Source organism: Roseovarius dicentrarchi (assembly GCF_003316635.1).
GTDB classification, from domain to species: domain Bacteria; phylum Pseudomonadota; class Alphaproteobacteria; order Rhodobacterales; family Rhodobacteraceae; genus Roseovarius; species Roseovarius dicentrarchi.
On record NZ_QNQP01000011.1, the window covers coordinates 57,405 to 112,969 of the forward strand.

57 protein-coding genes (2 of these 57 cut by a window edge) are annotated in these 55,565 nt (G+C 65.1%); 19 read left to right on the plus strand and 38 right to left on the minus strand.

What is annotated here, in order from left to right; all coding sequences use genetic code 11:
* The 3 genes from DQ230_RS09655 to DQ230_RS09665 all read left to right on the plus strand — a co-directional run.
* Positions 1–40: the 3' portion of a DUF1285 domain-containing protein gene (locus DQ230_RS09655; RefSeq protein WP_113912388.1), read on the plus strand. The gene continues 557 nt to the left of window position 1, outside the view; 40 of the gene's 597 nt are visible here — the last part of the coding sequence; its start codon lies off the left edge, out of view; its stop codon occupies positions 38–40.
* Between the two features lie 143 nt (positions 41–183).
* A complete protein-coding gene (locus DQ230_RS09660; protein ID WP_113912389.1) occupies positions 184–1,569 on the plus strand; it encodes an aminotransferase family protein in 1,386 nt (461 codons plus the stop codon).
* Positions 1,570–1,774: 205 nt separating this feature from the next.
* On the plus strand, positions 1,775–2,293 hold the full coding sequence (locus DQ230_RS09665) for a DUF305 domain-containing protein (RefSeq protein ID WP_238987483.1): 519 nt from the start codon (positions 1,775–1,777) through the stop codon (positions 2,291–2,293).
* A gap of 41 nt (positions 2,294–2,334) precedes the next feature.
* Here the strand turns inward: DQ230_RS09665 and DQ230_RS09670 are convergent, their stop codons facing one another.
* From DQ230_RS09670 to DQ230_RS09685, 4 genes are all read right to left on the minus strand, one after another.
* The gene (locus DQ230_RS09670; protein WP_113912390.1) at positions 2,335–2,940 is read right to left on the minus strand and encodes a hypothetical protein; all 606 of its coding nucleotides are present in this window, start codon (positions 2,938–2,940) and stop codon (positions 2,335–2,337) included.
* A gap of 25 nt (positions 2,941–2,965) precedes the next feature.
* Entirely contained in the window at positions 2,966–3,103 is a 138-nt protein-coding gene (locus DQ230_RS09675; protein ID WP_113912391.1) for an aa3-type cytochrome c oxidase subunit IV, read from the minus strand.
* A gap of 198 nt (positions 3,104–3,301) precedes the next feature.
* Complete coding sequence (locus DQ230_RS09680; protein ID WP_113912392.1) at positions 3,302–3,760, minus strand: hypothetical protein; 459 nt, start codon at positions 3,758–3,760, stop codon at positions 3,302–3,304.
* A 1-nt stretch (position 3,761) separates the two neighbouring features.
* Positions 3,762–4,823: an MBL fold metallo-hydrolase gene (locus tag DQ230_RS09685; protein WP_113912393.1), complete on the minus strand. Its 1,062-nt coding sequence runs from the start codon at positions 4,821–4,823 to the stop codon at positions 3,762–3,764.
* Between the two features lie 102 nt (positions 4,824–4,925).
* On the opposite strand from DQ230_RS09685, the gene DQ230_RS09690 reads away from it, so the two are divergent.
* Positions 4,926–5,852 carry an L-threonylcarbamoyladenylate synthase gene (locus DQ230_RS09690; protein ID WP_113912444.1) on the plus strand — a complete coding sequence of 309 codons (927 nt, stop codon included), beginning with the start codon at positions 4,926–4,928 and terminating at the stop codon, positions 5,850–5,852.
* A gap of 54 nt (positions 5,853–5,906) precedes the next feature.
* On the opposite strand, the gene DQ230_RS09695 is transcribed toward DQ230_RS09690, so the two are convergent.
* Entirely contained in the window at positions 5,907–6,494 is a 588-nt protein-coding gene (locus DQ230_RS09695; protein WP_238987484.1) for a YqgE/AlgH family protein, read from the minus strand.
* Positions 6,495–6,603: 109 nt separating this feature from the next.
* Between DQ230_RS09695 and DQ230_RS09700 the strand changes: the two genes are divergently transcribed.
* Complete coding sequence (locus DQ230_RS09700) at positions 6,604–7,410, plus strand: protein-disulfide reductase DsbD domain-containing protein (RefSeq protein WP_113912394.1); 807 nt, start codon at positions 6,604–6,606, stop codon at positions 7,408–7,410.
* A gap of 4 nt (positions 7,411–7,414) precedes the next feature.
* On the opposite strand, the gene DQ230_RS09705 is transcribed toward DQ230_RS09700, so the two are convergent.
* The 5 genes from DQ230_RS09705 to DQ230_RS09725 all read right to left on the minus strand — a co-directional run bounded on the left by DQ230_RS09705 (position 7,415) and on the right by DQ230_RS09725 (position 14,297).
* On the minus strand, positions 7,415–10,810 hold the full coding sequence (locus DQ230_RS09705) for an efflux RND transporter permease subunit (RefSeq protein ID WP_113912395.1): 3,396 nt from the start codon (positions 10,808–10,810) through the stop codon (positions 7,415–7,417).
* Between the two features lie 3 nt (positions 10,811–10,813).
* Positions 10,814–12,283, minus strand: a complete 1,470-nt coding sequence (locus DQ230_RS09710; RefSeq protein ID WP_113912396.1) for an efflux RND transporter periplasmic adaptor subunit — start codon at positions 12,281–12,283, stop codon at positions 10,814–10,816.
* A 77-nt stretch (positions 12,284–12,360) separates the two neighbouring features.
* A complete protein-coding gene (moaB, locus tag DQ230_RS09715) occupies positions 12,361–12,903 on the minus strand; it encodes a molybdenum cofactor biosynthesis protein B (protein ID WP_113912397.1) in 543 nt (180 codons plus the stop codon).
* A gap of 3 nt (positions 12,904–12,906) precedes the next feature.
* Positions 12,907–13,524, minus strand: a complete 618-nt coding sequence (locus DQ230_RS09720) for a LysE family translocator (RefSeq protein WP_113912398.1) — start codon at positions 13,522–13,524, stop codon at positions 12,907–12,909.
* Complete coding sequence (locus tag DQ230_RS09725) at positions 13,521–14,297, minus strand: uracil-DNA glycosylase (protein ID WP_113912399.1); 777 nt, start codon at positions 14,295–14,297, stop codon at positions 13,521–13,523. The genes DQ230_RS09720 and DQ230_RS09725 overlap by 4 nt, the downstream gene beginning before the upstream one ends.
* 170 nt (positions 14,298–14,467) lie before the next feature.
* Here DQ230_RS09725 and DQ230_RS09730 point away from each other — a divergent pair, with 170 nt between their 5' ends.
* Genes DQ230_RS09730 through plsY form a run of 5 tightly spaced genes read left to right on the plus strand, consistent with a single transcriptional unit; the run spans position 14,468 to position 18,324 of the window.
* Positions 14,468–15,424 carry an aspartate carbamoyltransferase catalytic subunit gene (locus DQ230_RS09730; RefSeq protein WP_203228041.1) on the plus strand — a complete coding sequence of 319 codons (957 nt, stop codon included), beginning with the start codon at positions 14,468–14,470 and terminating at the stop codon, positions 15,422–15,424.
* Positions 15,421–15,975 (plus strand): hypothetical protein, encoded by a 555-nt coding sequence (locus DQ230_RS09735; RefSeq protein ID WP_113912401.1) that lies wholly within the window; start codon positions 15,421–15,423, stop codon positions 15,973–15,975. Before DQ230_RS09730 ends, DQ230_RS09735 begins: the two co-directional genes overlap by 4 nt.
* A complete protein-coding gene (locus tag DQ230_RS09740; RefSeq protein WP_113912402.1) occupies positions 15,972–16,427 on the plus strand; it encodes a hypothetical protein in 456 nt (151 codons plus the stop codon). Before DQ230_RS09735 ends, DQ230_RS09740 begins: the two co-directional genes overlap by 4 nt.
* A gap of 1 nt (position 16,428) precedes the next feature.
* The gene (pyrC, locus tag DQ230_RS09745) at positions 16,429–17,718 is read left to right on the plus strand and encodes a dihydroorotase (RefSeq protein ID WP_113912403.1); all 1,290 of its coding nucleotides are present in this window, start codon (positions 16,429–16,431) and stop codon (positions 17,716–17,718) included.
* Complete coding sequence (gene plsY / locus DQ230_RS09750) at positions 17,719–18,324, plus strand: glycerol-3-phosphate 1-O-acyltransferase PlsY (protein ID WP_113912404.1); 606 nt, start codon at positions 17,719–17,721, stop codon at positions 18,322–18,324.
* Between the two features lie 5 nt (positions 18,325–18,329).
* On the opposite strand, the gene DQ230_RS09755 is transcribed toward plsY, so the two are convergent.
* The 3 genes from DQ230_RS09755 to DQ230_RS09765 form a co-directional block, all read right to left on the minus strand.
* Positions 18,330–19,103, minus strand: a complete 774-nt coding sequence (locus DQ230_RS09755; protein ID WP_113912405.1) for an inositol monophosphatase family protein — start codon at positions 19,101–19,103, stop codon at positions 18,330–18,332.
* The gene (locus DQ230_RS09760; protein WP_113912406.1) at positions 19,090–20,439 is read right to left on the minus strand and encodes a TldD/PmbA family protein; all 1,350 of its coding nucleotides are present in this window, start codon (positions 20,437–20,439) and stop codon (positions 19,090–19,092) included. Before DQ230_RS09760 ends, DQ230_RS09755 begins: the two co-directional genes overlap by 14 nt.
* A gap of 163 nt (positions 20,440–20,602) precedes the next feature.
* The gene (locus DQ230_RS09765; protein WP_113912407.1) at positions 20,603–22,123 is read right to left on the minus strand and encodes a DUF2125 domain-containing protein; all 1,521 of its coding nucleotides are present in this window, start codon (positions 22,121–22,123) and stop codon (positions 20,603–20,605) included.
* Between the two features lie 126 nt (positions 22,124–22,249).
* On the opposite strand from DQ230_RS09765, the gene DQ230_RS09770 reads away from it, so the two are divergent.
* Together DQ230_RS09770 and DQ230_RS09775 are read left to right on the plus strand one after the other, a co-directional pair.
* Positions 22,250–23,005, plus strand: coding sequence for an SDR family oxidoreductase (locus DQ230_RS09770; protein WP_113912408.1), 756 nt, complete (start codon positions 22,250–22,252; stop codon positions 23,003–23,005).
* Positions 22,998–23,618: an enoyl-CoA hydratase/isomerase family protein gene (locus tag DQ230_RS09775; protein ID WP_113912409.1), complete on the plus strand. Its 621-nt coding sequence runs from the start codon at positions 22,998–23,000 to the stop codon at positions 23,616–23,618. Before DQ230_RS09770 ends, DQ230_RS09775 begins: the two co-directional genes overlap by 8 nt.
* On the opposite strand, the gene eda is transcribed toward DQ230_RS09775, so the two are convergent.
* The 10 genes from eda to glpD all read right to left on the minus strand — a co-directional run bounded on the left by eda (position 23,615) and on the right by glpD (position 35,272).
* The gene (gene eda, locus DQ230_RS09780; RefSeq protein ID WP_162497412.1) at positions 23,615–24,262 is read right to left on the minus strand and encodes a bifunctional 4-hydroxy-2-oxoglutarate aldolase/2-dehydro-3-deoxy-phosphogluconate aldolase; all 648 of its coding nucleotides are present in this window, start codon (positions 24,260–24,262) and stop codon (positions 23,615–23,617) included. The genes DQ230_RS09775 and eda overlap by 4 nt on opposite strands.
* Positions 24,263–24,265: 3 nt before the next feature.
* The gene (gene edd, locus DQ230_RS09785) at positions 24,266–26,077 is read right to left on the minus strand and encodes a phosphogluconate dehydratase (protein WP_113912410.1); all 1,812 of its coding nucleotides are present in this window, start codon (positions 26,075–26,077) and stop codon (positions 24,266–24,268) included.
* Positions 26,078–26,161: 84 nt separating this feature from the next.
* Entirely contained in the window at positions 26,162–27,661 is a 1,500-nt protein-coding gene (glpK, locus tag DQ230_RS09790; protein WP_113912411.1) for a glycerol kinase GlpK, read from the minus strand.
* Between the two features lie 59 nt (positions 27,662–27,720).
* Complete coding sequence (locus DQ230_RS09795) at positions 27,721–29,430, minus strand: ABC transporter substrate-binding protein (protein WP_203228042.1); 1,710 nt, start codon at positions 29,428–29,430, stop codon at positions 27,721–27,723.
* A gap of 39 nt (positions 29,431–29,469) precedes the next feature.
* A complete protein-coding gene (locus DQ230_RS09800) occupies positions 29,470–29,745 on the minus strand; it encodes a DUF2160 domain-containing protein (RefSeq protein WP_113912412.1) in 276 nt (91 codons plus the stop codon).
* Positions 29,745–30,584, minus strand: a complete 840-nt coding sequence (locus DQ230_RS09805) for a carbohydrate ABC transporter permease (protein ID WP_113912448.1) — start codon at positions 30,582–30,584, stop codon at positions 29,745–29,747. The genes DQ230_RS09800 and DQ230_RS09805 overlap by 1 nt, the downstream gene beginning before the upstream one ends.
* Positions 30,585–30,625: 41 nt before the next feature.
* Positions 30,626–31,498, minus strand: a complete 873-nt coding sequence (locus tag DQ230_RS09810; RefSeq protein WP_113912413.1) for a carbohydrate ABC transporter permease — start codon at positions 31,496–31,498, stop codon at positions 30,626–30,628.
* Complete coding sequence (locus DQ230_RS09815; protein WP_113912414.1) at positions 31,495–32,580, minus strand: ABC transporter ATP-binding protein; 1,086 nt, start codon at positions 32,578–32,580, stop codon at positions 31,495–31,497. The genes DQ230_RS09810 and DQ230_RS09815 overlap by 4 nt, the downstream gene beginning before the upstream one ends.
* Positions 32,580–33,662, minus strand: a complete 1,083-nt coding sequence (locus DQ230_RS09820; protein WP_113912415.1) for an ABC transporter ATP-binding protein — start codon at positions 33,660–33,662, stop codon at positions 32,580–32,582. Before DQ230_RS09820 ends, DQ230_RS09815 begins: the two co-directional genes overlap by 1 nt.
* On the minus strand, positions 33,659–35,272 hold the full coding sequence (gene glpD, locus DQ230_RS09825; RefSeq protein ID WP_113912416.1) for a glycerol-3-phosphate dehydrogenase: 1,614 nt from the start codon (positions 35,270–35,272) through the stop codon (positions 33,659–33,661). Before glpD ends, DQ230_RS09820 begins: the two co-directional genes overlap by 4 nt.
* A 241-nt stretch (positions 35,273–35,513) precedes the next feature.
* Between glpD and DQ230_RS09830 the strand changes: the two genes are divergently transcribed.
* From DQ230_RS09830 to DQ230_RS09850, 5 genes are all read left to right on the plus strand, one after another.
* Positions 35,514–36,278: a DeoR/GlpR family DNA-binding transcription regulator gene (locus DQ230_RS09830; protein WP_113912417.1), complete on the plus strand. Its 765-nt coding sequence runs from the start codon at positions 35,514–35,516 to the stop codon at positions 36,276–36,278.
* 123 nt (positions 36,279–36,401) lie between these two features.
* Complete coding sequence (locus DQ230_RS09835; RefSeq protein ID WP_113912418.1) at positions 36,402–37,952, plus strand: bifunctional aminoglycoside phosphotransferase/ATP-binding protein; 1,551 nt, start codon at positions 36,402–36,404, stop codon at positions 37,950–37,952.
* A 4-nt stretch (positions 37,953–37,956) separates the two neighbouring features.
* Positions 37,957–39,840 (plus strand): PHA/PHB synthase family protein, encoded by a 1,884-nt coding sequence (locus DQ230_RS09840; protein ID WP_113912419.1) that lies wholly within the window; start codon positions 37,957–37,959, stop codon positions 39,838–39,840.
* A gap of 26 nt (positions 39,841–39,866) precedes the next feature.
* Positions 39,867–40,835 carry a bifunctional enoyl-CoA hydratase/phosphate acetyltransferase gene (locus DQ230_RS09845; protein WP_113912420.1) on the plus strand — a complete coding sequence of 323 codons (969 nt, stop codon included), beginning with the start codon at positions 39,867–39,869 and terminating at the stop codon, positions 40,833–40,835.
* A complete protein-coding gene (locus tag DQ230_RS09850; protein WP_113912421.1) occupies positions 40,825–42,024 on the plus strand; it encodes an acetate/propionate family kinase in 1,200 nt (399 codons plus the stop codon). Before DQ230_RS09845 ends, DQ230_RS09850 begins: the two co-directional genes overlap by 11 nt.
* Before the next feature lie 45 nt (positions 42,025–42,069).
* Here DQ230_RS09850 and DQ230_RS09855 read toward each other — a convergent pair whose 3' ends face one another.
* Positions 42,070–42,501 carry a hypothetical protein gene (locus DQ230_RS09855; RefSeq protein WP_113912422.1) on the minus strand — a complete coding sequence of 144 codons (432 nt, stop codon included), beginning with the start codon at positions 42,499–42,501 and terminating at the stop codon, positions 42,070–42,072.
* A gap of 234 nt (positions 42,502–42,735) precedes the next feature.
* Between DQ230_RS09855 and DQ230_RS09860 the strand changes: the two genes are divergently transcribed.
* Positions 42,736–43,155, plus strand: a complete 420-nt coding sequence (locus tag DQ230_RS09860) for a universal stress protein (protein ID WP_113912423.1) — start codon at positions 42,736–42,738, stop codon at positions 43,153–43,155.
* A gap of 42 nt (positions 43,156–43,197) precedes the next feature.
* Here DQ230_RS09860 and speB read toward each other — a convergent pair whose 3' ends face one another.
* The 13 genes from speB to DQ230_RS09925 all read right to left on the minus strand — a co-directional run bounded on the left by speB (position 43,198) and on the right by DQ230_RS09925 (position 52,653).
* The gene (gene speB, locus DQ230_RS09865) at positions 43,198–44,172 is read right to left on the minus strand and encodes an agmatinase (RefSeq protein WP_113912424.1); all 975 of its coding nucleotides are present in this window, start codon (positions 44,170–44,172) and stop codon (positions 43,198–43,200) included.
* An 85-nt stretch (positions 44,173–44,257) separates the two neighbouring features.
* Complete coding sequence (locus DQ230_RS09870) at positions 44,258–44,533, minus strand: nitric oxide reductase F protein (RefSeq protein WP_113912425.1); 276 nt, start codon at positions 44,531–44,533, stop codon at positions 44,258–44,260.
* Positions 44,530–45,087 carry a cytochrome c oxidase subunit 3 gene (locus DQ230_RS09875; protein WP_113912426.1) on the minus strand — a complete coding sequence of 186 codons (558 nt, stop codon included), beginning with the start codon at positions 45,085–45,087 and terminating at the stop codon, positions 44,530–44,532. The genes DQ230_RS09870 and DQ230_RS09875 overlap by 4 nt, the downstream gene beginning before the upstream one ends.
* A gap of 72 nt (positions 45,088–45,159) precedes the next feature.
* On the minus strand, positions 45,160–46,227 hold the full coding sequence (locus DQ230_RS09880) for a DUF1513 domain-containing protein (protein ID WP_113912427.1): 1,068 nt from the start codon (positions 46,225–46,227) through the stop codon (positions 45,160–45,162).
* 4 nt (positions 46,228–46,231) lie between these two features.
* Positions 46,232–47,245 (minus strand): imelysin family protein, encoded by a 1,014-nt coding sequence (locus tag DQ230_RS09885; protein ID WP_113912428.1) that lies wholly within the window; start codon positions 47,243–47,245, stop codon positions 46,232–46,234.
* Between the two features lie 3 nt (positions 47,246–47,248).
* Positions 47,249–48,724, minus strand: coding sequence for a di-heme oxidoreductase family protein (locus DQ230_RS09890; RefSeq protein ID WP_238987485.1), 1,476 nt, complete (start codon positions 48,722–48,724; stop codon positions 47,249–47,251).
* 22 nt (positions 48,725–48,746) lie between these two features.
* Complete coding sequence (bfr, locus tag DQ230_RS09895) at positions 48,747–49,232, minus strand: bacterioferritin (RefSeq protein WP_113912430.1); 486 nt, start codon at positions 49,230–49,232, stop codon at positions 48,747–48,749.
* The gene (locus DQ230_RS09900; RefSeq protein WP_113912431.1) at positions 49,207–49,473 is read right to left on the minus strand and encodes a (2Fe-2S)-binding protein; all 267 of its coding nucleotides are present in this window, start codon (positions 49,471–49,473) and stop codon (positions 49,207–49,209) included. The genes bfr and DQ230_RS09900 overlap by 26 nt, the downstream gene beginning before the upstream one ends.
* Before the next feature lie 27 nt (positions 49,474–49,500).
* Positions 49,501–50,520, minus strand: coding sequence for a hypothetical protein (locus DQ230_RS09905; protein WP_113912432.1), 1,020 nt, complete (start codon positions 50,518–50,520; stop codon positions 49,501–49,503).
* 44 nt (positions 50,521–50,564) lie between these two features.
* Positions 50,565–51,827: an imelysin family protein gene (locus tag DQ230_RS09910; protein WP_113912433.1), complete on the minus strand. Its 1,263-nt coding sequence runs from the start codon at positions 51,825–51,827 to the stop codon at positions 50,565–50,567.
* A 15-nt stretch (positions 51,828–51,842) separates the two neighbouring features.
* Positions 51,843–52,313 carry a hypothetical protein gene (locus DQ230_RS09915; RefSeq protein WP_113912434.1) on the minus strand — a complete coding sequence of 157 codons (471 nt, stop codon included), beginning with the start codon at positions 52,311–52,313 and terminating at the stop codon, positions 51,843–51,845.
* Positions 52,310–52,477, minus strand: coding sequence for a hemin uptake protein HemP (gene hemP / locus DQ230_RS09920; protein WP_113912435.1), 168 nt, complete (start codon positions 52,475–52,477; stop codon positions 52,310–52,312). The genes DQ230_RS09915 and hemP overlap by 4 nt, the downstream gene beginning before the upstream one ends.
* Positions 52,474–52,653, minus strand: a complete 180-nt coding sequence (locus DQ230_RS09925; RefSeq protein ID WP_113912436.1) for a hypothetical protein — start codon at positions 52,651–52,653, stop codon at positions 52,474–52,476. The genes hemP and DQ230_RS09925 overlap by 4 nt, the downstream gene beginning before the upstream one ends.
* A 233-nt stretch (positions 52,654–52,886) precedes the next feature.
* Between DQ230_RS09925 and DQ230_RS09930 the strand changes: the two genes are divergently transcribed.
* Positions 52,887–54,104, plus strand: coding sequence for an NAD(P)/FAD-dependent oxidoreductase (locus DQ230_RS09930; protein ID WP_113912437.1), 1,218 nt, complete (start codon positions 52,887–52,889; stop codon positions 54,102–54,104).
* 12 nt (positions 54,105–54,116) lie between these two features.
* Here DQ230_RS09930 and DQ230_RS09935 read toward each other — a convergent pair whose 3' ends face one another.
* Positions 54,117–55,565, minus strand: partial view of a Na/Pi cotransporter family protein gene (locus DQ230_RS09935; RefSeq protein WP_113912438.1) — the 3' portion only. It continues 225 nt past the right edge of the window; 1,449 of the gene's 1,674 nt are visible here — the last part of the coding sequence; the start codon falls outside the window, past its right edge; it ends in the stop codon at positions 54,117–54,119.

The following is a 55,565-nucleotide window of genomic DNA, read 5'->3' on the forward strand; positions in this document are numbered from 1 at the left end:
CTTCGGGCTTATCCCCTCGGCCGACCTGCCGACCACCTGACGCGGCACACCCCGCAAGCTGGACCTATTCAGCGCACCCATCTGGACCTATCGCCAAGCGCCCATGTTAGATGATATACTGTCCAGAATATGCCCCTATCCCGGCAGCAATCGCGCCGGGCCGCAACCCGATGGAGGTCTCTCATGGACGGCAAGTTTCTGGACAATGATATCGAAAAGGTCGTCGCAGCCGACCGTGCCCATGTCTGGCACCACCTCAGCCAGCACAAACCCTACGAGACGTCCGACCCCCGCATCATCGTCGAGGGCAAGGGCATGCGCGTCTGGGACCAGCACGGCAAGGAGCATCTCGACGGTGTCTCCGGCGGCGTGTGGACGGTCAATGTCGGCTACGGGCGCGAGCGCATCGCCAACGCCGTGCGCGACCAGCTGATCAAGCTGAACTATTTCGCAGGCTCCGCCGGATCAATCCCCGGCGCCATGTTCTCCGAACGCCTGATCGAGAAGATGCCCGGCCTGACCCGCGTCTATCACACCAACTCCGGCTCGGAGGCGAACGAGAAGGCGTTCAAGATGGTCCGCCAGATCGCGCACAAGCGCTATGGCGGCAAGAAGCACAAGATCCTCTACCGCGAGCGTGACTATCACGGCACCACCATTGCCTGCCTCTCGGCCGGCGGCCAGCCCGAGCGCAACGCGCAATACGGCCCCTTCACCCCCGGTTTTGTCGAAGTGCCGCACTGCCTTGAGTATCGCGCGCAATGGGATCTGACCGGCGAGGAGTACGGGCTGGCGGCGGCCAACGCCATCGAGGAGGTCATCCTGCGCGAAGGCCCCGACACCGTCGGCGCGCTCTGCCTTGAGCCGGTGACGGCAGGCGGCGGCGTGATCGTGCCGCCCGAAGGCTACTGGCCCCGCGTGCAGGAAATCTGCCGCAAATACGACATCCTGCTGCATATCGACGAGGTGGTCTGCGGTCTGGGGCGCACCGGCACATGGTTCGGCTACCAGCATTACGGGATCGAACCGGATTTCGTGACCATGGCCAAGGGCGTCGCGTCTGGCTATGCCGCCATCGCCTGCTGCGTCACGTCCGAGCGCGTCTTTGACATGTTCAAGGACGACGCCACCGATCCGCTGAACTACTTCCGCGACATCTCCACCTTCGGCGGCTGCACCGCCGGCCCGGCGGCGGCGCTGGAGAACATGAACATCATCGAGGAAGAGGGCCTGCTGGAAAACACGGTTCAGATGGGCGACTACATGCTCGACCAGTTGCACGCGCTGAAGGACAAGCACAAGGTCATCGGCGACGTGCGCGGCAAGGGCCTGTTCCTTGGCGCCGAACTGGTCAAGGACCGCACGACCCGCGAGCCGATGGATGAAAAATCCGTCGCCGCCGTCACCGGCGATTGCATGGCGCAGGGCGTCATCATCGGTATGACGAACCGCTCGCTGCCCGGCTTCAACAACACGCTGTGCTACTCGCCCGCGCTGATCGCCACCAAGGACGATATCGACGAGCTGATCACAGCCACCGACAAGGCCCTGACCAAGGTCTTTGGCTAGACCCCTCCGCATCCGCCGCCCTCCACAGGCGCGGCGGATGCCCCTTTATCTGCCTGCGGCTTCATCTTGGTCCAAATACTCATACACGGCTAAGACACGGCACCGCAGTCACCTCGACACTCCTTCGCGCGGAACCGATTCCTTCATCAAATTGTTCGCTGTCCATAGGGCGGAACGCCCTGAGCGGACTGAATGGAGGATCACCATGAACAGCCAAACCCAATCTGAACACGGCAAAAGCGGCATGGGGTATGGCCGTTTTGCGGCAATGATCGCAACATCAACCATCATCATGTACGGCTTGATGTATCTGAATACTTACGCGCTCGATCACGTCTTTTTCTCGCAAACGCGTATGTGGATGGCGCTCTACATGGGGGCCGCGATGGCGGTGATCATGCTGGCCTTCATGCTGGGCATGTATACCAACCGCACCGCCAACATTGCGATCTTCGCCGGTGCTGCCGTTGCGTTCACGCTGTCACTGTGGCTGGTGCGCAGTCAGGAAACGGTCGAGGATCTGGCGTGGATGCGCGCAATGATCCCCCACCACTCCATCGCGATCCTGACCAGCGAGCGCGCGGACATTTCCGACCCTCGGGTGCAGGCCTTGGCCAATGCAATCATCGAGGCGCAGCGCGGCGAAATCGCCGAGATGAAACGCTACATCGCGGATATCGAGGCAAACGGCAACGCCCCGGCCGGAACACGGCGCGAGAAATAGACGCCGCCAATGCAACAGGCAAGCGCGCTTGAAATCCCGGTTCACACCTTGGCCGGATCCCACTGGGCAAGCACCTTGGAATTGTCGTCACTGTCATATTCATACAGCACCTGCTCCGTGACCCCCGGAATGGCGCCGAATTCTGCGGCCAGCGTCTTGGGCAGCCACGTTTGCGATACTTTGCCGGGGAAAAGCTCGGCCAGAATGCTCGACGTGCTGCGCGCGCATTGCGCTTGCGGCACCGGGCCATAGCCGAGGGCAAGCTGCATCGCCCGCTCTGCTATCTCCGGGGTAACGTCCAGTTCCTGTATTTGCACATGAAACGTTTTGCGGGCGTGAAACCGGGTATAGACATCAGCCACCATCGGCGTGACGCCGAAGATCACGTCATTGCGCTCTGGTATCGTCTCGTGCTTGAACGATCCGGCGGGATCCCAGATCACCCGCTGTGAGCCGTTGATCATCAGCGATGTATGCGCGCCGGCGCCGGTGTTGTTGTTCAGCATGGTAAACAGCGTCAGGCGCGGCGGCCCGTCATGCCGGTATGCCGCGCGCGCCACAGCCTCATCCGTGGCCCACACACCCGGAGGGGCAGCGCACCCGGCCAGCGCAAGCAGTCCGCAAAGGGCAAGAAGTAGAACGCGCATCACGCCCCTCCGGCAAGTGGCCAGCTCAGCTGTTGACCAGCGCCATGAAGATCAGCACGGCGATCGTTATGATACCGCCACGAACGACCCATTTCATAAAGCCGTCGAACGTCTTTTCCTGAACAGTGACGTCCATTTCGCCGTGTTTATGATGCTCAGCCATCTTTATGTCCGTCCCTTGAATGCCGAAGTTCTATGTTGGTTACCGCGTCCAAACGCAATTCTCAATCCAGAATCACAATGCGTCATCCGTAAATCAAGCCGCTCTCGGCGGGCACTTCAGTGACTCATCTGATCCCATAAACATGAAAATTGCGTTATCAGCGTTCCGAAACCTCTTTCCGGCCCGCGCGGACCGGCATCACGGCTTGTCCAGTTCTGCCGCCAGGCGAAAGCCGATCCTTTCCGGTTCGGCCTGCGCCTTGGGTTTCGGCAGGGCGCGCAAAATAACGCTTAGCTGGCTGACATGCTGGATCAGCTGGGTTTTCCGGCCCGACGGATCGGTGCCGTAGAACGTCACGATGTCGGGGTCGAAATACCCCATGCCGTCAATTTTAACCACGCCCGCATCGCTGCCGACAAACCCCATGGCCGCCTCGTGTTCGTTATCCAGCGTCTTTTCAAAGTTCTGGATATACAGAATCAGCCGCTCGTAGGCCCATTGTGCGGGGCTTTTCGCCTCGACCGGGTTTTCGGTGATGCTGCCGGGTGCGTCCTCGGTCACGCTGCCGCGACTGCCATCCTTGTGAACCTCGCGGCAGCGCGGCATCAGCACGTCAGCCTCGGCCGCCTCGGCGGCTGTATTTATGTTCTCGCCCACGTCACCGCTCCCTTGCTTGCCACAGCCACGCGCCATCGTCGCGCAGGCGCCGTGTGATCCGTCCCAGCTTATGCAAGTGGTTGAGATGTGCAACCGCCTCGACCAGGGCCAGCCCGTAGGTGCCCGCATCAATCCGGCGCTTGAACAGCGGGCCAAAGCACTCTGCCGCCGTATGCGGGCTTTGCAGATGCGCCTCCAGCCGCCGCAGGGCGCCGTGGTGATTTTCAATCAGTTGGCGCATGCGCAGCGGCAACCCGGTAAAGGGCAGCTTGTGCCCGCCCAGCACCAGATGATCCTCGCGCGCGTGCTGCGCCAGACGGTCGCACGCCTCCAGCCAGTCGGCCAGCGGATCGGCCTCCGGCTCGGTCGCGTAGACGCCGATATTGGGGCTGATCGACGGCAGGATCTGATCGCCCGCAATCACCAGATTGCAGTCCCGGCTCCACAGTGTCAGATGCTCGGGCGCGTGGCCGCCGCCGATGCGCACGTCCCAGTCGCGCCCGGCCGCAGTGAGCGTATCGCCCTCATGCAGCCGGGTGTAACCCACCGGCAACGGCGCACAGACATCGGCAAAGTTATAGGGCCGCGCATCTTTGCGCGCCGCGTATATTTCGGGGTCCATCCCGGCCCGCTGCCAATGCGCCAGCGCGTGCGGCGTTGGCCGCGCCTCCTCATCCAGGATCAGCATGCGCGCCATCAGCCACGCGGTGCGCGTGGTCAACAGCTCGGCGCCGCAGCGCTCCATCAGCCAGCCGGCCATGCCGATGTGATCGGGGTGGTGGTGCGTCAGGATGACCCTGCGCACCGGCAGACCGGCCAGCGGCCCGGCCAGCAACCGCTCCCACAAGGCGATGCCCCGGCGCGAGCGGATGCCGGTATCAACAATGGTCCAGCCGTCGCTGTCGCGCAGCGCATAGATGTTGACGTGATCCAGCGCCATCGGCAGCGGCAACCGCATCCACAAAACGCCCGGCGCGATTTCTGTCGCGGCCCCCTCGGCGGGCGGCTCGGGCCACGGATAGCGGATGCCGCCCGGCTCTGCGCCTGTTGTCACTGGGTCCATATCCGGCCTCCTTCTTGGCAATGACCGCCCGGCACGATAAGCAGGGTCTGCGCCCTGCCTACCCCCATTACGCCAAGGATTCCAACGCAAGTGCTGACCCGCATGCTCCCTGCCGATGAGACCGGCATCGCAGAGGCCGCCGCCGCGCTGTCTGCGGGTGATCTGGTCGCGATCCCGACCGAAACGGTCTACGGCCTTGCCGGCGATGCGCGCAGTGGCACCGCGGTCGCGCGTATTTTCGAGGCAAAGGGCAGGCCAAGCTTCAACCCGCTGATCGTCCACGTACCGGATATCGCAGCGGCGCAGACCTATGGCATCTGGTCCGACACCGCGCAGAAACTGGCCGCCGCATTCTGGCCCGGCCCGCTGACGCTGGTCCTGCGATTGCGCCCCGGCTGCGGGCTGTCCAGCCTTGTCACCGCCGGGCAAGACAGCGTGGCGTTGCGCATCCCGGCGCACCCGGTCGCGCTTGCGCTTCTGCGCGCGTTCGGCGCCCCTCTGGCCGCGCCATCGGCCAATCCGTCGGGGCAGATCAGCCCGACACTGCCCGCCCATGTCGCGGACGGGCTTGGGGGCCGCATCGCGGCAATTCTGGATGGCGGCGCCTGCGGGATCGGCGTCGAATCGACCATCATCGGCCTGACCGGCACGCCAACGCTGCTCCGCCCCGGCGGCTTGCCCGTCGAGACGGTCGAGGACGTGATCGGCGCCCCCCTGACCCAGTGGCAGGACGGGGATACCCTGACGGCGCCCGGCCAGCTTGGCTCGCATTACGCCCCCAAGGCTTTGATGCGCCTGAACGCGGGTGCGGCGCGCCCCGGCGAGACGCTGCTCGGCTTCGGCACGTCCGAGGGTGCGGCGCTGAACCTCTCACGCACCGGCGATCTGACCGAAGCGGCGGCAAACCTGTTTGATCATCTGCATCAGCTGGACCGCACCGCACAGCGTATCGCCGTCGCACCAATCCCCGAGCATGGCCTTGGCCGCGCGATCAATGATCGTCTGCGCCGCGCCGCTGCCCCGCGATAGGCGGCGCGCTGCATCCTGCCCAAAATACGCTCGCCGCAGGCGATCCCGCCGCGCTCAGGCCGTGCCGGCCTCTGCGGACAGCGCCAGCGGGTCGATGCCCAGCACAGCCAGCGCCGCGCTCCACTTGGCGCTGTTGGGCGTTCCGAATACCAGCGCCGGGCTGGCGTCACAGATCAGCCAGCCGTTCTGCGCAATCTCGCCCTCCAGCTGTCCGGCGCCCCAGCCGGCATAGCCCAGCGCGACCAGCGCCATGCCCGGCCCCTGCCCTGCGGCCATATCCTCCAGAATATCCAGCGTTGCTGTCATCGAGAATACGCCGTCCACCTCCAGCGTTGAGATAGATGACCGATATCCCGCCTCGTGCAGGACAAATCCGCGCCCGCCCTCGACAGGGCCGCCGAAATGAATGGGCAACTGGCGCGCGCCCGGCACAGACTCGATCTCGAGCTGCTCCAGCAGATCGCTCAGCTTCAGGTCATCGGCCAGCTTGTTCAACACCAGCCCCATCGCGCCCTCGTCCGAATGGGCGCAGATATACACGATGGACTGGCCAAAGCGCGGATCCTCCATGCCCGGCATGGCAATCAGGATGCGGCCCGTCAGGTCCATCATCGGCGAGGGTGTCTCTGTAAGCGTGCTCATACCAACAGAATGGGTGCTGGCGCCCGGCAAGGCAAGGGGCGGCGCCATTTCAGCCCGCTGACCGAGATGTGAGTTGGCTTTTGCGCCGCCGCAAGGCATGTCGAAAGGTATGAAGCATATCCTCCTCTCTCTTGCCGCCGCCCTGACGCTCGGCACGGCAGCCATGGCGCAAAATATGGACGCGCTGACTTCGGCGCGCCTTCTGCCGGGTTGGCGCATGGCCGATGGCACCCATATGGCCGCGGTCGAGCTGCGCCTTGCGCCGGGGTGGAAGACCTATTGGCGCGCGCCCGGCGATCTGGGGATACCGCCGCGTTTTGACTGGCGCGGCTCCGGCAATCTGGCCGGTGTCGATATTCGCTGGCCCACCCCCCGGCGCATCCAGCAGGGCGATGATATCACCATCGGTTATCACGACATTCTGGTGCTGCCGCTGCATGTCATGGCCAAAGACCCGCGCAAGGATATCGACCTGACCGGCACCGTCGATCTGGGGGTGTGCCGCGATGTGTGCATGCCGCTGACACTCAGCCTGTCCGCGAACCTGCCCAACGGCGCGGCGCAGCGCGATGGCCGCATCGCCGCCGCCCTGACCGACCGTCCCCTGACCGCGTCAGAGGCGGGCGCCAGCGCCGTCAGCTGCACCATATCGCCCGGCAAGGATGGCCAGTTGACCCTGCGCGCCGAAATGACCCTGCCCCCGGTCGGTGGCTCCGAATCGGCTGTGATCGAGGCGGGCGATCCCAATCTGTGGATCGCAGAGCCTGCGCTGACGCGGCAGGGCAACACGCTGATTGCACAGACGCGGGTGGCCCATGTCGGCGGACGTGCCTTTGCGCTGGACCGTTCGGAATTGCGCCTGACCATCGTCGGCGCGCAGCAGGCGGTGGATATTCAGGGCTGTCCCGCCAAGTAAGGGATCACACCCGCCGCGCGCGCAGCATTTGCGCGATGCCGAGGCCGATGTAGGCCGCCACGACCAGCGCGAGCGCCCCCAGCACAAAGGCGGCCAGCGCGCCCGGCATGGCGGGCATGCGCGCCGTCATCGGCAAAACCGCCTGCACCGCTGCGGGCATGCGCCCCAGCACCATCGCCGCGCCCAGCGTGGCGGCAAACCAGGCCGCCATCGCGGCTGCTGCCACCAGCATCGCGGCACGCACACCGCCCGCGCGGAACCTCAAACCGCGCCGCAGCGCCGCCATCTGCCGCGCCAGATCATGCTGCATCGCGATCAGCGCGGGCACCACCAGCAGGACCAGCATCATCCCAAAGCCCAACCCGTAAACCAGCGTGATCACTGTCGGCTTCAGGAATTGCGCTTGCTGGCTGCGCTCGAACAGCAGCGGCATCAGGCCCAGAACGGTGGTCAGCGTGGTCAGCAGCACGGGGCGCAGCCGGTCGGCGGCGCCGTCGATAATGGCCGGAATCAGCCCCCGCTCGGCGGCGTATTCATCAATCGTTGTGACCAACACGATGGAATCGTTGATGATGATCCCCGTCATGCCCAAAAGGCCGACAACCGTGAACATGCTCAGCGGAACGCCCCACGCATAATGGCCGTAAATCGTGCCCACCAGACCGAAGGGAATGATCGCCATCACCACCAAGGGCCGCGTCCAGCTGCCGAAAACCCATGCCAGCACCAGATAAATCCCCACCAGCGTCAGCATCAAACCCAGCAGCGCGTCGTTCAGAAAATCGCTTTCCTGTTCGGCAAGGCCGGACAGGCGCCAGTTCACCTGCGCCTCGGCGGCGATCCGGGGCAGAATATCACTGCGCAGCAATTCCTGGATTTCGGCGGCACGGGCCGGGTCATCCTCGGATATGTCGCCTGTCACGCTGATCAGGCGCACGCCGTTTTCCCGCCGCACGGTAGAGAACCCGTCGCGCCGTTCGGTCGTCACGATACCCGACAGCGGCACATAGGCGCCGCCCGGCGTGCGCAGCTGGGTACGCTCCAGAAAATCCGCCGTCAGCTCGCCCTCGGGCAGTTCCACCCAGATTTCGGCGCTGCGCGGTCCGACAGGATAGGTTGCCGCCTCGATCCCGCCGAGACGGGCGCGCAATTCGCGCCCCAGCGCGTCGATGTCAAACCCCAGCGCGGCGCCCTGCGGGGTCAGGTCCAGCACCAGCTCTTCCTTGTCATAGGCCAGATCATCCTCAACCCCCGTCACCTCGGGGAAGCGCAGCAGCGCGTCTTTCAGGCGCTGCGCCGCGGCCTTGAGCGTGGGCGCATCGGCGCCATAAAACTGCACGTCCAGCGCATCACCGCCCGGCCCGCTGCGCCAGCCCCGAAAGCTGACCGTTTCGGCCAGCGGATGAGGCACCACGCGATCCTGCAACTCGGCCACAAAGGCAAAGCTGCTATAGGGGCGCAGGTCGGAATCAATCAGCTCGATGGAAATACCGCCCAGCTGGTCAGGCTCTTTCGTTTCGGTCCCGGCCAGGCCAAAGCCCGCATTTCCGCCAATTTCGGCAATGACATAGCTCAGCGGATTGCGCCCATGCTCGGCCTCGTATTCGGCTGCCAGCTCGGCCGTGGCGCGCTGCATCTCGCGCATCATCTCCAGCGAATCGGCGCGCGTGGCGCCGGGCGCCATGGCGAAATTGCCGGTCACGCTGCCCTGCTCGGGCGAATCGAAAAACCGCCACGTCACGTCGCCGCGCGCAAACAGCGCCGCCTGCGATGCCAGCAGCGCAATCACCCCGGCCAGCACCGGATAGCGCGCCCAGACCACGCCCGCCATCAGCGGGCGAAAGAGCCGCGCGCGCACCCATTCGAAACCGGCATTCACCACCCGCGACGGCAGGTCATACCAATGCACCCGCGCCGAGGCCGCCAGCGCATGGCTCATGTGGTGCGGCAGGATCAGGAAACATTCAGCCAGCGATGCGGCCAGCACCACAACCACGGTAAACGGGATGTCGGAGATCAGATCGCCGAAACTGCCCGCAATCGCCATCAGCCCCAGAAACGCGATCACCGTCGTCAGGGTCGCGGCAAAGACAGGCATCGCCATGCGCCGCGCGGCATTTTCCGCCGCCACCACCGGCGATTCGCCCAAGCCCCGCGCCCGCGCATCGGCATGTTCGCCCACGACGATGGCATCATCCACCACGATGCCCAGCGTGATGATCAGCGCAAACAGCGAGATCATGTTGATCGTGATCCCCGCCGCGTACATCAGCGCCACCGCCGCCAGCAGCGCGACGGGTATCCCCGCCACCACCCAGAACGCCGTGCGCGCGTTCAGGAACAAAAACAGCAGCATCACCACCAGCCCAAGGCCCACCGCCGCATTGTCCAGCAAGGTCTGAAGCCGGCCCGAGATCATCTCGGACCGGGTGCGGATCAGGTCGATGCTGACCCCCTCGGGCAGGCTGCGCGCCATGTCGCGCGCCACGCGGCTGACCTGTTCCTGAATGCCAATCGCATCGCCATCGGCCGACCGGTCCACCCGGATCGACATGGCCGGATTATCGCCCACGAAATAGCCCCGCTCGCGCCCGGCGCCTTCGCTGCGGATCGTCGCCACGTCGCCCACGGTCAGACGCGAGCCGCCGGGATTAACGCGCAGCGTGATCGCGGCGATCTGGTCGGCATCGCGTTTTTCCACGCCGGTGCGCACGCGGGTATTGGCGCCGGTCACATCGCCTGCCGGGTCGGTATCAACCTCTGCGGCGATGGCGGCGGCGATCTGCGCCATGGTCACGTCATAGGCCATCAGCGACGTTGTCGGCACCTCGACAACCGTTTGCGGAGCCGCAACGCCGCGCACGGTGGTGCGGGTCACACCCACTTCGAACAGGCGCGTGACCATCTCATCGGCGTAAAGACCCAGCTGATTGACGCCGACGGGGCCGGTGATGACCACATCCGTCACCCTGTCGGTCCAGCTGCCGCGCCGCACGCTGGGCTCCTCGGCCTCGTCCGGCAGGGTGGTGATGGAATCCACCGCCGTCTGCACATCGCTGGAGGCGCGGGACATGTCCCAGCCCGGCTGAAATTCAATCAGAATGCTGCCAAAATTCTCGCGGCTGGTGGCCGAGGTGCTGTCGACGCCTTCGATCGCCTGCATTTCAGGCTCCAGCACCTGAATGATCGCGGCGTCGATATCCTCGGCGCCCGCGCCGCGCCACTCGACCGAGACCGAGACGTTGGCGATGACCACATCGGGGAAAAACTGCGCCCGCATATTGGGAATTGCGGCCAGCCCCAGCACGACCATAACCACCAGCAGCAGGTTTGCCGCCGTGCGGTGGCGGGTAAAGTAGGACAGCACGCCGCCGGCGGATTTTGGCATCGGGCGCACCATGCCCTAGCCGCCCATCCGGGTTTCCAGCCGCTCGACCACGCGGGCCGGAACGCGGGCCTGTGCCAGCTGGTCGAGCAGTTTGTCGCGCATGGCGGCGGGCATATCGCGGCGGCCCTCGACATAGGCGATCAGACGCTCGCGCCGCTCGCGGGTCAGCTCCAGCATGGCCTGCGGCGCGGGCGGCGCAGCGGCGGCGGCGGCCAGCGGGCGCACCTTGATCCCGGCGCCCAGGAGGGGCGAGCGCTGCGCGACCACCTGCCGCCCGTCCAGCGGCGGCGCACCTTCCGCCGCGCGCACCAGCACGCTATCGCCCTGCCTGCGCAGAAGCGTCACGGCCAGCGGCTCCAGCCGGCTGTCTGCGTCCAGCGCCAGCACCGCGCCATCGGCGCCCAGCGCCGTGGCGGGCAGGCTTATGACGCTGTCCAGCACCGGCTCGGACACTTTGACGGTGACAAAATCGCCGGGCTTCAGCCCCTGCGCGCGGTCCAGCTGCGCAAAGACAAGCCGTCCGGTCTGCCCCTCGCCCACCGCCGCACTGGCGCGGGTGAGGGTGCCGGGGGCGGTCAGGTTCAGGCCAAACGCCTCAAGCGAGGCGGTGACAGGCGCGCGGCGCAGGCTGCCGTCCCGGTCCAGCAGCCGGGCAAATTGCGGTGTCGAAACGCGAAACGCCACTTCCAGCGCGGCGGGGTCAATCAGCGTCGCCAACCGCTCGTTGACGGACACAACGCCGCCCTCGACCACGGCCACATCGCTGAGCGCGCCGGTAAATTCAGCCGTGAGGGTCGTATCGGCCAGCCGCCTTTCCGCCTCGGCCAGCGCTATTTCGGCGCGGCGTTCACGCGTTGCGGCCTGATCAACGCGCGCCTCGGCCCCGGCCAGCGCCTGCCGGCGCGTCAGGACCGCGCCGCGCGCCGCTGCGGCCGTCAGCTCGGCCGCCTCGACGGCGGCGGTGGTGCCGACGCCGCGCTGTTCCAGATCGCGCTGGCGCTGAAACGCACGCTCCTGCAGGTCGGACTGATCGCGCGCCGCGGCCAGCTCGTCGCGCGCCAGATCCAGCGCGCGGGCCGCATCGCGCCCCTCGGCGCGGGCATCCATCAGATCGCTGCGCGCCCGGTCCAGCGCGGACTGTGCATCGGCAGGATCGATCCGCGCCAGAAACTGGCCCTCGCTCACCTGCCCGCCATCCTCGACCACATCCGCCAGCTCGACAATGCTGCCCGAGGCCTTGGCGCGCAATTCCAGCGACCGGCGGCTGCGCACCTCGCCATAGATGGTCAGGACCGGGGCAATCGCGCGGCCCTCTGCCAGCACGGTGTTGACGGCAAAAACCCGCTCCTCGCGGGTGCCGCCATCGGGCGTGCGCGCCAGACGTTCCTGCACCGCGCTGTTCAGCGCGTAGACGCCATACGCCAGAAGGCCCAATGTCAACGACATCAGAAACAGGCCCGTCAGGCTTCGGCGTATGAACTGCATCGCTCGGGTGATCCTTGCACAGGCGGCGGGTGCCGCAGACGCTTAATGTAAGCCCGCCGCCCGAAATACCAAGCGCATCACTTGCGGCGCTGATGCTCGTCCAGGCGCGGCATGATCTCGACAAAGTTGCAGGGGCGGTGGCGATAATCCAGTTGCAGCACCAGAATGTCATCCCACGCATCCTTGCAGGCGCCGGGGCTACCGGGCAGCGCAAACAGATAGGTGCCCATCGCCACGCCCGCCGTTGCCCGGCTCTGAATCGCGCTGGTGCCGATCTTGGCCATGCTGACATGGGTGAAAACGGTGCCGAAGGCGTGGATTTCCTTCTCATAAACGTCGCGGTGTGCCTCAACCGTGACATCGCGGCCGGTCAGGCCGGTGCCGCCGGTCGAAATAATCGCATCAATGCCATTGTCCTCGCACCAGGCGCGCAACTGCGCCGCGATCTGGTCACGCTCGTCCGGCACAATGGTCCGCGCGGCCAGAATATGCCCCGCCGCCTCGATCCGCTGCGCCAGCGTATCACCGGACCGGTCATCGGCCGCGGCGCGCGTGTCGCTGACCGTCAGCACGGCGATGCGCACCGGAATGAATTCGCGCGCCTCGTCAATACGTCCCATGGATCATGCCCTTTCCAGAATCGCCAGCCGCAAGGCCAGCGCAGTGAATATGCCTGCCGAGGCAAACCCCAGCCAACGATTGAACCGCTCGGAACCCGCGACAAGCCGGCCAAGACTGCCGGCAAAGACGCCAACAGCGCCGTTGATGATCAAGCCGCCAAAGCTCAGGATCGTGCCGAAGATCAGGAACTGCGGCAACAGCGCGCGCGCCGGATCGACAAACTGCGGCAGAAAGGCCAGCACGAAAAAGATCACCTTGGGGTTCGTCAGGTTCACAACCAACCCCTCGCGAAACGCGCGGGCGGCGGTCATGGCGCGCCCTTTGGCCCGCATCGGCCCGGCGCGCAGCGCACCCAGCGCAAGCCATAGCAAATAGCCCACACCGATCCAGCGGATCACGTCAAACAGCCACGGCACCGCCGATACCAGCGCGCCCAGTCCCAGCGCCGCCAGCCCCACATGCACCAGCACGCCCAGCGCCACGCCGGCGCTGGCGGCCATCGCCTCGCGCCCGCCGGCGCGCAATCCTTGCCCAAGGCAAAACATCATATCCGCCCCCGGCGTCAGGTTCAGCGCCAGCGCCGCCGGCAAAAAGGCCAGCAAGACCCACAGGTCGATCATATGCCGCCCTCCCTTAATTTTGCCTGAACGTCCAGCAGATCCGCCCACGCCGCGCGTTTGGCGCCGGGCATCCGCAACAGATAGGCCGGATGCAGCATCGGCATCACCGGCTTTCCCCATGCTTCGGTCCACTCCCCGCGCAGGCGCGTGATGCCCTGCTTGCCCAGCACCGTCTGGCAGGGCGCATTGCCCATCAACACCACGATATCGGGTGCCGCCAGCGCAACGTGCCGCTCCACAAACGGGCGCATCATCTCGATCTCGGCGGCCTTCAGGTCCGCGTTTTGCGGCGGCCGCCAGGGCATCACATTGGTGATATAAACATTCTCGGCCCGGCTCAGCCCGACAGCGCCCAGCATCCGGTCCAGAAGCTGCCCCGCCCGCCCGACAAAGGGCCGCCCGGCGCGATCCTCGTCGCGCCCCGGCGCCTCGCCGATGATCATCACGCGCGCGCCCGGCACACCGTCCGCGAATACCAGATTGCGCGCGCCGCGCTTCAACTCGCAGTGCTCATAGCCAGCCAGCGCCGCGCGCAGCGCCTCCAGATCGCCCGCGCCCTGCGCCGCCTTGCGCGCCGCCGCCACCGCGTCAGAGCCGCCTCCGGTCGCGGCTGGCGCCTGTTTCGGCACCGCCGGCGCCGCCAGCACCGGCGCGGCCTGCGCCGCCACCTCATACCGGTTCACCGGCACGTCGCCGATCGCCTCATCGGCGCCCAGTTCCACCTGCCACTCCAGCAGCGCCCGAAGGCTATGAAAATCCAATGCCGAATCCATGCGCCCAAGCTACCCCGCCGCATCGCCATGCGAAAGCCGCCATTGCGCAGCCCGTCTTTCATCTTCCTCGAAATACTCATGGAGCGGATCAACAGGCGCCCGGCTTGCCGATTGAACGCCGGCCCCGCGCGTGCGACAATGCTCCGGTCTGCCCAACCCGGAGCCGCCCCTTGTCATTCGAGCATACCCACCTTCTGGGGATCGAGCCTTTGGCCCCCCATGACATCACCACGATCCTTGATCTGGCCGATCAATACGCCGACCGTGGCCGCAGCGCCGCGAAATACGGCACGGCGCTGGCCGGACTGACCCAGATCAACATGTTCTTTGAAAATTCCACCCGCACGCAGGCCAGTTTCGAGCTGGCGGGCAAGCGGCTGGGCGCCGACGTGATGTCGATGGCGATGCAGGCCAGCAGCATCAACAAGGGCGAGACGTTGATTGACACCGCCATGACGCTGAACGCCATGCACCCCGATCTGCTGGTCGTGCGCCACCCGCATTCGGGCGCGGTGGACCTTCTGGCGCAGAAGGTGAACTGCGCGGTGCTGAATGCGGGCGACGGACGCCACGAACACCCCACGCAGGCGCTGCTGGACGCGCTGACCATCCGCCGCGCCAAGGGGCGGCTGCACCGGCTGAACATCGCCATTTGCGGCGATATCGCCCATTCCCGCGTGGCGCGCAGCAACATCATCCTTCTGGGCAAGATGGAAAACCGCATCCGCCTGATCGGTCCGCCCACCTTGATGCCCGCCGGCATCGCCGAGTTCGGCGTTGAGGTGTATGACGACATGAAACAGGGGCTTGAGGGCGTCGACGTGGTGATGATGCTGCGCCTTCAACGCGAGCGTATGGATGGCGGGTTCATCCCGTCCGAGCGGGAATATTACCACCGATACGGGCTGGACGCGGAAAAGCTGGCCCATGCCGCGCCCGATGCCATCGTCATGCATCCCGGCCCGATGAACCGGGGCGTCGAGATCGACGGCGAACTGGCCGATGATCTGCGCCGCAGCGTCATCCAGCAACAGGTGGAAATGGGCGTCGCCGTGCGCATGGCGGCAATGGACCTTCTGGCGCGCAACCTGCGCAAACGCGCCCCAATGGAATCGGTGATGGCATGAGCGACAAAATCGAAATCACGGAACGCGAAACCGGCATTGTGCGCGTTTTTGCCGTCGATATCCCGGCCGATCAGATCGCGGCCTTTACCGCCCGCAATGGCCGCTGGCCCCTGCGCGAGGCGCTGGGCGCCGATGCGCTGGATCCCGACCATATCGAGGTGTTCGATGCCAGCGATCTGGCGGGTGTTGGCCTGCCGAAGTATCTGATCGACGGCCACGCCATCCCCGAGGATCAGATCGCGCCGATGCGGACCCGGCTTGACGGCCAGACAGGCACCGTGCTGGTCGCCACCTCCCGCGCTTTTGCCAATACCGCGCAAACGCTCAGCCCACGCGCGCCGCTGCGCCTGATCGCCAGCTTCTCCGAGGCGCACACGCCGATCACCTTCGGCGCCCTGCCCGATGCCTCGGCGCAGCCCCAGCAGCCCGAACCAGAGGCGCCCGCGCCGCGCAAGAAACCGTCGGATGCCGCCATGTCGGGCCGCGTGGCCACCGTGGTTTTGCTGATCTTGGCGCTGCTGGTCACTGTCATGGTGTGGATCGCGGGATGAGCCAGATCGAGCTGCGCAGCGCCATGCCGCCGCTGGCACCGGGCGAGCAGGTGCGCCACGTCTTTCACGCCGATCGCCGCGCCTATTGGCGCGATCACGCCTGGATGGCTGCGGGCGCGATGGCGCTGGGCATGGCGATCCTGGCGGCGATGGGTAACGCGCATGTCTGGACCGGCGCGGTCGGCGGGCTGGCCGCCATTGCCCTGCGCGCGTTCTATCTGTCCACCGAATCGCTCAGCGCCGAATGGCAGCTGACCGACCGCCGCCTCTTGGGACCGGGACCAACCGCCGTGTCGCTGGGCAATATCGAAAAGGTGCGCGGCCTTGGATCTGCGGTGCAGATCATCACGCGCAGCGGCGACAAATTCCTGCTGAAGTTCCAGCCCGACCGCCCCGCAACCGAGGCCCGCATCATGGCCGCCGCCGGCATCTCTCCAACCAAAGATCAGTAATATGACCCGCACCCTCATCACCAACGCCATCCTGATCGACCCCGACGCGCGGACCGAGACCCCCGGCAGCCTGCTGATCGAGGACGGGCGCATCGCCGCAATCCTGCAAGGGGATGACGCCGCCCCATCGGGCCAGCCTGCCCGCATCATCGATGCGAATGGCAAACATCTGGCGCCCGGCATCGTCGATATCGGCGTCAAGGTGTGCGAGCCGGGCGAGCGTCACAAGGAATCGTTCCGCTCGGCCGGCCGCGCCGCTGCGGCGGGCGGCGTCACCACCATCGCCACCCGCCCCGACACGCTGCCCGCCATCGACAGCCCCGAAGTGCTGGAATTCACCCGCCGCCGCGCGAACGAGGCGGCGCCGGTCAACGTGCTGCCCATGGCCGCACTGACCAAGGGGCGGCTGGGCCGCGAGATGACCGAAATCGGGTTCCTGATGGATGCGGGCGCCATCGCCTTTACCGATTGCGACCATGTCGTGCAGGATACCAAGGTGCTGGCCCGCGCACTGACCTATGCCCGCGCCTGCGGCGCGCTGGTCATCGCCCATCCACAAGATCCGAACCTGTCCAAGGGGGCCGCTGCCACTTCGGGCAAGTTCGCGTCGCTCTATGGCCTGCCCGCCGTGTCACCCATGGCCGAGCGGATGGGCCTTGACCGCGACATCGCCCTGCTGGAGATGACCGGCGCACGCTATCACGCCGACCAGATCACCACCGCCCGCGCCCTGCCCGCGCTGGAACGGGCCAAGCGCAACGGGCTGGACATCACGGCCGGCACGTCGATCCACCACCTGACGCTGAACGAATTGGATCTGGCGGGCTATCGCACCTTCTTCAAGGTCAAACCGCCCCTGCGCAGCGAGGAAGACCGGCACGCCATCGTCGCCGCCCTGCGCGACGGCGTGATCGACACGATCAGCTCGATGCACACGCCGCAGGACGAAGAAAGCAAACGCCTGCCGTTTGAAGAGGCCGCATCGGGCGCCGTCGCGCTGGAGACGCTGCTGCCCGCCGCGCTGCGGCTGTATCATTCGGGCGATCTGGATCTGCCGACCCTGTTCCGCGCGCTGTCGCTGAACCCGGCGCGGCGGCTGGGGCTGGAGGCGGGCCGCATGGCCGTGGGCGCGCCTGCCGATCTGGTGCTGTTCGATGCAAGCAAGCCGTTCGTGCTGGACCGCGCGACGCTGCGGTCAAAATCGAAAAATACGCCCTTTGACGGCGCCCGCATGCAGGGGCGCGTTATGGCGACCTATGTGGCGGGCGCCCCCGTTTATGAGGCCGAATAAATGCCGCTGCTTGAAACCACCTTTGCCTTGCTGATCCTGTGGGCGATTATCGGCTACCTGATGGGGTCGATCCCGTCGGGGATGATCCTGGCCCGCGTTCTGGGGCTGGGCGATCTGCGCAGCATCGGATCGGGCAATATCGGCGCAACGAATGTGCTGCGCACCGGGTCCAAGGGCGCAGCGGCGGGGACGCTGCTGCTGGATGCCGCCAAGGGCGCGATGCCTGTTCTGCTGGCCGGCTGGCTGGCGGGCGAGGATGCGGCGCAGCTGGCGGCGCTGGCGGCGTTTCTGGGTCATTGCTTCCCTATCTGGCTGGGCTTTCGCGGCGGCAAGGGCGTGGCGACGTTTCTGGGCGTGGCGCTGGCGTTGGCATGGCCGGTGGGGCTGCTGTGCTGCGCGACATGGCTGGCCACGGCAGCGATCACGCGCATATCGTCGCTGTCGGCGCTGGTGGCGGCAGTCAGTGCGCCGGTCTGGATGCTGGTGCTGGGATACTGGTCGATGCTGGTGCTTGGGATCCTGCTGGCGGCGCTGATCCTGTGGCGCCACAGCGCCAATATCGCACGGCTGCGCGCAGGGACCGAACCAAGGATCGGCGCCAAATAGCGCGCTTAGGCCAGCGCGCCGATCATCTGCGCATGCAAGAGCGGCCCCGCCGCAACCATGCCATCCACCTGCGGCACCGCATTGTTGAAACGCAGCACCTGACCGCGCCGGTCGGTTGACAGCGCGCCGGCCTCGCGCAGGATCAGATCGCCGGCGGCAACGTCCCATTCCCACGTCTTGCGCAGGGTCATCATCGCGTCAAACCGTCCCTCGGCCACCAGGCTGAGGCGATATGCCAGCGACGGGCGATGTTCGCGTTTGAAGGCCGGCACCGGCCCGCGCCAGTGCTGCGCCTCCAGCGTCGGGCGCGCGGCCAGCAGAGTTGCGCCTTCGGCGCGGTCCATGGCGCTGGCGCGGATGGGAATGCCATTCAGCGTCGCCCCCTCGCCCAAGGCGGCCGCATACATCAGATCCAGCATCGGCAGATAGACGACCGCCGCCGTCACCTGACCCTCATCCACCACCGCCAGCGCATGCGCCCATGCGCGGCTGCCGTCGATGAAACTGCGGGTGCCGTCGATGGGGTCGATGATGAAGGTGCGCGGCGCGGCGGCGCGCAGGGGGTCATGCGCGCTTTCCTCGCTGAGCCAGCCATAGGCGGGGCGCGCGCCGCGCAGCTGTGCCTCCAGCGCGTCATTCACGGCCAGATCCGCCTCGGTCACGGGGCCGGCATCGCCCGGCTTGTCCCAGCGTTTGACCGTGGTGCCGACATACCGCGTCGCCACCTCGCCCGCCGCGCGCGCGGCCTCGATCAGCAAAGGCAGATCACGCGCCGGCAAGGGTCATCCCCTCGACCAGAAGCGACGGCACCACGCTGCTCAGATAGCTGCGCGCATCATTGGCGGGCGTCAGACGCATCAGCATGTCGTGCAGATTGCCTGCGATGGTCAGCTCGTTCACCGGATAGGCGATTTCGCCATTCTCGATCCAGAACCCCGAGGCGCCGCGCGAATAATCGCCGGTGTTGGGGTTGATGGTCGAGCCGATCATCGACGTCACCAGCAGGCCCGTGCCCATATCGCGGATCAGGTCGGCGCGGCTGGCCTGCCCTTGAGTCAGGGCAATATTCCATGTGCCGGGGCGCGGCGGGCCGGACATGCCGCGCTTGGCGTTGGCGGTGGACTGCATCCCCAACTGGCGCGCGCTGGCCAGATCCAGCACCCAGCCGGTCAGCACGCCGTCGTCCACGATGGCGCGGCGCTGCGTTGGCAACCCTTCGCCGTCATAGGGGCGCGATCCGGCAACGCGGGGGCGGTGGGGGTCTTCGATGATGCTCAACCCCTCGGGCAGCACCTGCTTGCCCAGCCTGTCCCGCAGCCATGTTGCACCGCGCGCGACAGCGGCGCCGTTGGCGGCGCCCAGCAAATGACCGATGAGCGATGTTGAAATCCGTTCGTCAAACAGCACCGGATAGGCACCCGTCCTGGGGCGGCGCGCGCCCAGACGTTCAGCGGCGCGCTGGCCCGCGCGCGTGCCGATATCGCCCGCGCTGCGCATGTCCGCGTCCCATATCCGCGCGTCCCCGTCCGAGTCGCGCTCCATCCCCGCGCCGGTGCCGGCGATGGCGGCGCAGGACACGTACCAATCGGTGCGCCGGTGATCGGCGGCAAAGCCGTTGCTGCCCGCCAGCCAGACATGGCGCTGCTCGTACCCGGCGGTGGATGCCTGCACCTGAGTGACGCCCGGCACGGCCAGCGCGGCGGCCTCCGCCTCGGCGGCGCGGGCCTGCAATTCGGCAGGTTCGGGTTCGGGCGCGGGGTCGGCCAGCTGTAGCGCGCCAATGTCCCAGCCTTGCGCCAGCTGGGCAGGATCAGCGAGGCCCGTATGAGGATCTTCGGGCGCCTCGCGGGCCATGGCAACGGCACGTTCGGCCAGGATATCCAGCGTCTCGGGCCGCACATCGGAGGAGGATATATTGGCCTGACGCCGCCCCACCAACACGCGCAGGCCCAGATCGGCCGCCTCCGACCGCTCGGCCTGCTCCAGCTGGCCGCCGCGCACGTCGATCACCTGACTGGCGCCAGAGGCGACGATGGCATCGGCGGCGTCAGCGCCGGCGCGCCGCGCGGCGGCAAGGATGGCCTGAGCCAGATCATCAAGTGAGGGATGCGTCATGCGGTGCCTTTCGGTGTGTCTGACAGAGGTAGTCCGCACCCGGCCCCTGCGCAAGTGCGCCGCGCCGGTCATACGAAACGGGCCGGAGGATGCCCCCGGCCCGCCCTGACGTTTGCGCAACGTCGCGGCCGGCACCCCGAAGGCGCCGGCCAAACGCCCGCATTTACTTCAAACGCTGGCCATTTGCCAAAATCTGGCCTTCTTCGTTGAATTCGATGTCTGATTTCAGCGTATCCTCGCCCTCGCCCGGTACGGCGAACATGCTCATCATCATGCGCGCGCCCATCACCTGCTCTTCGGGCATCAGGCCCATGGCGACCAGTTTATCCAGCAGCGCATTGGCACCCTTCAGCGTCAGGGCGACAGTGCCGACCGGCTTGGGGATGCCGTCATAGGTTTCCTTGTCGGAATTGTCGAACACCACATCGCCTGTTCCGGAAAGCTCGGCACCGGCAAGGCGCAGCAGCAGACGGTCTAGCGTCAGCGCGTCCAGCTCGCCCGCCTCTGCGGTGCCCTCCTCGACCGATGCCATTTGCGCGGGGTCCAGAAGGTTGGCCATCACGCGCGCCTTGCCCGACAGCTCCAGCGCCAGGGTGGCCGGATCGCGCGGCAGCTGCGCCGACGGATCGAACATCGCCCAGATCTGATCGCTGACGGTCAGATCGCCCAGAACAAAGGTCATGCCAAAGTCCTGCGCCTCTTCTTTCTGCGCAATCGGCACATTCAGGCCGAACTTGGCCTCTTTCATGCCCATCGCCACCGGAAAGGGCAGATCGGGGGTGACCACCTCGACCGCCAGATCCTGCGATGACGCGGCATATTCAACGCCCTCGCCATCCATCTTGACGCTCAGCTTGCCGCCTGCGCTGCTGCTGGTCGCCTGCGTTGCGGTGCCTTCTTCGGTGAATTCATAGGACGATTTTCCGGGGCCGAAGACATAAGATCCATCAGCCGCAAACCCGGCGGCCATCACGGCGGCCATGTCGGTCATGTCCATGCCCATGGGCATCGCGACGGTGGCCAGCAGCTCCAGATTGTCGATCTGGCCGGTCAGGTTGAACTTGCTGGTCGGATCCTCGGGGTCGGTCGCGTTGACCTGATAGGTGATCGGCCCGGACGTGACCTGCTGATCGGAGTTGCGCAGATCGCCCACCGTTGTCACCGTGCGGCCTTTGACGTCCTGCATCTGGACAGTGGCCGTGCCGAAATCGACCGGCTCGCCCTCGGAGACAAGATCTTCCAGCGCGAGGCCGACCGTTGCGGCGGTGTAGGCATAGATCATCTCGGACGCGTCGCCCGACACGGTCATATCCATCTCGGATGTGCTGTAAATCAGATCGAAACTGACCGGCTCGGGCCCCTCGACCGCGACTGACACAGGCAGCGTTTCGGGAAATGTGATGGACACCGTGCCATCGCCATTATCGCTGAGCGTCAGTTCGGGAAATGTCACCTCGGTATCGGCGCCATCCTCGGGCGCGTCCATCGTCAGAACGATGTCGTTCAGCTTCAGGTCGTTGCCGGACGGCGTTTCGCGCGCTGAAACGGTAATGCCGAATTCCGTCATGCTGGCCTGCCAGTCGGTCCAGACCTGGGCCGGCGTGACATCCGCAATGGCCGCTCCGCCCGTCATGCATGCGATTGCTCCGGCAGCCCATGCAACCTTGGATCTGTGGATGGTCATCTCAAGCCCCTTTTCTTTAAAAATTTGCGCACAGCTTCGGGTTATATGCGGCCAGCGTCAAGGGCCGCACCGCTGGACCCTGACCGCAACCGGCGCTAGTCAGGGGTAAATCAGCAGGGGGCGATCATGGATATAGCAGGCAAAAGCGTTTTGATCACGGGGGCCAGCCGCGGCATCGGCGCCGCCACTGCGCGGATCTTTGCCGAGGCGGGCGCGCGGCTGGTATTGATGGCGCGCAGCCGGGACGCGCTGGACGATCTGGCGCGCGATCTGGGCGCGGTTGCCCATGCCGGCAACGTGGCCGAGTTTGCCGATATGGCCGGGGCGGTCGAGTTGGCGCAGGATGCCTATGGCGGGCTGGATGTGCTGATTGGCAACGCGGGCGTGATCACGCCGATGGGGCCGCTGGCCACGTCGGACCCTTCCGAATGGGCGCGCGCGATAAACATCAACCTGACCGGCGTTTACAACGGTATGCGCGCGGCGATCCCGGTGATGCAGGCCGCAGGCCGCGGCACGATCCTGACCGTCTCATCCGGCGCCGCGCACAGGCCGGTTGATGGGTGGAGCGCCTATTGCGCGTCCAAGGCCGGCGCCGCCATGCTGACCGCCAGCGCCGATCTGGAAGGGCGCGATCACGGCCTGCGCGTCATGGGTCTGTCACCCGGCACGGTCGCCACTGACATGCAGCGCGACGTCAAGGACAGCGGCATCAGTCCGGTGTCACGGCTCGACTGGTCCGAACACATCCCGGCAGACTGGCCCGCGCGGGCGCTCCTGTGGATGTGCGGGCCGCAGGCAGACGCGCATCTGGGCACTGAGATCTCGCTGCGCGATCCGGCGATGCGTCAGGCCATCGGGCTGGGTAATCCGCGTGATTGATCTGGATAAACAGGGCGGCATCTGGACCGTCACGCTGAACCGCCCGGACAAGGCGAACGCCCTGACCGAGGGGATGCTGACCCGGCTGGCCGACATCGCCGAGGAGGCCGGGCGCAGCCCGCAGGACGCGCGCGCGCTGATCCTGACCGGCGCGGGCAAGGTATTTTCCGCTGGCGCCGATCTGGACGCAGCGCGCGCAGGGCTTGCCACCAGCCCGGTGTGGGAGCGTCTGTCCGGCGCCATCGCCGCCCTGCCCTGCCTGACCATCGCCGCGCTGAACGGCACGGTTGCGGGCGGCGCGATGGGCATGGCGCTGGCCTGCGATCTGCGCATCGCCGTGCCGGGCGCCAAGGCGTTCTATCCGGTGATGAAACTGGGATTCCTGCCGCAGCCGTCGGACCCTGCGCGCCTTGCCGCGCTGGTCGGACCTGCCCGCGCCAAGCTGGTGCTGCTGACCGGTGCGCGGATCGACAGCGAAACTGCGCATCATTGGGGCCTGTTCGACCAGATCGCCGCGCCCGAAACGCTGCTGGAGGAAGCGCGCGCATTGGCCGATCACGCAATCGGCGCCACCCCCGACCATGCTGCGGCGATCAAGGCGCTGATCCCCTAACCGCGCAGCGCCGCTGCGGCGCGCGCCAGCGCAGTGATCGCGTCCCAATCCCCGGCCTCGACGATATCGCGCGGCGCGACCCAACTGCCGCCGACGCATGTCACATTCGGCAGGCGCAGATAGCTGGCCGCATTGGCCGCGCCGACGCCCCCCGTGGGGCAAAAGGTGATCTGCGGCAACGGCCCGCCGATTGCGCCCAGCGCGGGCGCGCCGCCCGATGCCTCGGCCGGAAAGAATTTCTGCATGGTATAGCCGCGCGCCAGCAGCGCCATCGCCTCGGTCGCCGTGGCCGCACCCGGCAGCAGCGGCAGACCCTCGGCCTCGCAAGCGTCCAGCAGCGCATCCGTGGCGCCGGGCGACACGCCGAAACGCGCGCCTGCCGCCTTGGCCGCGCGCACATCCTCGGGCGTGATCAGCGTGCCGGCGCCAACATGCCCGCCCGGCACATCCGCCATTTCGCGGATCGCGTCCAGCGCGGCGGGGGTCCGCAGCGTCACCTCCAGCGCAGGCAGCCCGCCGGCAATCAGCGCCTTAGCCAACGGGCGGGCGCGGGCCACATCATGGATCACCAGCACCGGAATGACGGGCGCCAGCGCGCAGAGGTCGCGGGTTTGCCTGCTGGCATCATGCGCGGTTATCGGCATGGGTCAGCCTCCGAATATGGTCGCGCCGGTCTCGGCAGAGCCGACGGTATTGCGGAAGGACGCGAACAGCTCGCGCCCGACGCCGAACTGGTTCGCGCTCAGGTCCGCCGTGGCGGGCGCGCGGTCTGCAACGCCATCGGTCAGTATGTTCAAAGTGCCGGCGCCTGCATCCACCCGCAGGATATCGCCGTCGCGCAGGCGGGCGATGGCGCCGCCTTCCATCGCTTCGGGGCAGACGTGGATGGCGGAGGGAATTTTGCCCGACGCGCCCGACATGCGCCCATCGGTGACCAGCGCCACCTTCTGCCCGCGCCCCTGAAGAATGGACAGGATCGGCGTCAGGCTGTGCAATTCGGGCATTCCGTTGGCCTTTGGCCCCTGAAAGCGCACGACGATGATCACATCGCCGGTCAATTCGCCCGCCTTGAACGCATCCTTGACCGCCTCCTGGCTGTCAAAGACGCGCACCGGCGCCTCGACCGTGTGGTGTTCAGGCGCAACGGCCGAGATTTTCATCACCGCCGTTCCCAGCGATCCCGCCAGTCGCACCAGCCCGCCGGAGGGCTGAAACGGGTCCGTGACCGGGCGCAGGATCTTGTCATTCAGGCTGCGCCCGGCGCCGTCCTGCCAATGCAGCGTGCCGTCCTTCAGAACCGGCTCTTGCCTGTACGCGTGCAGGCCATCGCCGCCGACGGTGGGCGTATCGGGATGCAGCAGGCCATTTTCCAGCAAGTTGCCAATCATGTAGCCCAGCCCGCCTGCCGCGTGGAAATGGTTCACATCGGCCAGCCCGTTGGGATAGACCCGCGCCATCAGCGGCGTGACATCCGACAGGGCGGAAAAATCCTGCCAGTCGAGGATGATACCCCCCGCCCGCGCCATGGCGATCAGGTGGATCAGCAGGTTGGTCGAACCGCCCGTCGCGTTCAGCCCGACAATGCCGTTGGCAAAGGCACGTTCGTCCAGCACCTTGCAAACGGGGGTGTAATTATTGCCCTGCGCGCTGAGGGACAGCGCCCGCCGCGCGCCTTCGCGGGTCAGCGCGTCGCGCAAATCGGTGTTCGGATTGACAAAACTGGCGCCGGGCAGATGCAAGCCCATGAACTCCATCAGCATCTGGTTGCTGTTGGCGGTGCCGTAGAATGTGCAGGTGCCGGGACCGTGATACGATGCCATTTCGGCCTGCATCAATTCGGCGCGCGTCGCCTCGCCCGCCGCGAATTTCTGGCGCATCAGCGCCTTTTCGTCGTTCGGCAGACCGCTGGTCATTGGCCCCGCGGGCAGGAACACCGCGGGCAGATGGCCAAATGCCTGCGCGGCAATCACAAGCCCCGGCACAATCTTGTCACAGACGCCCAGGAATACGGCAGCATCAAAGGTATCGTGGCTGAGCGCGACAGAGGCGGCCAGCGCGATGACATCGCGCGAAAACAGGCTCAGCTCCATCCCCGCCTCGCCTTGGGTCACGCCGTCGCACATGGCCGGCACGCCGCCCGCCACCTGCGCGGTGCCGCCGGCGCTGCGCACCGCATCGCGGATCAACTCGGGGAAACGGTTGAAGGGCTGATGCGCCGACAGCATATCATTATAGGCGGTGACGATGGCCAGATTGCCCGCATCGGTCGTGGCCAGCGCCGCCTTGTCGCCCGGATCGGCGGCGGCATAGGCGTGGGCCTGCCCGCTACAAGACAGATGCGCGCGCGATGGTCCCTTAGACCGGGCCGCCTCCATCCGCTGCAAATACGCGCCGCGCGTCTGTTCGCTGCGGGCGATGATGTTGTCGGTCACGCGCTCAAGAACCGGATTCAGGGTCATGTCGTCGTCTCCTTGTGGCGGCACGTCGCTAGCGCTAATATATTCCGGCGCCGTGGTACAGGTCAGCCGCCATGCGCCCATACGCTAGAAAATCTGTGCCGCCTCCACCGCCCGGCGCCAGGCGTCATATTTGGCGCGGCGCACATCCTGCGGCATTTGCGGCGTAAACTTCTGCTCCAGCGCCCACATGTCAGAGAACGCCTGCCGGTCCGGATAGAGCCCTGCCCGCGCGCCTGCCAGCCATGCGGCGCCCATCGCCGTGGTCTCCAGCGTGGCGGGGCGGTCCACCTCGGCGCCGATGATGTCGGACAAAAATTGCATGGTCCAGTCCGACGCGCTCATCCCGCCATCGACGCGCAGGGTGGCGGCATTGGCCGCGCCCCCCGTGGCGCGCGCCCAGTCCAGCGTCATCGCGTCCAGCAGATCGCGCGTCTGGTAGCCGACCGATTCCAGCGCCGCGCGGACAAATTCCGCCGGGCCGGTATTGCGCGACAGGCCAAAGACAGCGCCGCGACATTCGGCGTTCCAGTAGGGCGCGCCCAGCCCGGTGAAGGCAGGCACCAAGACCACGTTTTGATCGGGATCGGCCGCCTCGGCCAGGGGCTGCGTCTCGGCCGCCGTGCGGATCATCTTCAGCCCGTCGCGCAGCCATTGCACCACGGCGCCGGCAACGAAAATCGACCCCTCCAGCGCATAGGTGGGTGTGCCGTTCAGCTGATAGGCAATCGTTGTCAGCAGACGGTTTTCCGACCAGACCGGCGTATCGCCGGTGTTCAGCAGCGCGAAACAGCCGGTGCCATAGGTCGATTTCAGCATGCCGGGTTTGAAACAGGCCTGCCCGATGGTCGCGGCCTGCTGATCGCCCGCAACGCCGTAGATGGGGATGGTGCGGCCAAACAGATCGCTGCGCGTGGTGCCGAAATCATGCGCGCAGTCATGCACTTCGGGCAGCATTTCCATGGGAATGTCGAGCAAATCACAGATCGTCCGGCTCCACCGCCCCTTGCGGATGTCATAGAGCAGCGTGCGCGCGGCGTTGGTGGCGTCGGTCACATGCGACGCGCCCCCCGTCAGCTTCCAGATCAGGAAGCTGTCAACGGTGCCGAACAGCAGATCACCGGCGCGCGCCTTGTCGCGGGCGCCCTCGACGTGATCGAGGATCCATTTCAGCTTCGTCCCCGAAAAATAAGGGTCCAGCAGCAGGCCGGTGCGGTCCCTGACCATCGCCTCATGCCCGGCGTCGCGCAGGGCGGTGCAGATCGCGGCGGTGCGCCGGTCCTGCCAGACGATGGCGTTGTGGACGGGCTGGCCGGTGGTGCGGTCCCAGACAACCGTGGTTTCGCGCTGATTGGTGATGCCGATGGCGGCGATGTCTGCCGAGGTTATTCCTGCCCGCTCGATCACCTCGCGGCAGGTGCCGGCGACGGTTGACCACAGATCGGACACATCATGTTCGACCCAGCCCGAATGCGGATAGTGCTGGGGAAACTCCTCTTGCGCGATGGCGGTGACGCGCAGCGCCTCGTCAAACAGGATCGCGCGGCTGGAGGTGGTGCCTTGGTCAATGGCCAGAATATAGGTCATGGTCTCTCGGGGGCTTGGATGGGGTCCGGGGCGCGCGACTGGCGCGCCCCGGTGTTCGCTTACTGGTTCCAGGAGCTGACCAGCTCGTCATAGCCGATGGTCTGCGGCTCTTCGTCCTCGTTCTCCAGCTTGGGCTTGGGCGCGCCGGGCTGCTCCAGCCAGTAGGAGGCGTCACGCTCTTCGTTCAGGACGGGGCCCAGATCGCCCTGCACGCCTGCACGTTCCAGCCGCTCCATCACCTTTTCCATATCGGCGCACAGCTGGTCCAGCGCCTCTTGCGAGGATTTGGCACCGGACATGGCGTCACCGATATTCTGCCACCACAGCTGTGCCAGCTTGGGATAGTCCGGCACGTTGGTGCCGGTGGGCGACCACTGCGTGCGCGCGGGCGAGCGGTAGAATTCCACCAGACCGCCCAGCTTGTCCTTGCGCTCGGTGAAGTGGTCGGAGTTGATGGTGGAATCGCGGATGAAGGTCAGACCGACATCGGCCTTCTTCACGTCCACGGTTTTCGAGGTCACGAACTGCGCATAGAGCCACGCAGCCTGCGCGCGGTCCACCGGCGTGGAATTCATCAGCGTCCAGCTGCCCACGTCCTGATAGCCCACCTTCATGCCGTCCTGCCAGTAAACGCCATGCGGCGAGGGGGCGAGGCGCCATTTCGGCGTGCCGTCCTCGTTCATTACCGCGTCGGACGCCACCAGCGGCGCGACGAACGTGGTGTACATGAACATCTGCTGCGCGATGTTGCCCTGCGCCGGGACCGGGCCGGCCTCGGAGAAGGTCATGCCGGCAGCGGCGGGGGGCGCGTATTCCTGAAGCCACTTGATCGCCTTGTCGACCGCATAGACCGACGCGGGCGAATTGGTCGCGCCGCCGCGGGCCATGCAGGCACCGACGGGCTGGGACTGCTCGTTCACGCGGATGCCCCATTCATCGACGGGCAGGCCGTTCGGCTCGCCCACGTCGCCCATGCCGGCCATTGACATCCATGCGTCGGTGTAGCGCCAGCCAAGGCTGGGATCCTTCTTGCCGTAGTCCATGTTGCCATAGACCTCGACCCCGTCGATGGTGCGCCCGGTAAAGAATTCGGCGATATCCTCATAGGCCGACCAGTTGACCGGAACGCCCAGATCATAGCCGTACTCTTCCTTGAAGTCGGCCATGATCTCGGGATCGTTGAACCAATCGTAGCGGAACCAGTAGAGGTTCGCGAATTGCTGTGTTGGCAGCTGGTACAGCTTGCCATCGGGCGATGTGGTGAACTGCGTGCCGATGAAATCGTCCAGATCCAGCGTGGGCGAGGTAACGTCCGCGCCCTCATTCGCCATCCAGTCGGTCAGGTTGCGCACTTGTCCATAACGGATATGCGTGCCGATCAGGTCGCTGTCGTTCACATAGGCGTCATAGATATTCTCGCCCGACTGCATCTGCGTCTGCAGCTTTTCCACCACATCGCCTTCGCCGATCAGGTCATGCGTGACCTTGATGCCGGTGATCGCGGTAAACGCGGGCGCCAGCACCTGGGACTCGTATTCGTGGGTGGTGATCGTCTCGGACACCACGTTAATTTCCATGCCCTTGAACGGCTCGGCGGCATCAACGAACCACTGCATCTCCGCCTCCTGATCGGCGCGCGGCAGGGTCGTGATCTCTCCGATTTCCTCGTCGAGGAATTTCTTGGCCGCCTCCATGTCGGCCATCGCCGGTGCGGCCCCCAGCCCGAGGACAAGCCCCAGCGCGGTGGATGATTTCAGCAAGGTGTTCATTTGGTTTCCTCCCTTATTGAACGATTTATTGATGCACCGTCAGACCCAGCGAAACACCGCTGCGGCATAGACAAGGCACACGATCAAGGCAAAATACTGCGGCCCAAGCCCAAGGCCGAGCCACGCAAGATTGATAAACGCCGACCCCAGCAGGGTGATGAACAACCGGTCCCCGCGCGTCGTCTCGATCCGCAGGATGCCGGTGCGCGGCGTTTCGGGGTATTTCACCGCGAGGATCGTGAAGGTCAGCAGCAGCCCCGCGATGACCAGAAAGAAGGTCGCGGTCGGCCATGTCCATGCCATCCAGTCAAGCATCACACCCTCCCCAAGGCAAAGCCCTTGGCAATATAGTTGCGGACAAAATAGATCACCAAGGCGCCCGGCACGATCGTCAGCACCCCCGCCGCCGCCAGCACGCCCCAGTCGACGCCGGCCGCGCCGACGGTGCGGGTCATCGTGGCGGCGATGGGTTTTGCGTCTACGGACGTCAGCGTGCGCGACAGAAGCAGTTCCACCCATGAGAACATGAAGCAGAAGAACGCGGCGACGCCGATGCCCGATGCGATCAGCGGCGTGAAGATCTTGACGAAAAACGCCGGGAAGGAATATCCGTCGATATAGGCCGTCTCGTCGATCTCCTTGGGCACGCCGCGCATGAACCCTTCAAGGATCCACACCGCCAGCGGCACGTTGAACAGGCAATGCGCCAGCGCCACGGCGATGTGGGTGTCAAAGAGGCCAATCGAGGAGTACAGTTGAAAGAACGGCAGCGCGAACACCGCAGGCGGCGCCATCCGGTTGGTCAGCAGCCAGAAGAACAGATGCTTGTCCCCCATGAAGCTGTAGCGGCTGAACGCATAGGCCGCAGGCAGCGCCACGGCGAGGCTGATGACCGTGTTCATCACCACGTAAATCAGCGAATTGACATAGCCCATGTACCAGCTGGAATCGGTCAGGATCTTGGCATAATTGGCCAGCGTCAGATCGCGCGGCCAGAGGGAAAACGACCCGAGGATTTCGTTATTCGTCTTCAGGCTCATGTTCAGCAGCCAGTAGATCGGCAGCATCAGGAACAGCAGATAGAGGCCCATGACGATGGCCGATCCGGAGGGGCGATACCGGCGCGCGGCGCGGCGCGGTTTCTCTATCGTCATGTCGCCCTCGCCCGCGACGACAGGGGTTGCAACATCGGCCATCAGTTGCCCTCCCGTTTGTCCAGCGTGGTCATCACGGTGTAGAACACCCATGAGATGACGAGGATGACGAGGAAATACATCAGGCTGAACGCCGCCGCCGGGCCAAGGTCGAACTGCCCCAGCGCCATTTTCACCAAGTCAATCGAAAGGAACGTCGTCGCATTGCCCGGCCCGCCGCCGGTGACGACGAACGGCTCGGTATAGATCATGAAACTGTCCATGAAGCGCAAGAGGATCGCGATCATCAGCACGCCCGCCATCTTGGGCAGCTCGATATAGCGGAACACGGCCCAGCGGCTGGCTTGATCGATCTTGGCGGCCTGATAATAGGCATCCGGGATCGACCGCAGACCCGCGAAGGCCAGCAGCGCGACCAACGAGGTCCAGTGCCAGACATCCATGACGATAACAGTGATCCACGCATCAAGGCTGTTCTGCGTGTAGTTATATTCGATCCCCAGCGCGGCCAGCGTATGCCCCAGCAGGCCGATATCGACCCGGCCAAAGATCTGCCAGATCGTGCCGACCACGTTCCACGGGATCAGCAGCGGCAGCGACATCAGCACAAGGCAGAAGGACGACCAAAAGCCGCTTTTGGGCATGTTCAGCGCCACGTAGATGCCTAGCGGAATCTCGATCGCCAGAATTATCCCCGAGAACATCAACTGCCGGCCCAGCGCGTTCCACATCCGGTCCGAATGCAGCATGTCGCGGAACCAATCGAGGCCCGCCCAGAAAAACTGATTGTTGCCGAACGTGTCCTGCACCGAATAATTCACCACCGTCATCAACGGGATCACCGCCGAAAACGCGACCAGTATCAGCACCGGCAGGATCAGGAACCACGCCTTTTGGTTGACGGTCTTGTTCATGCGGCGCCCTCCCCTTGCGGCGCGACGCGCCAGTCATCGGCGTAGATGTTGATCCCCTCGGGAGCAAAGCTGATGCGATCCGCGTCTGCCGGAATCGCCTCGCCCTCGGCGGCGATCATGCTGATCTGATTGCCAGCCACATCAAGGCGCACGATCTTGTGCCGGCCCACATCCTCGATCCGGGTGACGCGGGCGGGGATGCCATCGCCGCCCGCCGACAGCGTGATGAATTCGGGGCGCACGCCCAGTTGCGTGCGGCCCGTCGCTGAATACTGCGCGCCAAGGTCGATGGTCGTGTCGCCAATGCGGGCGGTGCTGCCGTCGATCTGCGCGTCGAACAGGTTCATGCCCGGCGAGCCGATGAAATAGCCGACAAACGTATGCGCGGGCCGCTCGAACAGATCCTGCGGCGTGCCGATCTGCACCACGCGGCCGTCATGCATCACCACCACCTTGTCGGCAAAAGTCAGCGCCTCGGTCTGGTCATGGGTGACGTAGATCATGGTATGGCCAAAATCGCGATGCAGCTTTTTCAGCTGGGTGCGCAGCTCCCATTTCATGTGGGGGTCGATCACGGTCAACGGCTCGTCAAACAGCAGCGCGTTGACATCCTCGCGCACCATGCCGCGGCCAAGGCTGATTTTTTGCTTCGCGTCCGCCGTCAGGCCGCGCGCCTTGCGGTTCAGGTCATCCTCCATGCCGATCATCGCGGCCACTTTTTGCACGCGGCGGGTGATTTCGGCGGTGTCCATGCCGCGGTTTTTCAATGGAAAGGCCAGATTGTCGCGCACAGACATGGTGTCGTAGACCACGGGAAACTGGAACACCTGCGCGATGTTACGCTCCGCCGTTGGCGCGGTGGTCACATCGCGCCCGTCAAACAGAACGCGGCCCTGCGACGGGATCAGCAGACCCGAAATGATGTTCAGCAAGGTAGATTTGCCGCAACCGGACGCGCCCAGCAGCGCGTAGGCCTCCCCATCGGCCCAGTCGTGGTTCAGCTCTTTCAGGGCGAAATCCGCCTCGCTTGTCGGGTTCGGCGCATAGGAATGGGCCAGATGCTCAAGCGTGATTTTCGCCATTACGCGGCCTCCGCATAGGGGGCGGACGCGACCAGCGCGCCGTCTTCGGCAAAGAGGTAAACGCGGCTGGGGTCCAGATAGACCGGCAGCGGCTGACCCGGCGCCAGATTTCGCAGGCCATGGATCAGGCCGACCCAGCGCAGGCTGCCGTGATCCAGATGCACGAAGGTTTCGGAGCCGGTGATTTCGGTGACGTTCAGAACGGTGTCAAAGCGGATCGCCCCCTCCGACGGCTCCAGCTTCAGGTGGTTGGGGCGGAACCCGGCCATATAGCGGCCATCGGCCAGCCCGGCGCCCAGCGCGCCGGCCTTCAGATCCGTCTGCCCCTGGCGCAGCGTATCGCCGCGCTTTTCCAGCGTCAGGAAATTCATCGGCGGGTCCGAGAACACCCGCGCGGTGGTGGCGTCGGCAGGCTGGCGGTACACGTTCGCGGTGGGGCCGAATTGCGTCACGCGCCCCTCCCACAGGGTGGCGCAATGACCGCCCAGCAGCAGCGCCTCTTCGGGTTCGGTGGTGGCATAGACGAAAATGGCGCCGGATGCCTCGAATATCTTGGGAATTTCCGCGCGCAATTCCTCGCGCAGTTTGTAGTCCAGATTTGCCAGCGGCTCGTCCAGCAGCACCAGTCCGGCGTTTTTCACCAGAGCGCGGGCCAACGCGCAGCGCTGCTGCTGACCACCGGACAGCTCCAGTGGCTTGCGGTCCAGCATCGGGCCCAGCTGCATCAGATCGGCGGTTTCGCGCACGCGGCGGTCGATTTCGCCCTTGCCCACCCCCATCAGTCGCAGGGGCGAGGCGATGTTGTCATAAACGCTCATCGACGGGTAATTGATGAACTGCTGGTACACCATGGCGATCTTGCGATCCTGAACGCGCTGGCCGGTGACATCATCGCCGTTCCACAGGATGCGCCCGCGCGTGGGCTGGTCCAGCCCGGCCATCAGGCGCATCAGCGACGTCTTGCCCGACAGGGTCGGTCCCAACAGGACGTTCATCGTGCCCGGCTCCAGCGTCAGCGTGGTGCCGTGGATAAAGGTCTGGCCGCCGACCACGTGGGATACGTCATCAAGCTTCAGCGTCACGCGCGTTCCTCCCCTGCCCGGCTGTTGATGCCGAACCGTGTCTGCCGCCGCCCGCGCATGTAGCTGTCCAGCGCCGCCGCCTGCTCTGCTGTCAGGCGCAGGCCCAGCTTCGAGCGGCGCCACAGCACATCCTCGGCGGTGCGGGCATATTCGCGGTCCATCAGCCAATCCACCTCGATCGCGGTCAGTGTAGCACCAAAATCCTGCCCCATGTCATCCCGCGTGGCTACCCCGTCCAGAATATGCGCCGCCTGCGTGCCATAGGCGCGGATCAGGCGCTGCGCCCAAGGGCGGCTGAGGAACGGATAAGGCTGCTCCAACTCAGCAATTTTGGCGTCCACCGCATCCACGGCGAAATCACCGCCCGGCAGCGGCACGCCTGCGGTCCATTTGCCGGGCAGGTTGTCCATCTCGGCCGCGATCAGGTCCATGACCCCCTCGGCCAGCCGCCGGTATGTGGTGATCTTGCCGCCGAAGATGTTGATGACAGGCGCGCCGGCCGATTTGTCCACCTTCAGCGTGTAATCGCGCGTTGCCGCTGTCGCCGACGATGATCCGTCATCATAGAGCGGGCGCACCCCGGAATAGGTCCAGACGATATCATCGGTCGAAATCGGATCCTTGAGGTAGGCGTTGACGAATTCGACCATATAGGCCTGCTCCTGCGGGGTGCAGACGGGGGGCGTTTCGGGGTCGTCATGCTCCTGATCGGTGGTGCCGATCAGGGTGAAATCCGTCTCATACGGGATGGCGAACATGATGCGCCCGTCTGTGCCCTGGAAGAAATAGCATTTGTCGTGGTCGAACAAACGCTTGGTGACGATGTGGCTGCCGCGCACCAGACGCACGCTGTCCTTGCTCTGCGCATGGATCGCGTGGCGGATCACGTCACCCACCCACGGCCCGCCGGCATTGACGATCATGCGGGCGCGCACGATCTGAACCTCGTCCGTGGCAATATCCTTGAGCGTGACGTGCCAGATGCCGCCTTCCTGCCGGGCCTCCATCACCTGCGTCCGCGTCAGGATACGCGCCCCGCGCGCCGCCGCGTCGCGGGCATTCAGCACCACAAGGCGCGAATCCTCGACCCAGCAATCGGAATACTCGTACGCCTTTGCAAAACGATCCTGCAGCGGCGCGCCCTCGGGCGCAGTGGCCAGATCGACGGTGGATGTGCCGGGCAGGATCTTGCGCCCTCCCAGATGATCGTACAGGAACAATCCCAGCCGGATCAGCCATGCAGGGCGGCGCCCGCGCATCCACGGCATGAATATGCTCAGCAGCTTGGATGTGGGCGTATCACTCTCAAACCGCATATCCTTGTGATATGGCAGGACAAACCGCATCGGCCATGCGATATGCGGCATCGCGCGCAGCAGGGTTTCCCGCTCGATCAGGCTTTCGCGGACCAGCCGGAATTCGAAATATTCCAGATAGCGCAGACCGCCGTGAAACAGCTTGGTCGACGATGATGACGTGGCCGAGGCCAGATCGGACATCTCCGCCAGCGTCACCGACAGGCCCCGCCCCGCCGCATCGCGCGCCACGCCGCAGCCGTTGATTCCGCCGCCGATCACCAGCAGATCGCGAATATCCTCTGATCCGTCCACCCGGACCCTCCCACATGCCGCGCCAATGGGCTGAGACTAGCAAACCGTGACAAAATGAAAAGGATTTACTTTCGCTTTTGTTCGATTTTAAATGGCAGGTAAATCGGGGCGTTACCGAAGCAACGCGCATGAACTACGGCGCCATTCGGCTATCCGGCGCCAATCCTGCACGTCACTTTTAACACGTCTTACCAAAAAGCGAACATTAACGCACATCCCGCCATCTGACCGGACGCCCCCCATGTCGCAGACCATACGCTATCCCGAGATCCTTGAGATTGCCCGCCGCGATGGCAAGGTCACGGTTGACCATCTGGCCGCGCATTTCGGCGTCACCTTGCAGACCATCCGCCGCGATCTGTCGGATCTGGCCGATCTGGGCAGGCTGGAGCGGGTGCATGGCGGCGCGGTGCTGCCGTCCGGCACCACAAATATCGGCTATGAGGAACGCCGCCGCATCAATGCAGGTGGCAAGGCCGCCATCGCCCGCGCCTGCGCCGCGCAAATCCCCGATTCCAGCGCCATTTTCCTGAACATCGGCACCAGCACCGAGGCTGTCGCGGCCGAGCTGATGCACCACCGCGACCTGTTGGTTGTGACCAACAACATGAATGTCGCCAATATTCTGGCCCAGAATCACGATTGCAAAGTCATCGTTACGGGCGGCACCCTGCGCCAGTCCGATGGCGGGCTGATCGGGGACATCACCAAGGCCTCCATCCGCCAGTTCAAGTTCGACATCGGCATCATCGGCTGTTCGGCCATTGATGCGGATGGCGACATTCTGGATTTCGACGTGCAGGAGGTTGGCGTCAGTCAGGCCATTCTGACCCGGTCGCGGCGCCGGATGCTGCTGGCCGATCACAGCAAATTCACCCGCACCGCGCCCGCGCGCATTTCCTCGCTGGCGGAAATCGACGTTGTGTTTACCGATCGCAAGCTGCACGCCGATCTTCAGGCACGCTGTGAGGGATGGCAGACGCAAATCACGCTAGCCGGGGTTTGAAGCGTGCCGGGTTTAACTGACATCAATTCGCGCGGCTTGAAAATGCTCTAGACTGCGCCACAAGTCCCCTTGCAGATGCACCATCCGCGAGGCGGCAGGACTGTGGGGCAAGAGGGATCCGGCATGGCAAACGACGCGCAGGCAGAGGTGATCGCGTTTCTGTCGCGCCAGATGGAGGTTGCGGATCGGGCCGCGCCGCAGATTGTGCGCACCCACGGCGCCGTTTTGCTGCTGGGGCGGCGCGACGCGTGGAAAATCAAGCGCGCGGTGCGCTATGCCTATCTGGATTTTTCGACCGCAACAAAACGCCATGACATGCTGCTGCGCGAGCTGGAGCTGAACCGCCCCGCCGCCCCGTCAATCTATCGCGATCTGGTCGCGGTGACGCGCGACGCGGGCGGGCAGTTGCATATGGGCGGCACCGGCGCGCCTGCCGAATGGGTGCTGCGGATGCGCCGCTTTGATACGGCTGACGAATTGGTGCAGATTGCCGCGCGCGGTGCGTTGGACGCCGACATCGCGGCGGACTTGGGCAAGGTGATTGCGCAATATCACGCCGCAGCGCCGGTACGGTCGCAGGTACAGGGCGCGGATCTGATCGGCGCGCTGCTGGACCAGTTGAACACCGCCTTTGCCGACATGACGGATGTGTTTGGCACGGATGCGGTGGACCACTATCGCAGCGCCGCGGATCATGCGTGGCGCGGCGTGCGCGCGCAGTTGAACGCGCGCGGGGCTGCGGGGCATGTCAGGCGCTGCCACGGCGATCTGCACCTGGGCAATATCGTGATGCAGGACGGGGTGCCGACGCTGTTCGATGCGCTGGAGTTTGACGAAACGCTCGGCACGTCCGATGTGCTGTATGATCTGGCGTTTCTGCTGATGGACCTGGCCCATAACGGCCAGATGGCGGCGGCAAACGCCGTGCTGAACGCTTATCTGTTTCACGCCGGCGACGCCGATCATTACGCGGCCCTGTCGCTGCTGCCGCTGTTTCAAAGCCTGCGCGCCGCGATCCGCGCCATGGTGGCCGTGCAGGCCGAACGCGCGGGCGGGAATGGCGGCGTGCAGGCGGCGCGGGATTATCTGGCGCGCGCCCAAGGCTACCTGTCGCCCCCGCCCGCCCGGCTGATTGCGGTTGGCGGGCGGTCCGGCACCGGCAAATCGGTGCTGGCCGCCGCGATCGCCCCGCATATCGGGGCAGCGCCGGGCGCGGTGCATCTGCGCAGCGATCTGGAGCGCAAGGCGCTGTTTGGCGCGGCCCCCCTCGCACCTTTGCCCGCCAGCGCCTATACTGAAGATGTCAGCGCCCGCGTTTACGATACCATGCTGGGCAAGGCGCGCATGGCGCTGCTGGCCGGTCACGGCGCCATCGTGGACGCCACCTGGCTGGACAAGGATGCGCGCGCCGCGCTGGACAGCCCTGCGCCGAGCGCGCCTTTCACCGGCCTGTGGCTGGCGGCGGACACTGCCACGCTTGAGGCGCGGGTCACCGCGCGGCAGGGTGATGCGTCCGATGCCGATGCCGCCGTGCTGCGCCGCCAGACCGACCGTCAGGGCGCACCGAAAAATTGGCTGCGGATAGATGCCACTGGCAGCCGCGCCGACACATTTGCGCAGGCTCTCTGCGCGCTTGGGGTGCCACGTCGCGCCCCGCTCGACGATAAAGGATGATCCAATGTCCAATTCAAAGAAAACCCGCAGCACGCCGAAAAAGCAGGATCAGGGCAGCAACGTCTCGTCCATCCGGCCCGAAGGGGTCTTGCCGCCCAAGGCGCCGCCGGCGCCGCCCGCGCCCGAAATCGCACAGCAGCCCGCGCCTGTTCCGCCTGAACTGGGCCTGCGCTGCCAGCCCGCAGATCCGGCCAGCCGCCGCACCGAATTGCTGGACCACGCGATTAAGGCGCAGATGGCGCAAATGACATCGGGGGTATCGCCCTTTGGCGTGGCCTCCAGCGTGTTCAACTGGTGGATGCATCTGGCCTCCTCCCCCGGCAAACAGATCGAGCTGATGGAGAAAGCGATGCGCAAGGCGTCGCGGCTGGCGATGGATGCCGCCGATAAAAAGGCCGATCCGTGCATTCTGCCCTTGCCGCTGGACAAACGCTTTGACGCGCAGGAATGGCAGCAATGGCCCTATAACCTGATGTATCAGAACTTCCTGCTGACGCAGCAGTGGTGGTATAATGCCACCAACGATATTGACGGGCTGTCGCGCCGCGATCAGCAGGTGGTGTCGTTCATCACCCGGCAGTTGCTGGACATGCTGTCGCCCTCCAACGGGCTGTGGACCAACCCCGAGGTGATTGCCCAGACGGTCAAGGAAGACGGCGCCAACCTGACGCGCGGCTGGCAGAACCTGATCGAGGATATGCGCCGCACCGCATCGGGCGCGCCCATGGCCGGCACCGAAGACTACCTGCCGGGCCGCGATGTGGCAGTGACGCCGGGCAAGGTGGTCTACCGCTCGCATCTGATCGAGCTGATCCAGTACAGCCCGCAGACCGAAACCACGACGATCGAGCCGATCCTGATCGTGCCGGCGTGGATCATGAAATACTATATCCTTGATCTGTCGCCGCATAATTCACTGGTCAATTATCTGGTCGGCGAGGGCTTCACCGTCTTCATGATCTCATGGCGCAACCCGGATGCAGAGGACCGTGATCTGGGCATGGACGATTACCTGAACGCCGTCGGCGATGCGCTGGATACCATCGGCGCCGCTGTGCCGGATACGCCGGTGCATGGCGTCGGCTATTGCCTTGGCGGGACGCTCTTGTCGATCAAGGCGGCGCAGATGGCACGCGATGGGGATGACCGGCTGAAAACCCTGTCGCTGCTGGCCACGCAGGTCGATTTCGAGGAGCCGGGCGAATTGCAGCTATTCATCAGCGAAAGCGCGGTGTCCTATCTGGAACACATGATGCGCGATCAGGGCTATCTGGACACCACCCAGATGGCCGGCGCGTTCCAGCTGCTGCGCTCGACCGATCTGATATGGTCGCGCTATGTGCATGAATATCTGATGGGCCGCCCGCAGCCGATGTTCGATTTGATGGCATGGAACGCGGACGCCACGCGCATGCCCTACCGGATGCACAGCGAATACCTGCGCAGCCTGTATCTGAACAACGAGCTGTCGCAGGGCCAGTACAAGGTGGATGGCCGGCCCGTGGCGATCACCGATATCAAGGCGCCGCTGTTTGCCGTGTCCACCACCGGCGATCATGTCGCGCCGTGGCAGTCTGTTTACAAGCTGCATCTGCTGACCGATACGGATGTGACATTCGTGCTGACCTCGGGCGGCCATAACGCCGGCATCGTCAGCGAGCCGGGCCATGCCGGGCGCAGCTTTCAGATCTCGCACACGCCGGAGGACAGCAACTATATCGCGCCCGAAGGATGGCGCGCGCAAACACCGCTGGAGGACGGGTCGTGGTGGCCCAGGCTGGTCGACTGGCTGCGCGCGCGGTCCAGCGGCACGGGCAAGCCGCCCCTCATGGCCGGGGGCGCCGACGATTTGCCCGATGCACCGGGCAGTTATGTGCTGCAACGCTGACACGCTTTTCAAAGGATCGAAAACCCATGCATGACAATGCCCACGCCACTACTCCGTCGGGCTGGCGCCCCGACCGTCTGGACCGCCTGGAACAACTGGCGCGCGATATCGGCGCGATCCGGGTGGCCGTCGTCTTTCCCGTTGACGGGCCCAGCCTGACCGGCGCGCTGGAAAGTCAGAAGCGCGGCCTGATCGTGGCTGTGCTGATCGGGCCGGCGGACCGGATCCGGCAGGTTGCCACCGACGAGGGGCTGGATCTGGGCGATACCGAAATCGTCGAGGCCGACACGCCGGAACTGGCCGCGCAGATGGCTGTCGAAATGGCGACCAGCGGCAAGGTCGAAGGGCTGAAAAAAGGCGCGCTGAAGACCAACATCCTGATGCATGCCGTCATCTCGGAAAAGGCGATGCGCACGGCCCGCCGGATCAGCCATGTCTTTGCCGTCGATGTGTCCAGCTACGAACGCCTGCTGTTCGTGTCGGACGCCGCGATCAACATCCGCCCCGATCTGGGCACGCTGCGCGACATCACCGCCAACGCCATTGATCTGGCCCACGCGCTGGGGATCGAGCGACCCAAGGTGGCGCTGCTGTCCGCCTCGGAAAACATCAATGAGAAGATCGAGTCGACCATCTTTGCCGCCGCGATCTGCAAGATGTCGGACCGCGGCACCATCAAGGGCGCGGATGTGGACGGCCCGCTGGCGATGGATCTGGCGATTTCGCCGCGCGCGGCACAGATCAAGGGGATCAAATCGGATGTGGCGGGATATGCCGATATCCTGATCGTGCCGGATCTGGTGTCGGGCAATATTCTGGTCAAGGATCTGGATTATCTGGCCAATGCCGAAACCGCCGGCATCGTCATGGGCGCGGTCGTGCCCATCGCCCTGACCAGCCGCGCCGATACGGTGGAACAACGCTGTGCATCGGCCGCGCTGGTCTGCCTTGTCGCGGCAAAAAAGCGGGCGGAGGGCAAGATCAATGAACGATAAGCTGGTCGTCACCTTCAACGCCGGATCGTCCAGCCTGCGCTGCGGCGTGTTCCGTCTGGGCGCGGACGGGCCGGAGCCGCTGCGCAATTTTCACGTGCGCGGCCTGCCCGATGGCATGGTGCTATCGGCCAAAAACCTGACAGACAGCACCCAGACCGAAACCGATCTGGGCGCACCCGAAACGCCCGGCACCGCCCACCCCGAGGCACTGGCCCATGTGCTGGCCCGGCTGGACGCGCTGCAAGACCTTGGCGATATTGCCGCCTTCTCGCATCGCATCGTGCATGGCGGCGCGCAGTTTGCAGCGCCCGTCGTCATTGATGACACCATTCTGGAGCAGCTGCAAAAGCTGGCCCAACTGGCCCCCAGCCACCAGCCTCACAACCTGCGCCCGATCCGGCAGGTGCAGCAGAAATACCCCGGCATTCCGCAAATCGGCTGCTTTGACACCGCGTTTCACCGCAGCAATCCGCGCGTTGCGCAGCTGTTCGGCCTGCCGCGCGATCTGGCCGAGGATGGCGTGCTGCGCTACGGGTTTCACGGGCTGTCTTATGACTATATCGCCAACAAACTGCGGCGCTCCTACCCCGATCTGGCGCCCAAACGCATCATCGTCGCGCAGCTGGGGCGCGGCGTCAGCATGTGTGCGATGGATGGCGGGCGCAGCGTTGCCACCACGATGGGCCTGACCGCGCTGGACGGGCTGCCGATGGGCGTGCGTTGCGGCGCCTTGGATCCCGGCGCGGTGCTGCACCTGATCATGGATCGCGGGCATAGCCCCGAGGATCTGCGTGACATGCTGTACGAGCGGTCGGGCCTGCTGGGCGTGTCGGGCATCAGCGGCGAGATGAACGACCTGCTGGCCAGCGACCGGTCTGAGGCGGCCGAGGCGGTGGATTTCTTTGCCTATCACTGCCGGCTGAATTTCGGCTCGCTTGCCGCCGCGATGGGCGGTGTGGATGGCGTCGTGCTGACCGGCGGCATGGCCGAACATATCCCGGCCCTGCGCGCCCGTCTGGTTGAGACGCTGGATTGGCTGGGCGCCGAGCTGGACGCGGGCGCGAATGCCGATGGCGGGCCGCTGCTGACGACACCGGGCAGCCGCCTGCCGGTTTTGATGCTACCCACCGACGAAGAACGGGTACTGGCGCGCCAAGCCTATGCCGCGCTGGAAGGCGGCCGGGCCTGACCAAACGATGCGGCGGGCAGGCAGATTGCGCCCCGCCGCATCGCGTCACACCGGATCGGAGTCGGCGGTCTGGGCGGCGCGCTTGGTGTTGGCGGCGGTTTCTTGCAACGCCTCCATTTCATTGCGCACCAGCGCATCGGCGCAGTTTCTGACCAGTTCGGCGCACTGCTGGGCGTCTTCTGTCAGGCGCTTCATCGCGCCGGCCTGAAAATCGGAAACTTCCTTGATCGCGCCCGCCGGGTCATTGCCGCCCTCGGCGGCGATGCGGCGACCCGCATCGATCAGCGCCTGCGTTGCATCCTGCCTGCGCCGGAACCACGCCGTCGAGAAGGTTTCGATCTGGTCCCAGATCCGCTCTTGCGCTTCAAACATGTGCTTGCTCTGCGGTGTCAGGAACAGTGGATTTGCCGTGAACAGAACCTGAGACGCGTTCAGGGCCTTTTCCTGCGCATCTGTAGTGTTTTCATGACGTGACATCTTGCTATCCTTTTAAATTGAGACCTTTTCCTGCGTCGATGATAGCCTGTGTTTTGCGCTGCCACATTAACCAGCATCAAGTACCGGCATCGCAGCCCGGCCACCGGCAAGGTTCTGCCGCGTGATGGCTGTAAACCATGCTTATATGCGAATCGTCGCGCGCAGTTTGCGCCAAGTCAATGTCGCCCCCGCGCGGCATGTCAGAATAGGCAAATAACCCGAAAGAGGCACAAAATGTATAAACACATCCTGATTTCAACCGACGGATCGGAGCTGTCCCTCAAAGGGGTCGAACATGGCATCGGTCTGGCCAAGGAAAACGCCGCCAAGGTCACCGTTCTTACCGTCAGCCAGCCTTATCCACTGCAAAGCGCCGCAACGCTCGATTCCTGGAGCGCCGCACAGACCAAACACGCCCAGGAGGCGCTGGCCAAGGCCAAGGAAATCGCAGCGCGTCATGGCGTGGAGATCACCGCGCGTCAGGAGTCCAACGATTCCGCCGCAGAGGCGATTGTGGACACTGCGCAGAAACTGGGCTGCGATCTGATCGTCATGGCGTCGCACGGGCGGCGCGGCTTCAGCCGCCTGCTGCTGGGCAGCCAGACCTCCGAAGTGGTCAGCCACAGCCCGATCCCGGTGCTGGTCGTCCGCTAGATCATGCAAAAGCGCGGTGCGCTATGTCACACCGCGCCATTCTCACGCCCGCTCTGACCGGGCGTGAAAAATGAAGCCCATGAAGTTCAGCAGGATCTGCGCGGCCAGCGTGGCGGTGTTGCCGGTGTGGTCATAATCGGGCGCCACCTCGACCAGATCCATGCCCACCACCTCGTGCCGCTGCGCCAGCGCCTGTAGCATCTCCAGCACTTCGTAATACAGGAACCCCCCGTGGCTGGGCGTGCCGGTGCCCGGCGCGATGGAGGGGCAGAACCCGTCAATATCAATCGTGACATAGACCCGCGCGCCCTTGGGGATGCGGTCAATCACCGCCTCGGCGCCCAGTTTGCGCATCTGGCGCACCGACAGGATATCAGACCCCATTTCGCGCGCCGCCTCGTAGCCGTCGCGCGCGGTAGAGGAGACGTTGCGGATGCCCACCTGCGTCTGGCCGGTGACATAGGGTTTTTCGGCAGCGCGGCGCAGGCAGTTGCCATGGCCAAACCGCACCCCATGCCGCACATCGACGAAATCCAGATGCGCGTCGATCTGGAAGATGTGGATGTCGCCATGCCCCTCGAACGCGTCGATGCAGGGGATATTCACCGAATGATCCCCGCCCAGCACCACCGGCAGCGCGCCCGCATCCAGTATCGCGCGCACGCCGTCGCGGATATTGTCATGGCTGGTGCCGGTATCGGTATGCACCATATCCGCGTCGCCCAGATCGACGATGCGCACCGTTTCGGGCAGGTAGGTGCAATCATCCTCGTGATCATAGGCGCCGCCCAGCCCGAAGGAAAACAGCGTCGATGCCTCGCGGATCGCGCGCGGGCCAAACCGCGCGCCGGACCGGTATTGCGTGCCCAGATCGAAGGGCGCGCCCAGCACGGCGATATCGGCGTCGATCTGGCCCCAGTCGGCCACATAGGGCCGCTTGCCAAAGGTGGGAATGCCCACGAATGGCAGGTTCAGACGGGGCTTGGCGGGCTGGCCCGCGCTGTCATTGGTTGTCATGGCGCACTCCCTTTTTGCGCCTGCATGTTTCAGCAGAGCGCAGGGATGCGCAAGGCGCTTGCCACCCGCGCCGCCAATAAAATGCCTAGAGCGCTGGCAGCAGGTACAGCCCCAGCGCCACCAGCATATAGGCGCCCAGCACGGCATTGAACCCGCGCCGCCACGCGGGCGCCGCCGACAGCCCCAGATAAGCGGACAGAATGATGCGCGCCTTCAGCAGCGCCAGCAGCAGGACGATGCCGCCCGCAACACGCCCGTCAAAGCCGTGACCAATGGCAGCCGCGACCACCGCGCTCAGCCCGCTCAAGCCGATCAGCGCCAGCCAGGCGCGCGCCAGTGTATCGGGGCGCGCCGCGCTCATGCCAGCAGGTACACGATGGGAAACAACAGCACCCAGATCAGATCGACCATGTGCCAAAATGCTGCGCCCATTTCGATATTATCCACAGAGTCGCGCCACATCACCAGCAATATGACGACTATTCCCGCGATCACATGCGCCACGTGAAACCCGGTCAGCAGGTAGTAGAACATGAAAAACGGGTGCGTGTCATAGGTGATGCCCTGCGCCGCCTTATCCGCATATTCGGCGCCCTTGATGACCAGAAACACCGCGCCCAATACAGCCGCGCCGGCCAGCGCCAGCCGCGCCGCGCCCCGCCGGCCTGCCATACGAAAGCGCAGCGCCAGCGCGGCCAGATACCCGCTGGTGATCAGGACGATGGTATTCAGTGCGGCGCCGGTGCGGTGCAGATGCGACTGCGCCTCGGCAAAGCCCGAAGGATCGGTCAGCCGCACGGACAGGAACGCGGCCAGCCCGGCGCCAAAGACCAGCAGTTCGCTGATGATCAGCACCCAGATCATCAGATCGCCGGGCAATTCGTCCAGCAGGGAGGGCGGGGATGGCGCGGTCATGGCATCGCTCCGGTCGGGCGGGCAGTTCAGATCCTCGGTAACGCGAACGCCGCCGCGATCCAAGGGGCAGCGTCACAGCGCGACCAGATGATTATCCCACATCAGCGCCGGATGCCCGGCGCGCCGCGCCTCTGGCCCCAGCCGCCACAGATCGCCGGTGCCGGATGCCACCAGCAGACCGCCCCGGCAGGGCGCCACGCCGCAGGCATCGGCAATGGCGCGGCTGGACAGATGTTGCGCGGTGCCCGTGTCATAAAGTTGCACAATGCCGCCGCGCGGCGATGTCACCGCAACCTCGCGCTGGTTTGCAGCGAAGGCCACGCTGCCGACATAGCCCTGCATCGCGTGCAGATCCGCCTCGGGCGCGGTACACAGGCGCAACGCCCCGCCGCGACGGTGCAACCCGGCCAGCGCCGGCCCCGCGTCGCCGCCCTGCCATTGCAGGCCAAAGGCGACCTCGCCCCGGCGGGACAGGGCGATATGGCGGATCGACCCCTTGTGCATGTCGGGGGGCAATGCGGCGCTCTCAGTAACGTGGCCATCCTCGATATAGGCCAGATTGGGCTGCATCACCGGAATGTTCAGCTTGGTCCGGCCGGATGCGGGGTGCGTTTCGATCCCGCCATTGGCGACGACCAGCACATCACTGGCGGGCATGCGCCGTATCTCGTGTGGGCCGGTGCCGCCGCTGAGAAACTCTCCGGCGCGCGCGTAGCCATGCGCGGCGTCCCAGACGCCGATAATGCCGCGCGCCGCCTCATAATCGTTTTCGGTGGTATAAAGCCATTGGCCATCCAACGAAAACGCCCCATGCCCGTAGAAATGCCGCCCCTCCGGCGCCGTAAGCCGCGCGGTTTCGCGCCCGGCCGCGCAGTCGATCACAACCGCAAAAGTGCCGGGACGGCGGGCAAAGGCCACAGCCTCGGGGCGGCTGGGATGCGCAGCGGCGGCGTGGCCCCTGCCCGGCAGCGCGATCTGAAACCGCAGGTCCAGATCCGCCCCTATCCCGCAAAGCGCAAAGCCGCCCCCCGGCAGGCCCGCCGCCGACAGCCATGCAGGCGCACCCGCATCGGCCCAGGTGGCCGCCGGCACCAGCCCCGTGGCCAAAAGCCCCGCGATAAATCCGCGTCTGCTGGCCACCGCGTCAGTCCCCGTCCATCGCGTTGAACCCGGACGCAACGCCCAGATGCGGCCCCAGATCGGCCTGCACGATATCGCGGACGTTGTTGATGGCCCGTTGCAGCGATTCCACCCGCAGGCGGCCTTGCGGATCAGCGACGCCGGCAAACAGCGGATCATCCAGCGCGGCGGCATCCTGCACGGCGCTGGCAAAGCCTGCTTGCACTGCCTCCGCCAGCGCGGGATCGCCCTGCGCCAGAATTGCCGCCAGATCGCCGAGCGCCTCCAGTGACAGCGCCACATTGCGCAGGGGACGGCCCGCGCGCCATGCCTCGGCCCGTTTCGGGTGCGGCGCGTCGAAGCTGCCCAGCGGACGGCCCAGCCGGGTGTCTGCGGTGAATTGCAGGCCATAGGTCAGCGCCTTGAACAGCTCCTGCACCGCCTCATCTTCGGTGCGGTAGGGGCTGCCTTGGCCGGGGTTTTGCAGCGCGGCGGCGTAGCCATCCTGCCAATCTGACAGAATGGCGTGGCTGAGTGCGGCGATGTCTGCGGCCATGACCTGCACCAGTCGGCAGCGATAGGCGGAATCGCCCAGCGCCTGCATATCGGCGTCATACAGCATCAACTCCAGCGCGTAGAACCCGCGTGCGGCGATGGACACGTCGGCGAAGGCGCTGGCGCTGTCCACACCCGGATCGGCGTCCGCGATCAGCCCCCGCAGGCTGCGCGGGGTCAACCCGCGTGTGTCGGGCCAGAACGCCAGCGCAAAGGCACGGTCGCCCGTCTCGCTGGGGCCAAAGCGCAGGTGGCTGGCCGACACCCAGGCATCGAACGCCGCCTGATACGCTTCGCGCAGGGCCGGGTTCGTGGCGGTGCAATCCGCGCGGGCCGCATCCTCCAGCGCGTCGCCGCTGGCGGCCAGCGCCGTGTAGCGCGGCAGGATATGGTCGCGCACAGCGTCCTGCACGATGTCGCTGGCGGATTGGGCCACAGCGGCGACGGGCAGACACAGGGCAAGGCAGAGGGCGGTAAAACGCATATGTTACAGGCTTTCCAGATAGGTAATCAGCGCGGCGCGATCCTCGGGCGGCATCGCGGCGACGGTGTCGCGCGCTGTCTGCGCCTCGCCGCCATGCCACAGCACCGCCTCCAGCAGGGACCGCGCGCGACCGTCATGCAGAAAATAGGTGTGGCCGCTGACACGTTCGGTCAGGCCGATCCCCCACAGCGGCGGGGTGCGCCATTCGCGCCCGTTTGCCCGCGCCTCGGGGCGGTTATCGGCCAGCCCCTCGCCCATGTCGTGCAGCAGCATATCGGTATGCGGCCAGATCAGCTGAAAGCTCTGCTCGGGCTGGCCATCCAGCCGGTGGGTGACGAATTTGGGCCGGTGGCAGGAGGCGCAGCCGGTGTCGTGAAACACCTGCTTGCCGCGCAGCACCTCGGGCGCGCCCGGATCGCGCCGGGCGGGCACGCCCAGATTGCGGCTGTAGAACGTGACCAGATCCAGCCCTTCGGCATCGAATTCAAATTCGCGGTCGTCGCCGTCGCCATGCGGGGCGGTCTGGCAGGCGTCCTGAATGGTGGTGCATTCGCCGAACGGATCGGCAAAGAGCGGGTTGGATATGCCGATATCGCCCGCGAATGCGCCGGCGCTTTGCTCGCGCACGGTGGGGCTGCCGGCCTTCAGGCCGAACCGGCCCAGCATCGGCATGTCATATTCGACCGACCAGACGATATTGGCGCGGCCCGATATGCCGTCGCCGTCCAGATCATCGGGATCGGCGTAGGCCAGGATATCGGCGGCCGGGATCGCCTCCAGCAGGCCGAGGCCGATCATCTGCGGCGCGATGCGCGGGCTGAGCATCGCATCCGGGTGCAGCGGGCCATAGCCCAGATCGGCGGCGGTATAGGTCGGGCGGCGCAGGCTGGCCACCTCGCCGCCGGAGAGTTCGACCGGGATCTCCTCATACGCGATGTGCATCCGGTATTCGGCGGGGATGCCGGGCAGCGCGTGATCCTGCAACTGCGTGCCGTAGGTCGGATCGGGGGCGGTGCCCAGATATTCCTCGATTTCGTTCAGCGCCGCCGCCTCATCCGGGATGGAGATGCGCAGGAACATCGACACGGCGTTGTCGCCTGGCCCTTCGGGCGGGTGGCCGCGCCCGTCCTTGATATGGCAGCGCTGGCAGGACCGCGCGTTGAACAGCGGCCCCAGCCCGTCAGAGGCCAGCGTGGAGGATGGCGACGACACCCAGATCTTGCGAAACAGGCCATTGCCGACCTTGAATTTCAGCTCGTCCTCGAAGGTGATGTTGCCGGACGGGTCGGAAAACGCGTCGGCGGTGTCGCGCACACGCACCGTTGCGGCGCCGGCGGGGCGCTCCTCGAACTGTTCGGGCGCGGTAAAGTCAGAAGCAGGCTGCGTGACCTTCGCCACCCTGCCCGCCTCCTCGCTCGTGCGCGGGACGATGTCCAGATGCGGCTCGTCCAGCGGGCCGGCCAGGGCCGGCGCCGCCATGACCAGCGCAGCGGCGCAAAGGCTATTCCGCCTCATCCATTTTCGATGCGTTAAGCTGTGCATACTTCTCTTCGCCCAGTTTCTCGACCAGATCGAGCTGCGTTTCGAGAAAGTCGATATGCCCCTCTTCGTCGGCCATCAACTCTTCGAACAGGTTTTTCGACACATAGTCGCCCACCTCTTCGCAGTATTTGCGCGCCTCGGCATAAAGCGTGCGCGCCTCATGTTCCGCCGCCAGATCGCATTCCAGCGTTTCCTTGGGCGTCTGGCCGATGCGCAGTGGGTCAAGCTTTTGCAGGTTTGGATGACCGCCAAGGAACAGGATGCGCGCGATCAGCTTGTCCGCGTGGTTCATCTCTTCGATGCTTTCCTCGCGGCTTTTGCGGGCCATGTGGCCCAGGCCCCAATCCTCTTGCAGGCGGTAATGCAGCCAATACTGGCTGACGGCCGTCAATTCTGCGCGCAGGGCGGTGTTGAGGTATTCAATAGCTTTCTTGTCGCCGTTCATCTTGGGTTTCCTGTGTTATCCCGGCGCGAAGGCCGCGGAGTGTCATGGGGACTTCCATGTTATCATTCTTGCGCATGGTTGAAAGGAATAGAGGCATGCACCCCCCGCAATCGGCCGATTTCCCAAGCGCGCGGTAAACCTTGCCGGGGGTGATGAGGGCGGTGCCGTCGGCGGCCCTCATCCAGTTGATTGCGGCATCAATGTCCTTGTCGGTGATATTCTGGCAGTGACAGACAATCATGATGTTCCCCTTTTGACTGGCGCGGGATCAGAATTCGTAGGCGATGACCGTGCCGATGGTGTGCGTCTTGTCCGGGCCTTCGCGGCCATAGCGATAGCCAAGCGAGCCAAACAGATTTGTCGCCAACTCCATTTCGCCGGTCAGTGTCGCCAAGTGATCCATGCGGGCGCCGTCCACCTTGCGGCTGGAATACACCCCGGAAACGGTGACGGGACCAAATGGCGCGGCCAGACCGACGGTGCCGTATTTGGCAGCCGTCGACGTGCCGCCGAAATCGGTGAAATACGCCATTTCCGCCAGCAGCGCGACGGGGCGGCCCAGATCATAGGTATGCGCCACGCCCAGAACCGCGCCGCGCTGGTCATGCGTATCGCCTGCCCCGCGGGCCAGCGACTGCACGCCCAGGTTGTAGGTCGTGTCGCCCAGCGCGCCGTTGACCGCGATGGCAAAGCTTTCCGGCCCGCTGGTATTGCCGACACCCCCGGCAGGCAGGCTGCTCGACCCACGCTGGCGCCCCAGCGATTTGCTGAGAATTGACCGGTCCGCATTGAACAATGCAAACGATACCGCGTTTTGCGACGCGCCGATGTCAAACGGGATCAGAACAGCGCCGCCGATCTGTTCGGTCAGCTGGTAATCCTCGGCAAAATCGGCGCCAAAGATGCCGGGCGCCTCATCCCAGGCAACGCCGAACGCGGGGTTGAATTTGCCCAGTATCACCTCGGCCGGGCCGAAATCATGGTTAAGGAAAAACTCCTCGGCGTAGAGCCCGTGATCCTCGAATGCGCGATCGCGAAGGGCATCTGTGATCGGCTCGAATGTCAGGCCAAGGTTCAGCGACGTTGACGCGCCCAGCGCCATGGTGATCGCGGCCTCGATCGTGGCGTAGGTGTCGCTGATCTCGTTCGCTGAATTATTCGAATCGACCACGCTGTCATTTTCGATCTCAACCGAGAAGTCAGCCGTAAACGGTCCGTATTCAAAGGCCAGCGCAGGCGCGGCCGTCAGTAGCGCAAGCGCGCCTGCGATGGGGGTGATTTTCTTCATTTTCGGCCTTGTTATCTAGAGATTTCCACCTGTTACGGCGTCGTTTACTGGAACACCGCGCCCGGATCATCCAGACTGTCAGAGCCTTCAAAGGCAATCGCATCGGCGCCCAGCGCTGTTACGATCCGCTCGATCGTGCGGGTCTGATCGATCAGGCCGTTGACGCCGCCCATTACCAGCGCCTCGCCCGCCGCGTTGCCGCGCGCCAGCATCTGGTCGTAGGCTGTGCCAGCCTCGGCGACCGTCTTGATCTGGCCAAGGGCGCGCATGGTGGCCGACAATTTGGCCTGCATTTCGGCATCCAGCGCCGCATCGGTATCGTTCACCAGATCGGCCAGTGACGGGCCGGACACGATGCTGCCGTCAATACGCGCGTAGTCGCCAAGATAGACGTTCTGGATGCCCAGCCCGTCATAGTAATGGCTGTTATGCGTGTTGTCGGAGAAGCAATCATGCTCTTCCTCGGGGTCGTTCAGCATCAGGCCCAGCCGCATCCGCTCGCCCGCCTGCTCGCCATAGCTGAGGCTGCCCATGCCGGTCAGGATTGCGGAAATGCCCGCCGTCTCGTCCCCGGTGACAGCGGCGCGGGCGTCGCCGTCTGTCGCCCATTGGGCGGCCATCCAGTCCAGATCGGAAATCAGTAGATCGGTGGCGGCGGTCAGGTAATCGGCGCGGCGGTCGCAGTTGGCATTGGTGCAGTCATCGCCTGCCGCGTAATCGGTCCAGGGACGGCTACCTGCGCCCGGCCCGGTGCCGTTCAGATCCTGCCCCCACAGCAGAAACTCGATGGCGTGATAGCCGGTGGCGACGTTCGCCTCGACCCCGTCGGCCTCGTGCAGGACGTCTGACAGCAGTTCGGGCGTGATATCGCTGGCGTCAATTTCCTTGCCCGACAGGGTGAATTTCGGGTTGGCGATGACGTTCAGCGCCTTCAGGTCGTTTTCGTCGGACGCGCCGCCATAGGTGGCATCGACGTAATCAATCAGCCCCTCGTCCAGCGGCCATGCGTTCACGCGCCCCTCCCAATCGTCAACGATGGGGTTGCCGAAACGGTAGACCTCGGTCTGCTGATACGGCACGCGCGCGGCAATCCATGCGGCGCGCGCGGCGTGCAGGGTGTCAGCCGACGGATTTTCGGTCAGGGCTGTGACAGCCTCTTTCAGGGTGCGGGCGGCGGTTGCACTGTCCTCGAACCCGGCGGCGGCGATATCCGCGTAGGTGGCCAGCACCTCGGATTTTGTTGCCGCAAAGGCGGGCAAGGTCAGGGCCAGGCCAAGCGCCGTGGTGCTGAGAAAGAGACGTGTCATAAGCAGATGGATCCTTTAGTGAAGCGTTTCGGGCATGGCAGCGCGGCGCGCGGTATGGCGCAGCCCCATGCATTTCAGGGCCAGCCCGCATTCGCAGGCCAGCGATGTAAACACCGGCGCCATATCGGCCCGCACGATCAGCGTCGCCATCAGCAACGCATCCTCGCGCGCGCCAGAGGCGGCGGCAGAGATGAAGTTGGCAAAGCACGATTCGTCCGCGCCAAGGCATTTGCACGTGACCGCGTGGCGCATCAGTGGACGGCGGCAGTAGTTGCTGCACAGCTCCATCAGCGCGTCCCACGCATCGGCAGCCGCACCGCCATGATCCGCGCCAAGCGCGGCGGCGAAATCATCGCGCACCGACTGGCGGTTGCGCGCGCTGTCGCACCACAGGCGCAGATACAGCACCGACGCGGCCTCCAGCCCCTCCATATGGGCCAGCTGGCCGACGGTGGCGGCGCCGCGATGATGGACCGGCGCGCTCATTTCGTCAGGATCAGTTTGCCCGCGCGGGTGATGCGCAGGGTGTAAATCTTGTCATCCAGCACGATGCGGGCCTGATCGCCATTCAACACCAGCTGCTGCGCGTCATATGTCGGCACGTCGCTGGCAATATGGTCAATTTCGATCGCTTTGGGCTGATGGGTCATGGCGTAGCCTCCTGAGGGGCGCGCGTGCGGTCCAGCATCCATTCCAGGCTGACACCCTCGAACCCGCAGGCATCCTGCCAGCATTGCGCTGTTTCCGCAGGGCGGGCGCAAGGCACGTCAGAGGTGGGCTGGGCGGCTGGCCCGCGCAGTGTTTGAACAATGGGAAAGAACCGCATGGCGCGTCCTGTCTGTGAACATCCGTCGGCTTCCCCATCTGCAAATTTACTGCAACAGGGTGGCTACTGAACCTCTATTCCTGAGTGAATTGGTTAGTCATGTCAATCCGACTTTTTCAGTCAGGTACAGATTTTTCCGAATATCCCTTCGACCGGCCCCGCGCACAGAGCTTGCGTTTTGCGGCGCCCGTGGCAATGGTCAGCGCGTCACACGAACTTAAGGAGCCGCCGCGATGCCCCCCAACAGCTATGTTTCGACCCCGGCATATGACAGCTATGACGTCGTCATCATCGGCGGCGCCATGATGGGCGCGGCAACCGCGTGGTTCCTGACCGAGCAGGCCGATTTTGACGGGCGCATTCTGGTGATCGACCGCGATCCCACCTACGAGAAATGTTCGACCGGGCATACGAATTCCTGCATCCGCCAGCAGTTCAGCAGCGCGCTGAATGTGCGTATTTCCCAGTTCGGCGCTGATTTCATCCAGAACCTGCGCCAATATATGGGCGGGGACGCGCGCGTGCCGCATCTGAAGATCCAGAATTACGGCTATATGTATCTGGCCGATACGGACGCAGGCGCCGATGCCCTGCGCGCCAGTCATAAGGTGCAGATCGCCGAAGGCGCCGAAACCCGGCTGCTGACGCCGGATCAGATCGCCGCCGAATACCCGTTCTACGCGCTGGACGACATCAAGCTGGGCAGCATCAACACCAAGGACGAAGGCTACTGGGATTATATGGCCGTCTTCGACTGGTGGCGCCGCTCCGCCCGCGAACGCGGTGTGGAGTTCTTGGCCGGCGAAGTCGTGGCAATCAACCACGCGGGCGGCAAGGTGGACAGCGTCACGCTGGGCTCAGGCACGCGAATCGCCTGCGGGCAGCTGGTCAACGCGTCCGGCCCGCGCGCGGCGCGCACGGCGGCGATGGCCGGGATTCAGCTGCCGGTCGAGCCGCGCAAGCGCTATACGTGGACGTTTTCCGCCGCGCAGCCACTGGACCGCGAATTGCCGCTGACGGTAGACCCGTCGGGCGTGCATGTGCGCCAGGACAGCAAGGATACCTATATGGCCGGCGCACACAGCCATATCGACCCCGCCGTTGATCCCGATGATTTCGAGATGGATCACAGCATCTGGCAGGACCATGTCTGGCCCGCGATCGCCACCCGCATCCCGCAATTCGAGGCGATCAAGGTGCTGCGCGAATGGGCGGGGCATTACGCCATGAACACGCTGGACCATAACGCCATCACCGGCCCGCACCCCGAACTGACGAATTTCTTGTTCCTGAATGGTTTTTCCGGCCACGGCCTGCAACAGGCGCCCGCCATGGGGCGCGGCACCGCCGAATGGCTGGTGCATGGCAGCTATCGCACGCTGGATCTGACGCCGTTCCACTTTGACCGGATCGCGGCGGGCGAGCCTTACATTGAAACGGCAATTATCTGAGCGGCCGCGCCGTCAATCCTCGGCCTCGCCCTGCATGTTACGGATCAGCCGCGTCTCCAGCAGCTGGCCGTTGCGGTAGAGGATCGGATAGGCCACCGCCGAGATATGCCCGTTGAGATCGCGCAGCGCGCGCAGCGTTTCCAGATGCACATCGCTGGACGCGAAACTATCGGTGCGCCCGTCGGACAGGCGTTGAAGGTGGCGCTTGCGACTGCGCCGCTCCTTCTGCTTGATCTCGGTTTTCTCCATCACCAGAAGGCGCGCGCTTTCCAGATCGTCAGAGATCAGCACGTTGCCCGCCAGCCGGAAATTGGCGCGCACCGCCTCGAACATATGCACCAGCTCGGACCAGCCCTCGGGCGACAGCGTGACCTGCTGGTCGTTCTTTTCGGCCGCCGTGCGCAGGAACTGCCCCGCCACCAGATCGCCCGCCGCCTCCAGCCGGATGGCGTATTCCATCAGGCTGCGCACCGTCTTTGCCTCGGCATCCGTGTAGGTATCCATGGGGATGGCCGCCACGAAACGGCGGATTTCCAGCAGCGCCGCGTTCACCGCACTGTCCTGCAATTTGACCGCGCGCATGCTGGCCTTGTCACCCGATTGATAGAGCGGCTGAACAGGCTCGAACATCCGCTCAACCAGCCCCATCATGCGCAGCAATTCGCGCTTGAGGCTGGCAATGGCCATTTGCGGCGACGCCAGCGCGTCGTGGTCCAGCACGCTTATTTCGTCATACCGCTCGGGCGTGGCCAGCTCGCCCCCCGGCATCAGCGCGGACATCACTCGGCCCAGCGGGCGGCATAGCGGCAATGCGACGATCAGCAACGACAGGTTGAACGCGACATGCGCATAAATCAACGATTGGCCCGGCGACACGACCAGCAGATGTGACGGGTCAAACCCAAGGTTAACCATCAGCAGGGCGGCCAATGCCCAGGTGCCGCGCAGCGCCATGTTGGCGATCGGAATACGCCGCCCCTCGGCATCCATGCCGCGCGTCAGGTAGACCGGAATGCCCGCACTGCCCAGATTTGCGCCCAGCACCAGCGACAGACCCGCCGCAAACGGGATCGCACCGATATGTACCAACGTGACGCACATCAGGATCGCCGCCACGCTGGAATGCATGACAAAGGCCAGCGCCGCCCCAACCAGAAACGCGGTTAGAAAATCGCGCGCAAGGTATCCGGCCACCGCAGGCAGAAACGAGCTGTCCTGTATCGGCTCCATCGTGTCGCGCAAAAGCTGCAATGATATCAGGATAAAGGCGACCCCCATCAGGATGCGCCCCGTCTGCCGCCAGCGGCGCCCTTCGGTTTTCACGAACAGAAAACCGCCAACCGTCAACAGCAGCGGAATCAGCCAGTCCAGCCGGAACGACAGCACCTGAATAATCAACGCCGATCCCAGATCGCCCCCCAGCACCACCGCCAGCCCTGCCGGAAACGCCAGATACCCCGC

Excerpts from the sequence above, each read along its gene's own strand:
- DQ230_RS09660 (WP_113912389.1), top strand. The coding sequence starts at position 184 with ATGGACGGCAAGTTTCTGGACAATGATATCGAAAAGGTCGTCGCAGCC.
- DQ230_RS09665 (WP_238987483.1), top strand. The coding sequence starts at position 1,775 with ATGAACAGCCAAACCCAATCTGAACACGGCAAAAGCGGCATGGGGTAT.
- DQ230_RS09670 (WP_113912390.1), bottom strand. The coding sequence starts at position 2,940 with ATGCGCGTTCTACTTCTTGCCCTTTGCGGACTGCTTGCGCTGGCCGGG.
- DQ230_RS09675 (WP_113912391.1), bottom strand. The coding sequence starts at position 3,103 with ATGGCTGAGCATCATAAACACGGCGAAATGGACGTCACTGTTCAGGAA.
- DQ230_RS09685 (WP_113912393.1), bottom strand. The coding sequence starts at position 4,823 with ATGGACCCAGTGACAACAGGCGCAGAGCCGGGCGGCATCCGCTATCCG.
- DQ230_RS09690 (WP_113912444.1), top strand. The coding sequence starts at position 4,926 with ATGCTCCCTGCCGATGAGACCGGCATCGCAGAGGCCGCCGCCGCGCTG.
- DQ230_RS09695 (WP_238987484.1), bottom strand. The coding sequence starts at position 6,494 with ATGAGCACGCTTACAGAGACACCCTCGCCGATGATGGACCTGACGGGC.
- DQ230_RS09700 (WP_113912394.1), top strand. The coding sequence starts at position 6,604 with ATGAAGCATATCCTCCTCTCTCTTGCCGCCGCCCTGACGCTCGGCACG.
- DQ230_RS09705 (WP_113912395.1), bottom strand. The coding sequence starts at position 10,810 with ATGGTGCGCCCGATGCCAAAATCCGCCGGCGGCGTGCTGTCCTACTTT.
- DQ230_RS09710 (WP_113912396.1), bottom strand. The coding sequence starts at position 12,283 with ATGCAGTTCATACGCCGAAGCCTGACGGGCCTGTTTCTGATGTCGTTG.
- moaB (WP_113912397.1), bottom strand. The coding sequence starts at position 12,903 with ATGGGACGTATTGACGAGGCGCGCGAATTCATTCCGGTGCGCATCGCC.
- DQ230_RS09720 (WP_113912398.1), bottom strand. The coding sequence starts at position 13,524 with ATGATCGACCTGTGGGTCTTGCTGGCCTTTTTGCCGGCGGCGCTGGCG.
- DQ230_RS09725 (WP_113912399.1), bottom strand. The coding sequence starts at position 14,297 with ATGGATTCGGCATTGGATTTTCATAGCCTTCGGGCGCTGCTGGAGTGG.
- DQ230_RS09735 (WP_113912401.1), top strand. The coding sequence starts at position 15,421 with ATGAGCGACAAAATCGAAATCACGGAACGCGAAACCGGCATTGTGCGC.
- DQ230_RS09740 (WP_113912402.1), top strand. The coding sequence starts at position 15,972 with ATGAGCCAGATCGAGCTGCGCAGCGCCATGCCGCCGCTGGCACCGGGC.
- pyrC (WP_113912403.1), top strand. The coding sequence starts at position 16,429 with ATGACCCGCACCCTCATCACCAACGCCATCCTGATCGACCCCGACGCG.
- plsY (WP_113912404.1), top strand. The coding sequence starts at position 17,719 with ATGCCGCTGCTTGAAACCACCTTTGCCTTGCTGATCCTGTGGGCGATT.
- DQ230_RS09760 (WP_113912406.1), bottom strand. The coding sequence starts at position 20,439 with ATGACGCATCCCTCACTTGATGATCTGGCTCAGGCCATCCTTGCCGCC.
- DQ230_RS09765 (WP_113912407.1), bottom strand. The coding sequence starts at position 22,123 with ATGACCATCCACAGATCCAAGGTTGCATGGGCTGCCGGAGCAATCGCA.
- DQ230_RS09770 (WP_113912408.1), top strand. The coding sequence starts at position 22,250 with ATGGATATAGCAGGCAAAAGCGTTTTGATCACGGGGGCCAGCCGCGGC.
- eda (WP_162497412.1), bottom strand. The coding sequence starts at position 24,262 with ATGCCGATAACCGCGCATGATGCCAGCAGGCAAACCCGCGACCTCTGC.
- edd (WP_113912410.1), bottom strand. The coding sequence starts at position 26,077 with ATGACCCTGAATCCGGTTCTTGAGCGCGTGACCGACAACATCATCGCC.
- glpK (WP_113912411.1), bottom strand. The coding sequence starts at position 27,661 with ATGACCTATATTCTGGCCATTGACCAAGGCACCACCTCCAGCCGCGCG.
- DQ230_RS09795 (WP_203228042.1), bottom strand. The coding sequence starts at position 29,430 with ATGAACACCTTGCTGAAATCATCCACCGCGCTGGGGCTTGTCCTCGGG.
- DQ230_RS09800 (WP_113912412.1), bottom strand. The coding sequence starts at position 29,745 with ATGCTTGACTGGATGGCATGGACATGGCCGACCGCGACCTTCTTTCTG.
- DQ230_RS09805 (WP_113912448.1), bottom strand. The coding sequence starts at position 30,584 with ATGACGATAGAGAAACCGCGCCGCGCCGCGCGCCGGTATCGCCCCTCC.
- DQ230_RS09810 (WP_113912413.1), bottom strand. The coding sequence starts at position 31,498 with ATGAACAAGACCGTCAACCAAAAGGCGTGGTTCCTGATCCTGCCGGTG.
- DQ230_RS09815 (WP_113912414.1), bottom strand. The coding sequence starts at position 32,580 with ATGGCGAAAATCACGCTTGAGCATCTGGCCCATTCCTATGCGCCGAAC.
- DQ230_RS09830 (WP_113912417.1), top strand. The coding sequence starts at position 35,514 with ATGTCGCAGACCATACGCTATCCCGAGATCCTTGAGATTGCCCGCCGC.
- DQ230_RS09835 (WP_113912418.1), top strand. The coding sequence starts at position 36,402 with ATGGCAAACGACGCGCAGGCAGAGGTGATCGCGTTTCTGTCGCGCCAG.
- DQ230_RS09840 (WP_113912419.1), top strand. The coding sequence starts at position 37,957 with ATGTCCAATTCAAAGAAAACCCGCAGCACGCCGAAAAAGCAGGATCAG.
- DQ230_RS09845 (WP_113912420.1), top strand. The coding sequence starts at position 39,867 with ATGCATGACAATGCCCACGCCACTACTCCGTCGGGCTGGCGCCCCGAC.
- DQ230_RS09850 (WP_113912421.1), top strand. The coding sequence starts at position 40,825 with ATGAACGATAAGCTGGTCGTCACCTTCAACGCCGGATCGTCCAGCCTG.
- DQ230_RS09855 (WP_113912422.1), bottom strand. The coding sequence starts at position 42,501 with ATGTCACGTCATGAAAACACTACAGATGCGCAGGAAAAGGCCCTGAAC.
- DQ230_RS09860 (WP_113912423.1), top strand. The coding sequence starts at position 42,736 with ATGTATAAACACATCCTGATTTCAACCGACGGATCGGAGCTGTCCCTC.
- speB (WP_113912424.1), bottom strand. The coding sequence starts at position 44,172 with ATGACAACCAATGACAGCGCGGGCCAGCCCGCCAAGCCCCGTCTGAAC.
- DQ230_RS09870 (WP_113912425.1), bottom strand. The coding sequence starts at position 44,533 with ATGAGCGCGGCGCGCCCCGATACACTGGCGCGCGCCTGGCTGGCGCTG.
- DQ230_RS09875 (WP_113912426.1), bottom strand. The coding sequence starts at position 45,087 with ATGACCGCGCCATCCCCGCCCTCCCTGCTGGACGAATTGCCCGGCGAT.
- DQ230_RS09885 (WP_113912428.1), bottom strand. The coding sequence starts at position 47,245 with ATGCGTTTTACCGCCCTCTGCCTTGCCCTGTGTCTGCCCGTCGCCGCT.
- DQ230_RS09890 (WP_238987485.1), bottom strand. The coding sequence starts at position 48,724 with ATGGCGGCGCCGGCCCTGGCCGGCCCGCTGGACGAGCCGCATCTGGAC.
- bfr (WP_113912430.1), bottom strand. The coding sequence starts at position 49,232 with ATGAACGGCGACAAGAAAGCTATTGAATACCTCAACACCGCCCTGCGC.
- DQ230_RS09900 (WP_113912431.1), bottom strand. The coding sequence starts at position 49,473 with ATGATTGTCTGTCACTGCCAGAATATCACCGACAAGGACATTGATGCC.
- DQ230_RS09905 (WP_113912432.1), bottom strand. The coding sequence starts at position 50,520 with ATGAAGAAAATCACCCCCATCGCAGGCGCGCTTGCGCTACTGACGGCC.
- DQ230_RS09910 (WP_113912433.1), bottom strand. The coding sequence starts at position 51,827 with ATGACACGTCTCTTTCTCAGCACCACGGCGCTTGGCCTGGCCCTGACC.
- DQ230_RS09915 (WP_113912434.1), bottom strand. The coding sequence starts at position 52,313 with ATGAGCGCGCCGGTCCATCATCGCGGCGCCGCCACCGTCGGCCAGCTG.
- hemP (WP_113912435.1), bottom strand. The coding sequence starts at position 52,477 with ATGACCCATCAGCCCAAAGCGATCGAAATTGACCATATTGCCAGCGAC.
- DQ230_RS09925 (WP_113912436.1), bottom strand. The coding sequence starts at position 52,653 with ATGCGGTTCTTTCCCATTGTTCAAACACTGCGCGGGCCAGCCGCCCAG.
- DQ230_RS09930 (WP_113912437.1), top strand. The coding sequence starts at position 52,887 with ATGCCCCCCAACAGCTATGTTTCGACCCCGGCATATGACAGCTATGAC.